Source organism: Paraburkholderia sp. RAU2J, from assembly GCF_003634845.1.
GTDB lineage: Bacteria > Pseudomonadota > Gammaproteobacteria > Burkholderiales > Burkholderiaceae > Paraburkholderia > Paraburkholderia fynbosensis.
The window spans coordinates 461,372-518,539 of sequence record NZ_RBXG01000003.1; the positions used below are offsets into that span (position 1 = coordinate 461,372).

Sequence of the window (57,168 nt, forward strand, 5' to 3'; positions counted from 1 at the left end):
GGGGTGGGAACTCGCGGAAAGCGACTTCCGACCGCCCGGCTCCCCGACGGTAAAACGGATGAATTGCACATCGCTTCTTGCGCCCGTGATTGCTTTGACGAAGAACCCCTTTTCAAGGTGCTGATTGCACCATGCACGACCGTGCCACCACGTCCGATTTTTCTGCCTAGCCATTATTAACCGCGAAACAGCAGTCACGGTTCTGCCGTCCGATGCCACGACTGCAGCGGAATCGATTGATGTGATCTTTGGCCTGAAGCAGGATCGATGCGCCCGCCGAGTCGCGTGTCAATCGAACTGAATATGAAACATCTGAATTCCGCCCGCCAAGGACTGACTGTCGACAACTCTCGAGCTCAGGTATCTCGACGAACCAGCGTGCTTCCTTCAGGATGAAATCAGGTTCGCCGTTGACCCCCACACTGCGATGTCGTTACACTCGACGTCTAGCCATCGCTCCCTCGCCTCCCGGCTCATGGATCTAAAGCAGATTCAGTATTTCATCGCGCTGTTCGAAGATGGCTCCGTGACGCGCGCCGCGAAGCGGCTCAATATCGTGCAGCCCGCGCTCAGCATGCAGATCTCGAAGCTCGAAACGGAACTGAACAGCCAGCTCTTTGAGCGCGGCCCGCATGGCATGACGCCCACCGACGCCGCACGGCAGATGTACCGCCTCTACCTGCCGATCATGCGCGACATCGACCACGCGCGCGAGCAGCTCAGCCGGCACGATGTGATCGTGACCGGGCGTATCTCGCTCGGGATGGTGGCGTCGGAAGCGCAAAGCGTCCTGCCGGAATCGCTCGCGCTATTCAACGCGCTCTATCCGCATGTCGAGGTGTCGGTGGCCGATGGTTTCAGCGCGCAACTGATCGACGCGGTGGAAGCGGGACGGCTCGACGCGGCGATCATCAACCGGCCTCGCGGGCGCCTGTCGCTCGATACGTCTCCATTGGTAGTGGAAGAGATGGTGCTCGTCACGAGCGCGGAACACGGCCCTGCGCTGCCCGACACCATGACGGCATCCGCGTTGACGGAACTCGAACTCGTGCTGCCGACGCGTCGCAACGGCCTGCGCGGCGTGCTCGACGCCGCGCTGCTGAATGCCGACATCGTGATCAAGCCGCAGTTCGAGATCGACCTGCTGACCACAATCGTGCAATTTGTCGAACAAAGCAGCATCGCGACGATCATGCCGCGCGTGGTCGTGCAGCGGAAGGTCGACGACGGCCTGCTGCGCGCGACACCGATCTCGGCGCCGCGCATCGTGCGTTACATCGTTTGCGTGAGCCACCCGAAGCGGCCGATCGGTCCTGCCGCGACCGAGCTCATCGACATCATCGCCGACCAGATCCGCCGCGTCACAACGGGGATCGAGATCGCGGACCCCGATCCGGCCAACGGCAACCAGGCGTGAGCCGCTTCGCTGGCGCGGCCTTGCGCCGGCTGGCGCACGTCGCTACGCGCGTCGCCGCGGGTCGCGAACGGCGCGACGCAAGCCGGCCTATCGCGCGCGGTCGCGCGATCAGTACGGATCCCGCACCGCTGTGTTGTCGAGCTTGCCGAGCGTCTCCGGCACGACGAACGCGCCGACGAGAAAGATCACGCTGATCGCGCCGACGAACACGGCAAGCGTCATCGGCAGATCGAGCGGCGTCTTCGCGACCAGCGAGACGAGCGTGGGCATCATCCCGCCGATCGCAAAGCCGATATTCCACGACAGACCCGTGCCGGTCGCGCGGATCGCGGTCGGAAACCGCTCGTTCAGGAAGATCAGAATCGGCGCATAACCGGCGCTGCCGAGCGCACTCAGGATGACCGCGTAGACACCGACCATCGTGATGGTCTGCGCCGTCGGCAGCAGCAGGAACAGCGCGGGCAATGCAAACAGACGGATTGCGCCGAGCAGGATGAACGTCCGCTTGCGGCCGATGAACGTGCTCAGATGACCGGCCGCGACCGACGCGATCACCACGGCCACGCTGCACACCATAAGGATCGCAGCAGCCGTCGCATTCGGTGCGTGGTTGACGACCTTGAGGAAGGTCGGCAGATAGCCCGACGTCAGGTAATAACCGCTGCCGCCGCCGATCGTCAGCAGCAGGTTGACGAGCAGGATGGAACGATAGTCGCGCGAGAACAGCGTGCGGATCGGCGAGCGAACCACCTCGACCGGCGCGTTGCGCGTCTTGTCGGCGGCGGCACGCGCGGCCTTTTCCGCGGCAAGCTTCTTCCAGAGCGGCGATTCTTCGAGGCTGTTGAAGACGAAGAGTCCGAGCACCGAGCTGATGATCCCGGTGAAGAACATGCAGCGCCAGCCCCACACGTCGAACAGGTCGCCGGGAAACAGCGACGACATCGCGAGATACGTCAGCGAAGCGAGCAGCGCGCCAAGGCCTGCCCCGCCGCCGCCGATCAGCCCCGACACCGCGCCGCGATACTTCAGCGCGACGGATTCCGTGCCGATCGTGTGCGTCGACGCCACCACGCCGCCGACGAATACGCCCTGCACGAGGCGCAGCAGCAGAAAGAGCACCGGCGCGATCACGCCCACCTGTGCAACGGTCGGCAGCAAACCGAACGCCGCCGTCGACAGACCGACGCCGACCACCGCGAGAATCATCGCGCCCTTGCGGCCGCGCCGGTCCGCATACGAACCGAACAACGCGGATCCGAGCGGCCGCATCAGCAGCGTGACGGCGAACGACGCATATACCGCGGCGAGCGACAGCATCGCGTGTTCGGAGGGGAAGAACAACCGGCCGACCACCGGTGCGACGAACAACAGGACGAACAGATCGAACAGATCGAGTGCCCATCCCAGACACGAGGCCACGACTGCGCCCATCACCTGCCGCCTGTTGATTGCGGGCATGGCGGCGCCACCACTTTGCGCTGCAACGGACATCATCCATCTCCTAGGGTTAATACCGGGCTGGCCCAGATGCGAACTCACCCGATGTGCGACGCGCTTCGGCCTTGTCAAAGGCACGGCGCGCTCTTGTTGCGTTGACGAAAGTCGTTATGACGTCGGGAGAGCCAAACCGCGCTGGTCTGGCGCCGCAAACCGCGCCTTGCCAAGCATCGCGTCGGCAATCTTCTCGGCGATCATGATGGTGGGAATGTTCGTGTTGGCCGACGGCAGACGCGGCATGAGCGACGCATCGACCACCCGCAGCCCATGGGCGCCATGTACGCGCCCTTCGGTATCTGTCACGGCGCTGCGCTCGCGCACGTCGCCCATCCGGCAAGTACCGCTCGCATGCCAGACGCCGAACACGTTCGCGCGAATAAAGTCGTTCAATGCGCTCTCGTTTGTGAGCACCGCCGACATCTGCACGCCGCGCGTGAAGAAGCGTTCGATCAACGCCCGACGCATCGGTGCGGGTGTATCGAGCAGCAGACCCAGCAGTGACGTGATCACGGCATTGGTTTTCGTCATGCGGCTCAACGCCTTCACGCGCGGCGAAAAAGCGGCGGGGAAAAAGTCGCGTTGATCCTCGCTCAGTCCCGAGGCCGCGACCACACGCGCCAGCATGCGCACGCCCGCGGCGAGCCGCGCGACATCGCGCTCGTCGTCGAGCAGATTGAGATCGACCTGTGGCGCGGCGAACGGATCGCTCGAGACGAGCTGCACGCGGCCACGGGAGAACGGACGGTTGCACCACAGGAAAAACAGGCCCAGCCGGTTACCGAGTTCATGCCATGCGGCGCGTGTCGCGCTCGACAGATACAGATCGGACACCTCGCAATCCGCGACGCCCGACGTGAATCGCGCGGCCGTCATGCTGGCGCGGCGCCGCGCGCGCGGCATGCGAAAGCGCGGCTTGAGAAAATGACAGAAAGTCAGCGACGGATGGTCCTGCAGATTCCGCCCGACGCCCGGCAGATCGAGCACACACTCAATGTCGAGTGCGTGCAGTTCGCTCGCGTCGCCCACGCCCGCGCGCATCAGCAGTGCCGGCGACTGCAACGCGCCGGCGCACACGATCGTTTCGCACGCCTCGAAGCGCAGTCGCTCGCCGTGCGGCGAAACGGCAACCACGCCGCGTGCGGCCACCCCTTCCATCACGATGCGCTCGACGCGCAGATTCGAAAAGATATGCAGGTTAGGCCGCTTGCGCGTTTCTGCATCGAGATAGGCGACCGCGGTCGATACGCGCCGGTCGTCGCGATTCGAAAACGCGCCGGGAAAATAGCCGTCGTTGAACTGCGCGTTCTGGTCCTCCAAGGCCGCGAAGCCGTTGCTGCGCAATCCGTGGGCGAACGCGTTGCAAAACGGCGGCCACTGCTCCGGCATGATGCGGCGGATGGGCACCGGCCCGTCCCCTCCGTGCAGCGGACCAAATGGAAAGTCGAGGTCGCTCTCGAGCTTGCGGAAATACGGCAGCACGTCCTCCCACGCCCAGCCCGTCGCACCGTTGGCGGCCCAGTCGTCGTAGTCGCGCGGCAGGCCGCGATTGGCCGACTGCACGTTGATGCTCGAACCGCCACCCATCACGCGGCCCTGCTCGTAAACTTTAGCCACCGACTTCGGCGTGGCCTTCACATTGAGCTCAGGCCAGATCCACGTCTCCCCGCAGAAAACAGGCATCGGATAGCTGTCGAGGATCGCCTCCGGCACCGCGCCCGGCGGCGTATCCGCGCCCGCCTCGATCAATGCGACGCTCATCGACGGCACGGCCGACAGCCGATGCGCGAGCACGCATCCTGCCGACCCGCCGCCGACGATCACATAATCGAAACGCCCGCTTACGCGCTCCATGCCTGTCTCCTGAATGGCTTGATCCATGCGCTGCTGTCAGCTACCGCGAAACACGGGCTTGCGTTTTCCATGAAACGCTTCGACGCCTTCACGGAAATCGTCCGAACTGCGCAGCCGGCTATAGCAATGTCCTTCCAGTTCGATCGCGATCGAAAGCGGCGCGTCTTCGGTGTCGTTGAGCAGCTTCTTCGCGGTGCGTTGCGCGAGCGGCGAGAAGGCACGCAACTCATCGACGAGTGCATCGGTCGCGGCTTCGAGCTCCGCATCGGCCACGCAGTCGACCACGACGCCCCAGTCGTACGCCTGCTTGCCCGGAATGCGGCGCGAGCGCATGACGATGTCCTTCGTGCGCCCGACGCCGACCATCTTCTGCAGACGCGCCGAGCCGCCCGAACCCGGAATCTGGCCGAGCTTCTGTTCCGGCAGTGCGTAGAAGCTGGTGTCGGTCGCGATACGAAAATCACAGGCGAGCGACAGTTCGAAACCGACGCCGAAGCAGAAGCCGCGATTGGCCGCGATCACCGGCTTCGAGCACCGTGCGGGCGCGGCGACATTCCACGCGAGCTTCGACACGTGTTCCGGCGACGCTTCGAGAAAGCCCTTGATGTCGCCGCCGCTCGAGAAGTGCTCGCCTTTCGCACGCAGCACGATCACGCGTACGCGGTCGTCCTCGTCGAGTACTTCGAATGCGGCGCGCAGCTGGTCGCGTGCATGCATCGAGATCACGTTGAACGGCGGGCGGTGCAGGATGATATCGGCGCGTTCACGCGCAGCGTCGATTTCGATCGAGAAGCCGTCGAGCTCTTGCAGCAGCGTCTGGCCGCGATGAGTCAGCTCAGTCATGTGTTACTCCTTTCGTGGTTCTCTCAGGTTGTATGGAGCCGTGCTCCGGTTCGTACTCGCCCGCGGAAAGCTTGCGGCGCAGGATCTTGCCGACCGGCGATTTCGGAATGTCGTCGACAAACACGTATTCGCGCGGGCGCTTGAAGTTGACGAGGTCGGAAGCCCGGCAAAAGTCATCGAGCGTCTGGGCTTCGACGTATTCGCTGCGCTTGATGAAGGCGACGACACGCTGCCCCCAGCGCTCGTCTTTCACGCCAGCGACGGCCACTTCGTCCACCGCCGGATGCAGCGACAACACCGATTCAATATCGACCGGCGAGATGTTCTCGCCGCCGCTGATGATCATGTCGTCGACGCGGCCCGACACGTAGAGATCGCCGTCGTTATCGAAGTAGCCGGTGTCGCCGGTGAAATACCAGCCGTCGCGCAACGACTTCGCGTTCGCGTCGGGCCGATTCCAGTAGCCTTCGAACGACTCGTCGCCGAGCAGGTCCGCGATGATCTGTCCTTCTTCGCCGGTTTGCGCGAGTTCGTCGGGCGACTTCGCGTCGAGCTTCACGACGCGCAGCCGCGTATTGATGCCGGCGCGGCCCGCGCTGCCCGGTTTCAGCGTCGCGTCCTGACCGATACTGAACGTGTACACCTCGGACGAGCCGTAGTGATTGACAAACAGTTCCGGATGGAAAGCAGCCGAAAGACGCTTCAGCAGACCGTCGTTCATCGGCGCGCCGGCAAAGCCGAGCTTCGTCACCGAGCTTGTGTCGGTGAGCGCGAACTCCGGCGCGGCGAGCAGATCGTGATAAAGCGTGGGCACCAGATACAGGCACGTCAGCTGGTACGTGCAGATCGAATCCAGCGCAAGGGTCGCGCTCCAACGGGGAACGCAGACGAACAGCCCGTCGACGAGCGCCATCGACAGCAGCGAGCGCACGCCCATCGTGTGATAGAGCGGCATCACGCCGAGCGTACGTTCGCCGTGGCGATAGAGGTTCTGTGCGACGTGCGCGAGCGCGGCGGCGCGCTCGTGGCGATGCCGGCGCGGCACGCCCTTCGCCTTGCCCGTGGTGCCGGACGTGTAGAGGATCAGCGAGTAGTCTTCCGCGGTGGCCTGCGTGGTGGCCGCAGCCGCGCCTTCGCGCCGACGCTCGACCAGCAGTGCATCGAACGAAATCGACGCGCCCGCCGCATCGTCCAGCGCAATGCGCGGAACGGTCTTCGCGGCGGCGCTGTCCGTGACGGCTTCGGCGGAAACCGGCTCGTACACGATAGCTTTGACGCCCGCATCGGCCACACAGTAATCGAGCTCGTCGGCTTTCGCACGCCAGTTCAGCGGCACGATCGCCACACCGGCGAACTGGCACGCCCAATGCAGCGTCGCCATTTCCCAGCGGTTTTGCAGCGCAACGAGCAGACGGTCGCCGCGTGCGAGACCGAGTTCGCGCAGACCGTCCGCAACGTTCAGGATGATCCGGTGCCACTGCGCGTACGTGAGCGTCAGTTCGCCATCGACGAGCGCCAGCGCGTTCGGGCTACGCTCCACGCTTTGCAGGAAGGTTCTACCAAGATCAAGCATCGCTCGTCTCCTTCTCTTGCTGCGCCTGGCGCCGGCGCGCCGCCACATCGAGCACGGCGGCGACGATCGGCGTATAGCCTGTACAGCGGCACAGATGGCCCGACAGCATGTCGCGCACCTGCGCCTCGTTCGGATCCGGCACGCGCTTCAGATAGTCGGCGCACGACATCAGAATGCCGGCGGTGCAAAAGCCGCACTGCAGCGCGTGATGACGCTGGAACGCCTGCTGAAGGTCGCCGAGCGTCTGATCCGGCGCGAGGCCTTCTACCGTCTCGATGCGGCGGCCGTCCGCCTGCACCGCGAGCATCAGGCACGAACGGGCCGCCACACCGTCGATGTGAATCGTGCAGGCGCCGCACACGCCGTGTTCGCATCCGACGTGCGTGCCGGTTGCGCCCAGTTCGTGCCGCAGAAAATCGGACATCAGGTCGCGCGGCTCGCAATAGCCGCTCCGTTCCCGGCCGTTGAGCGTCACGGTGATTCGCCGCCGTTCTCCGCGCGGTTGTATGCCCTGCGGCATGGTATTAACAGGGGCCTTCGGGGTCTTGCTCACTTTGCCTCCTCTATCACGCGCCATCCCAGTTGCCGGACCAGATGCCGGCGATACGTCGCACTGACATGCGCGTCGTCCTGCGCGCCCAGCTTCCAGCTCAAATCGTTCAATGCAGTGCGCAGGTCGTCGCCCTGCAGATGCGGCCAGCGCTCCACCACCGGCCGGTCGGCGACGCCGCCCACCGCCAGCCGGATCGTGTTATCCGTCACTACCGCCGCGCACGACACGAGGGCGAAATCGCCATGACGGGCGGAGAATTCCGCGAAGCCGTAACGCTCGCCCGGCTTTTGCAGCGGAAAACGCACGGCCTCGACGAGTTCGTCCGGCTCGCGCGCCGTCATCAACATCCCCTGAAAAAAGTCCTCGGCGGCGAGCACGCGCTTGCGCTTTGTCGAGCGCAGCAGCACATCGCCGCCGAGGGCTGCCAATGCGAGAGGCAACTCGGCGCTCGGATCCGCGTGAGCGATCGAGCCGCACACGGTGCCGCGATTGCGGATCTGAAAGTGGGAAATGTGCGGAAACGCGAGAGCGAGCAACGGCACTTCGTCGCGCAGCGACGGGCGCCACTCGACGCTGCCCTGCGTCGCCGCCGCACCGACAACGAGCTGCCCCGCCTCGTTGTCGAGACGCACCGTATTCAGCTCCTCGGTGCGGGAAATATCGACGAGCCAGCGCGGTTGCGCGAGGCGCATGTTCAGCACCGCCATCAGCGACTGGCCGCCGGCCAGCACGCGTGCGTCTTCGCCGCCATGCGCGAGCGCTTCGAGCGCATGTTGCGTACTCGTCGCGCGCAGATAATCGAACGGCGCCGGTTTCATGTTCTGCTCCTGAAGAATGCGAGGAAGCGCGAGAGCCACGAGCCTTGCGCACGGCCTTGATCGACGGGTTTGCCCGACGCCTGCCGGCCCAGCGATTCGAACAGTTGCCGCAGCACGACTTTCGCCGCGCCTTCGAGCATCCGTGCGCCGACTGCCGCAACCTTGCCCGACGCCTGCGCTTCATAGTCGTACGACAGCCGCGTGCCGTGCTCCGTGGGCGTCAGTTCGACGAGCCCTTCGCCACGCGCTGTGCCAAGCGGCGAATTGCCGGCGCCCGCCAGACGCAGACGATGCGGCGCATCGATATCCGACAACCCGATCCGCGCTTCGAAGCGCGCCTTGATCATGCCGACACCGACCGTCACATCCGCGCGATACTGGTTCGGTCCGGTCGCTTCGAGCGCGTGGCAGCCTGGCATGACCTTCGCGAGCGCCTGCGGGTCCATCAGCACCGCAAAGATCGCTTCGGGTGTGGCGTCGAGATCGACAGCGCCGCGCGCCATCAGCGCCTTGCCGCCTGCAAGCGCCTTGTTCGGCGCGGCGGCCGCTGCCGCTTCAAGTAACTCGGGACGCGAAGGCGGTGGATCGTCGATACCGATCAGGTGCATCACCTTCGCGGGCGTGAGCGGCAAGCGGATATCGTCCACGCCGAGTGCATCGGCCACTGCATTTGCGATGCACGGCGGTGTGCTCATGTTGTTGCCTTCGCCGAGCCCTTTCGCGCCGAGCGGCGTGAACGGCGACGGTGTTTCCAGATGCACGATCACCGGGTCAGGCGCTTCGCAGGTGGTCGGGATCAGGTAGTCGGCGAGCGTGCCCGACTGGAAACTGCCGTCTGCGCCGTAGCGGAACTCCTCCATCAGTGCCGCGCCCACGCCCTGCGCGAACGCGCCGCGAATCTGGCCGTCGGCGAGTGCCGGATTGAGCAGCGTGCCGGCGTCATGCGCGGTCACATAGCGGTCGATGCGCACGCGGCCGGTTGCGCGCTCCACTTCTACGCCGCACATGTCGAACGCAAAACCGTAGGCCGCCGATGTGTTGATGCGATCCTGCTCATCGGGCGCGTCCATGTGCGGCGGCGTCCAGAACACCGTCTCGCGCAGGCCCGGTTCTTCGCCTTCGGGCAACAGCGCGGGCGCCCAGTGCGGCGCATTGCTCGCGACGCGGCCAAACGGCATCGCGCGGTCTTCCTTGCCCTTCGCAAAGACGCGGCCATCTTCGAAACAGATGTCCTCGGGCGCACAAGCCGATTGCTTCGCGACGATGCGAGCCACCTTGTCGCGCACACGCATCGCTGCCAGATGCACCGTGCCGGCCACCACACCGGCAAACCGGCTCGAATAGTTACCGGCCGCAACCGACCACGCGTCCTTGTGCGTGTCGAACTCGACGTTGACGACAATGTCCTGCGGATTCAGACCAAGCACATCGGCTACGACCTGCGCGCAGACCGTCATATGTCCCTGCCCCGCCGGCGTCGATGCAACCGTCACGACCACGCCGCCGAGCAGATCGACGCTGACCGTCGCGCTCGCAATTGCGCCGCTCTTCGGGCCGGTTTTTTTGCGCGCCTCGGCGGGCATCACGGTCGTGATGTAGCCCATGTTCGACACGGAAGGCTCAACGATCGCCGCAAAGCCGATGCCGTACAGACGTCCTTCCCGGCGCGCAGCATCGCGACGCGCGACGAGTTCGTCGTAGCCGCCCTCAGCGAGCGAGCGGCGCAGCGCTTCCTGATAGTTGCCCGAATCGAGCAGCGCACCCGCTGCGGCGCGATACGGGAACGCATTGGCGGCGACAAAGTTGCGGCGATACACGTCGAGCACATCGAGCTTCAGTTCGATCGCGATGCGCTGTATCAGACGTTCAAGGGCGAAATACACCTGCGGCCCACCGAAACCGCGGACGAGGCCCGTCGGCGTTTTATTCGTGAGCGTCACGCGGTTGCGCACGACGAGATTCGGAACCGCGTACGCGCCCGTCAGGCAGCCGTGCATCCGGTAGAACGTTGCGGGCTCAGGCGCACGAAGATAGCCGCCGCAGTCCTCGATCTGATCGTATGAGAGCGCGGTAATGCGGCCGTCCCCTTCGACGGCGGCTTCGAGCGTCGTCAGGCGCGCGGTGGCCGACGTGGCCGCGCTCAGATGTTCGAGGCGATCCTCGACCCATTTCACCGGTGCACCGGCCTTGCGCGACGCAAGGCACATCAGCACCACATACGGAAACACCGCCTGTTTCACGCCGAAGCTGCCGCCCGAATCGCGCGGCGCCTTGTGCCGCAGACGATTTGCCGGCACGTTCAGCGCCATCGACATAACCGCATGCAGCGAGAACGGCCCCATGAAATTCGACGTGACGTCATAGCCTTCATCGCCGGACAGATACTCGGCGATCACCACGCCGCATTCGATCGGCGCACACGTGTTGCGCGGATAGTGCGCAGCAATCGTCACGCGATGCGGCGCGCGTTCGAAGGCCGCTTCGGGTTCGCCATAGCGATAGTGCCGATCGCTGATCACGTTCGTGCCCACCTTCGGATGCAGAACGGGCGCATCGTCGGCGATCGCGTTTTCGATCGACGTCACCGGCGGCAGCATCTGGTAATCGACCTTGATCAGATCGAGCGCGTCTTCAGCGAGCGCACGCGATTCGGCCAGCACCACGGCAACCGGTTCGCCGACATAGCGCACGCGATCCATCGCGAGCGCCCACTGCTCCATCGGCGACTTCACGCCGACCACGAACGGCCGCGACCAACCCGGCAGATCGTCACGCGTAAGCACGGCGCGCACGCCGGCCAGTTTCAGCGCAGCGTCCGTATCGATGCTGCGCAGTTCCGCATGGGCGTGCGGCGAGCGCAACACCGCGGCGTGCAGCGTGCCGGGTTTCACGCCGATATCGTCGCCGTAACGTCCGCGGCCGGTCAGGAGCGCGGGATCCTCGACGCGTTCCATCGAGCGACCCACATGGCGCTGGCGTTCAGTGGACGTTTCGGGTTCGCCAGCGGCGCGTGCTTGCGCTACCAGTTCGGCAACTGTATCCCGCTGATTCATTTCGTTCCTCCCTGCCCGCGCCTGGCGGTTGCATGGGCGTCGTCGCCATCGTCGCCATCGTCGTTCTCGCGTCGGATGAACTCGCTGGCAAGACCGCTCCAGCGGCGCGCAATCTCGCGATGCTCGATGCCGAACAGATCCATGATCCGGCCGACCGTGTGATCGACGACGTCGTCGACGGTTTGAGGGTGCGCATAGAACGCGGGCACCGGCGGCATCACGATCGCGCCCATTTCGGTGGCGAGCGTCATGTTGCGCAGGTGCGCGAGATTGAGCGGCGTTTCGCGCGCGACGAGCACGAGGCGACGGCGCTCCTTGAGCATCACGTCCGCGGCGCGCGTCAGCAGGTTATCGGCGAAGCCGTTGGCGACGCTGGCCAGCGTTTTCATCGAGCACGGCGCGATCACCATGCCCGCGGTGAGAAACGAACCGCTCGCCACCGTCGCGCCGATGTCGCGCACGTTGTGGACGACGTCGGCAAGGCCGTCGAGGTCCGTACGCGTAAGACCGAGCTCCTGCGCAGCGGTAATGGCGCCCGACGGCGACACGATCAGATGCGTCTCGACCGTGCCGAGCCGGCGCAAGGCCGCGAGCAGTCGCACGCCGATGACTGCCCCACTCGCCCCCGAGATGCCGACGACGATCCGTTCACGCGTTTGCGTTGACTGCATGGCCGTGCCTCGCTCAGACCGCGTCGCGCAGCTGGCCGCTGTGCAGGTAGGCATCGAACGCCGCGTTGCTCGTGGCGACGAGCCGGTCGAGATCCACGGTGTCCTGCCCTGGAATCCGCACGCGTGTGAATACATGTGCTGGATAGACGATCGGGCGCGTCGCGTCGAGACCCATCTTGGCGCTGACGCCTTGCATGTGCGGCGCCGCATCCTCGGGCTGGCCGACGGTCGTCGACGGATCGAGCGGCGAGCCCTGTGCGCCGGCCACTATCACGAGATCCCGATCCGCCTGGAAGCGTGTCGCGATCGCCCATTCGATTTCGGCGGGATCGTGCACGTCCACGTCGGTATCGACGACAATCACCTGCTTGATGTCGTAGTGCGCGCCGAACGCGCACAAAATCACGTTTTTCGCTTCGCCTTCGCGCTTCTTGTCGAACTGGACCCACAGGTGATACCGGCACACGCCACCCACCGACAACTCTACGTCCTTCACGCCCGGATGGCCGCGCTGCAGATGCGCCAGCAACGTCGCTTCGCGCGGAATGGCGCCGAGCAGCAGATGCTCCATTTCAGCCGGAACAATCGTGTGATAGATGGGCTGTTCGCGGTGTGTGACCGCCGTCACCTCGATCACCTCACGCGCTTCGCGCGCGCTGTAGTACTTCGGGAATTCGCCGAACGGACCTTCGGGCTCGCGTACCTTGGGCAGGATGCGGCCCTCGATCACGATTTCCGAAAATGCGGGTACACGCACGTCGTTCGTCACGCATTTCACGACGGGCAGCGGCGCGCCGTGCAAGGCACCGGCGATCTCCAGTTCGTCGTGGTCGATCGGGGTAATGGCCTGCGACGCCAGCATCGTCAACGGGTCGACGCCGATCGCGATCGCCACGTCGAGCGCCTCGCCCGCCGCTTCCGCGGCCTGATAGAACGCCAGCAGATGACGCGGCAGCATCAGGATCGCCATGCGGTCCGGGGCGTGCACCTGAATGCGGTTGATCGACACATTCTGGATGCCGGTCCGCGGATTACGCGCAATCACGAGTCCCGCCGTGATGTAGGGACCGTTGTCGTGCTCGCTGTGTGTCGGGATCGGCAGCAATGCGTGCAGATCGATGCCCTGCGTGCGGACGACCTGCTGGCACGCGGCCTCTTCGCGTGGCAGTTCGTGCCAGGCAACAGGATGCGCGGCCGCATCGCGAAAGCGTTCGAGCAGCGCGGCCTCGGGCACGCCCATCGCTTCGGCGATCCACGCGCGCTTCGACATGAAGCCGCTCACCACCGGAATGGCGTGGCCGCCGGGTTTGAGAAAGATGGCGGCCTGTTCGCCGTCGAGCCGTTTGGCGACTGCCGCGAGTTCGTGTTCGAGTGAAACCGGCTGATCGATCGTCGCGACGCGGCCCGTTGCCGACAGGCGTTCAAGCCAGTGGCGCAGCGTCGGCGCGGTGCTCTGCGGCGCCCATGAGGATTGAGGTGTGCCGCTGCCTGCGGCATCGCGTGAGTTCATTTCTGTCTCCATCGTGCTTGCTGCCGGGCGCCGGAACGAGACTGTCGGGTGGACATGCAGCAAGTTGGAATGAAGCGTAGCGAGAACGGGCTATAACTTCTAATATTGTTTTTTGATGTTTTTCATCATTAGTTTTGATATCAGTGTTAGCCCCGATGACGCCCTTCGTGCACTCGGCTATCAATAGGCAACGCGTTACGGCAATGATTTTTGTCAGCTAATCGGACAGTTACGCGGTGTGCCTTTTCTACCGGCTTTCGTGAGTCACCTGATGCACCGCGCAGCGGATATTAACTTTGCTGATGCAACCCGCGGCGCTCCTGCTGGACGTCAAATGGACCTCTCATGGACCTGAAGCAGATCCAGTATTTCATCGCACTGTTCGAGGACGGCTCCGTGACGCGCGCCGCCAAGCGCCTGAACATCGTGCAGCCGGCACTCAGCATGCAGATCGCGAAGCTCGAGGAAGAACTGCATCAGCAACTGTTCGACCGCGGCGCGCACGGCATGGCGCCCACCGCCGCCGGACGTCTGATGTACCGCCTCTTTTTGCCGATCGTCCGCGATCTCGCGCATGCGCGTCAGCAAATGGTTCAGCGCGACGAGATCGTGACGGGCCACGTATCGATCGGGCTGATCGCATCGGTGACGGAAAGCGTGCTGGCTGATTCGCTGTCGCGCTTTCACGCGCGCTATCCACATGTCGAAGTCACCATCGCCGACGGCTACACCGCGACCTTCATCGACTGGGTGTCGGGCGGCCAGCTCGACGCCGCGCTGATCAACAAGCCGCGCTCGCGCCTGTCGCTCGACTCGCAGCCGCTCCTCGATGAAGAGATGGTGCTCGTCACCAGCGCCGAACACGGCCTCGAACTGCCGCATGCGATCGAACTCGCTCAATTGCCCGAACTCGAACTCGTGCTGCCCACCAAGCGTCACGGCCTGCGCGGCGTGCTCGATACGGCCGCGCAGCATGAGGATGTGCTGCTTGCGCCGCGCTTCGAAATCGATGTGTTGAGTACGATCGTAAAGCTCGTCGAAAGCACCCACTTCGCGACGATCCTGCCGCGCATCGCGGTTGAACGCGCAGTGCGTCAAGGGGCGCTGCGCGCCTATCCGATTCTCGCGCCGCGCATCGTCCGCCATATCGTGCGCATCAGTCATCCGCGGCGGCCATTGAGCGCTGCTGCTGAAGCGCTGATCAACATCATCGCCCACGAATTACATGAAGTGTCGAGCGCATCGGCGCCCTGTGCCACGCATGATCAAGGGACGACCTCAAGAATTCATCCATGATCAATTTCCGTCCTGTAAGCAGGGCGTCAAGAGATGAGCGGATAAGTTAGACGAACCTTGTATTGCCAATCTGCGATCGCACCGGAAGCGCAATCGGGTCTCGCGTGGCCGTCGTCGACGTTCGTGGAAGCGGGGCCTTCACTGTCATCATGCGGCGGCCCCAGTCAATCGCCGCGCCGCGCGCCTTCGCCGGATCGTGTTTCCTGCCGCCGCTGCGCATACATGGGCGGGTCGAGTTCAACGTCCGCCGTCGCGCTCGCGTCGAGCGGTCGACTGCCTCGTCGCTAGCCCGTGGCCTCACCCGAACAGTGCTATTCCACGCGACGCCGCGTCGAAATCGCCGATGCGGTGGAAATGACCAGATCGGCGAAGCGCTGCTCGTCGCGGTCGGCGTGCCAGCGCGATCTCGCCACCGCAATGTTCACGGCGCCAACACCCCGCCCGTGCGCATTAGTGATAGCCGCCGCCGTCGAAATGTCGCTCACGAAATACTCGTCCTCGGTGTGGGCATACCCTTGCTTGCGAATCTGCGCGATGCGGTCCTTGATCTTGCGCGGCTGATAAACGGTCGACGATGTGTAAGGCACGAGATTCGTACGCGACAGAATATCGTCAATCTCTCCATCGGGAAGCGTCGCGAGTATCGCGAGTCCAGGCGCAGTGCAGTACGCGGGCAGGCGCGAGCCCGTAATCACATGGGCGTTGAACACATTGCGGCTGACGATCCGCAATACGAATACGATGTCCGTATTGTCCAGCACCGTGAGATTGGTGGCTTCCTCCGTCTCCGAGCCCAGTTGCTGAAGATACGGCGTCGCGCGGCTCACGAGTTCGTTGGATGTCAGGTAATGGTAAGTGAAGTCCAGCAGCCTCGGCGACAGTTCGTACTTGCGGCTGTCGGGATCCTTGAAAAGATAGCCCAGCGCGGCGAGCGTGAAGGTGAAGCGCTGCGTTGCGCTCATGTCGAAGCCGGTGAGCGACGATATCTCCGACAAGGACAGCTGACGCTTGCTGCCGTCGAAGGCGGTGAGCACTTTCATCGCCTTTTCGACGGACTGCACGTACAGCGACGAGGTACTCGGATCCGCCGCCTCGACTTGCGGCTTCGTTGCTACACTCTTGCGCGTACGCGGGACTTTGGGCGCTTCGATCATCACATGTTCATCTTTAGGATCATTGCTGAATTATCGCATAGCCCTAAAGTCTTATCGATATCCGATATCAAACCTGCGCCTTGACCATGCGATCCCACGCGTCGTCCACACTGCGCGGCAGCAGATGCTTCTTGATCCGCTCGCTGGCCGTCAGTTCGAAGCTCGCCACCGCACGGTAGTAACGCGGCAACTGGAAACTTGCGAGCCGCTCGCGCGCCCACGCATGCATGATCTCCCACTCCACCGGTTCCTCCTTGAACTGCACGTTAAGAAGGATGTCCTGCTCGCCGATCGGTGACGCCACGCCGATCGCAGCACTCGCGCGCACCGCCGGATGCTCCGCGAAAATCCGCTCGATCTCCCACGCCGACACATTCTCGCCGCGCACGCGCATGCTATCCGTCTGCCGGCCGATGAAGAAAAGGTCGCCGTCGGCATCGCGCCGCGCGCGATCGCCCGTGTGCAGTTTGCCGTTACGCAGCGCAGCCTGGGTCGCCTCGTCATTCTTGAGGTAGGTCGGCAGAAACGTGCCATTCACCTTGCTCGAGAGTACGATCTCGCCCGCCTCGCCCTCTTGCACGGGCTGGCCGTTTTCGTCGAGCAGTTCGACCTCGATCCACGGCAGCGCGCGACCGATCGACCCCGGCTTGCCCGTGGCATTCGCAGTCGCAAAGCTCGAGCATTCGGTCATGCCGTAGCACTCGCGCAAGCGCACCTTGAGGCGCTCCTGCACGGGCGCCCATGCGCAGGCGCTGACGCCCGCGCCCCACGCGACGCGCAGCGTGTGCGCCTCGGGTTGTGCATCCAACGGCAGTTGCATGAGGATATCGAGCACGCCGCCGAGATAGTGAAGTTGCGTGGCACCCGCGCGCTCGACCTGAGACCAGAACTGCGAGGCCGAAAAGCGCGGCACCGCGTGCAAGGTCACCGCCTCTAGGAACGGCAGCATCAGCATCTGCGCGCCGCCGATATGGCACAGCGGCTCCCACAGGAAGAGCCGGTCGCCTGCGCGCACATCGGCGACGCGCAGCGCGGCTTCGCTCGCGATGCGCATCATCCGGTGCGTGAAAACGACACCCTTCGGCGCGCCCGTCGTGCCGGACGTGTAGATGACGCACAGCGGATCGTGCACGCCGATCTCCGGGCTCGTGAATGCAGCAGCCGGTTCCTGTGCATCGAACGCGGGCAGATGCACGCGTCGAGTCTTCCCGCAATCGATCGCCGCAGTCAGGGCGTCGAATTCGTCCTCGATGACGAGCAGTTTCGGCTCGGCGTGCTGCAGCAGATATTCGAGGCCCGCCCCGCGCAGCTTCGTGTTCACCGGTACCCAGACCAGTCCGCTTAGCATGAGCGCATAGATCAGGTGAACGTGACCCGCGCCGTTGCCGAGCATGACGGCGACGCGGTCGCCCTGCACGAGTCCTTCGTCCGCGAACCAGCGCTGCAGCTGGGCGACATGCCGCGCAATGTCGTCGCAGGTGATCGCCTGATCGTCGAAGTGCGCGACGGTACGCGCCTGCTCGCGGCGCAATCCGGCAGCGAGCAGGGGCACGCAGTCGAGTTCGTCGTCTGGGTGGCGGTGAGCGAAATATTTCGAGTAGCGATGCATAGTGATATCGATTGAAAAGCGGAATTCAGCGCGCGCGGCGCTTGAGCCAGGATGAAACCGCCACGACCAGCGCGATCAGAATGACCAGCGTGGTCGACACGGCCGCGAGCGTCGGCGTGATCGCCAGCTGGATGTCGTCCCACATCTGCTTCGGCAGCGTCGAATTGATGCCACCGCTCACGAAGATCGCGATGGTGAGATCGTCGAAGGAAACGAGGAAGGCGAACAGAAATGCCGCGCTCACGCTCGCCATGAGCAGGGGCAGCACAATCGACGTGATGCGTCGCAACGGCGATGCCCCCATCACGCGGGCCGCATCGTCCAGCCGCCAGTCGAAGCGCTGGAACCCCGCCGCGAGCGTGACGACCACATAGGGGATCGCAAGCACTGTATGTCCGATCACGAGGCCGAGATTGGTACCCGTGAGTCCCAGTCGGCCGAACAGATACAGGAGGCCCACCGCGACCACGATGCGCGGCACGATCAGCGGCGCGACCAGCAGCGCGAACACGGGCTTGCTCGCGCGGCTCGGCATGCGCGTCATCGCGAGCGTCGCGCCGAAGCCGAGCAGCAGGGACAGCAGCGCAGTGCCCAGACCCACTTCGAACGACCGGATGATCGCGCTGCGCCATACGGGTGAATCCATGAAGGTGCCGAACCATCGCGTGCTGAAAAACTTCGGCGGAAACGCGATGTAGTCGCTCGTCGTGAACGCATAGGGAATCACCGAGAGCACCGGCGCCACGAGCACGATCATGATGATGCACGTGTAGAGTCCGAGTGGGCTCGCGGCGCGCGCGGTCGTGTCCGCGTGCGCTTTGCGGCGCATCACGAATGGCGCGAAAACCCGGCCCGCCGTTATCAGCAGCGCGAGCCTGACGCCCTGTGCGCGGGAGCCGCGCGAACGCTCCGTCACCTCGCCCGTCAACGATGTCAGCCCGACCATGCGGTCATAGACGAAAAAGATGACGACCGAGCAGATCAAAAGCACCGTCGAAAGCGCGCCGGCGAAACGCATGTCGAAGAGTTCGAGCACGGACGAGATCACGAGTTGCGCGATCATCGTTTCCTTCGGTGAGCCGAGCAGCGCCGGCACGATGAAGAAACCGAGGCTCGAGATGAACACGAGCAGCCCCGCCGCCGCCACGCCGGGCGACGAAAGCGGCAGGAACACCGTGAAGAAACTCATGCTGCGTTCCGCGCCGAGCGTTTCCGCCGCCTGCGCGAGGCGCTCGTCGATGCCGCGCATCACGGGAAGCATCGTCATGACCGCGAGCGGCAGCATCGAATGCACCATGCCGATGAGCACGCCCGTCAGCGACGGGATCGTGCCGCTCGTCTCACGCACGAGGCCGAGCGAGAGCGCGATGGTGGACAGCACGCCGGTTTTGGACAGCAGCAGCATCCACGCGTAAGTCTTGACGAGATAGCTGGTCCAGAAAGGCAGCATGACCCACAGCAGCCAGCGTTCGCGCACGCGCTCCGGGAGCCGGCTCAGCATGTATGCGACCGGATAGCCGAGCACAATGGACAGCGCCGCCGTCAGGAACGAGATGGCGAAGGTGATCCACAGCACCTTCGCGTAGACGGGCGTGCGCGCAATGCGCTCGAACTGCGCAAAGCCGATCTGGCCGTCGGCGCCGACGAGACCGCCTTGCAGGATTTCTCCGACCGGCACGATGAAAAACACCAGCAGGAACAGCAGCGTGGGCACGATCGGCAAAAAGCGCAGGCAGCGCGCGAGCACGATGGACCGGCCGCGCCGCGCAGTTGCGTTCTCGCGCTGCGCATGTAGAGCGATGGTCATGACGATTCCTCAGGCATGTAACAGCGTCGTGCGGTGCGGGTCCCACGTCAGGCCGACCCGGTCGCCGACGCGCGGCGTCACGCTGCGCTCGCAGCGCACGGTCAGCTCCGTGCCGTCGCTCATGGCGAGCTGTACGCGCGTGTCGCTGCCGAAGAACACGACATCCGAGATCGTGCCGGCGACAAAGCCGCTACGCGGTTCGACGAGGCGCGGCGCTTCGGGGCGCAGGAGCAAGGTGTGACGCGCAGCGGGCGCACCCGCTGCGCTCATCGGCAATGGAATGCGGCCGCCCGCCGCGAGCAGGATCGGCTCGCCGCCCGCGCCGCGCGCCGCGTCGAGTTCGCCTTCGAGCAGGTTCGAGTGCCCGATGAAAGCCGCGGCGAAACGTGTGGCCGGACGATCATAGAGATCGGACGGCGTGCCCACCTGCTCGATGCGCGCCTGGTTCATCAGGCAGATGCGGTCGGACAGCGTGAGTGCTTCGTCCTGATCGTGCGTCACGTAGACGAAGGTCGCGCCGAGTTCCTTGTGCAGGCGTCGAATCTCGGCCTGCATGTGTTCGCGCAGTTTCTTGTCGAGCGCGCCGAGCGGCTCGTCGAGCAGAATCACCGAAGGCCGGTAGGCAAAGCAGCGCGCAAGCGCGATGCGCTGCTGCTGCCCGCCGGACAATTCCTTCGGATAGCGCTTTGCGTATTCGCTCATGCGCACCATAGCGAGCGCGTCGTCCACCGCGGCGCGCACGTCTTCGCGCGACCTGCGTCGCATGCGCAAACCGTATGCGACGTTGTCCCACACGCTCATGTGCGGGAACAGCGCATAACTTTGAAACACCATGCCGATGCCGCGCTTGCCCGGTTCGACGTGCGTGACGTCGTGTCCGTCGATCTCGATGCGCCCCGCGCTCGGCGCGACGAGCCCGGAGATCATTTGCAACAAGGTTGTTTTGCCGGAACCCGAGGGACCGAGCAGCGTCAGGAATTCGCCCGCCTGCACGGCGAGATCCGTCGGTTCCAGCGCGAGCGCATCGCCATAGCGCTTGGCAATGCCGATCGCTTCGAGTTTCGAGCTCATCGTGGCGTCCTCAGGAAATGATCCAGGAATTGAACCGCTCGGTGACCTTCTGGCGGTTGGCCTCCCACCATTGCGGGCTGGGCAGCCTCATGTCCTCGATGTTCTCCGGCGCGGTCGGCAGCAGCGCCGCACGTTCCTTGCTGATGGTCTCGAAGGACTTCCTGTTGGTCGGGCCGTAGGCCAGCGTGCGCGTGAGCGCGGCCTGACGCTTCGCGTCGGCGCAGAAACGTACGAACTGCCTCGCGGCATCGGCGCGGGGCGTGCCCTTCGGGATGGCCCAGCCCTCGATCGAATAAAGGCCCTGCTTCCAGACGATCGTCACCGGCGCACCGTTGTCTTTCGCGGCTTGCGCGCGGCCGTTCCACGTCGAGATCATGTCGACGTCGCCGCTCTGGATCGCCTGCATCGCCTGCGCGCCAGACGTCCACCAGATATTGATGTGCGGCTTGATCTTGTCCAGACTCTTGAACGCGCGGTCCACGTCGAGCGGATAGAGCTTGTCGAGCGGCACGCCGTCCGCGAGCAACGCCTGTTCGAGCGTGTCGAGCGGACTGCGGCGCAGGCAGCGGCGGCCGGGAAATTTCTTCACGTCCCAGAAGTCCGCCCACGACTTCGGGCCGTTGTCCTTGAACTTGTCCGCGCGATACGCCAGCACAGTCGAATACACGTCGACGCCGAGCCAGTTCGGTGTGATCGCCTCGGGCATGATGTCCGGGAAGTCGCTCGTCTTCAGGCCGATCGGCTCCAGCAGACCTGTTGCTTCGAGGTACGGAATGTCCGCCGACAGCGTCAGCGTGGTGACGTCCCACACGTAGTTCTTCGTTTGCACCATCGCCGCGAATTGCGCGACCGGCTGCGATTCGCGCGCGACGCTGACGACCTTGATGCCCGTCGTTTTCTCGAACGGATCGTAAAACGCTTCGCGATACGCAGTCGTGTACGGGCCGCCCGGGTCCGATACGACGATCTGCCTGGACTGAGCGCGCACGGCAAGCGGCATCGAGCCGGCCACTGCGAGCGCGCCCGCGCCTTGCAGAATGCGCCGGCGCGTCGGGTTGAAGTCTTGCGTCATGATTCAGGTCTCCCGCACTGGGGTTGAGAAGAAGCGGCCCGACTTCAGCCCGCTTTATTTCGCGCGCTTTTCGAAGAACTCTTCCATCATGCGAGCGGGCTCGCCGGAGTCGTACGCCTCGCGCTGGATTCGCTCACCCGCCTCGATACAGTCCGCGAACCCCGGCTCGGTCATCTCGCGGAAACGCTGCTTGTCCAGTCGCATGGCGACGGGCGGCTTGGCGGCGAGTTCGGTGGCGATTTCCAGCGCTTTCTCGAAGACCTTGTCCTGCTCGACGATGTGATGAATCAATCCGATGCGATAACACTCGTCGGCATCCATCAGACGGCCGGTGAGCGTGAGCTCGATGGTGCGCGACATGCCGAGCATCGAATTCATGATCCATGGGCCGGTCGTGCTGGCGATGCCCGCATTGATTTCCGGCTGACCCATGCGCACGCCCGGGTGACCCACGCGGATGTCGCCCAGCAAGGCGACCTGGAACGCCGAACCCGCGGCCGTGCCGTTGAGCGCCATCACGAGCGGCTTGCTCAGGCCGCGCAGCGTTGCGTAGTAGCGCTGCCACTCCTTGACCCACGCCACCGCGCGCGCGCCGTCGAAGTCGTGCGCCTCCGCCAGATCCTGCCCCGCCGAGAATGCGCGATCGCCCGCGCCCGTCATGATGATCGCAGCGACAGCGTCGTCGGCATTGAAGCGTTCGAGCGCCGCGATGATCGCTTCGCGCATTGGCGTGGTCCACGCGTTCAGGCGCTCGGGGCGATTCAGCGTGATTACCGCAACGCTGCCGTGATTCGAAAACAGAACGTCGTCACTCATAATTTATCGCATCGTAATAGTTAATGGTGAAATGCAATATAGATCCATCAAAAATAAGGTGCAAGCGGGTTTACGCGGAAAAGTGCAACTCAGTGAAGAAAGACGCACGCGAGCGAAGCGAACGCGTCGTGGGTCAAGGTAAAGATCGTGGGGAAGCGAGCGTGCGAACGCATCGGGCCGGGAGTGTCCCGATGCATTCGCTACGAGGTCAGAATCGGGAACGGCGTCGGGCGTGCCGGCTTAGGGGAATGGCGGTTCCTGACCGTACAGAGCCACACGCTGACCGACTCGGGACAACCCACATGGGACAGCCGAATCAGCCGATAGCGGACGCTCAATCGGGTGGTCATTCACTACCTCATGAGGCTTCCTGCACGGTGTCAGGAAGCCTGCCTCAGATCTCAAATAGCCAACTTTGGGGTGCCTGCGCGTACCCTGCAGAGTGATGCAGTGAAAACTTTCAGCGCGCCTGCCCGTCGATCTGCTGCCGCAGACGCTTTTCTTGCTCTTGAAGCTCGGGTGTAAAGGCCTCGCCAAAGTCCGCAGGCTCAAAAAAAGGCCGAATCTCGATCTCTGAATCACTTACCATCGGATTCGGACAGCGCTTTGCCCATTCAATCGCTTCGTCCATCGATTGAACTTGCCAGAGCCAGTACCCGGCGATCAATTCCTTGACTTCTGCAAATGGGCCGTCAACGACGGTTCGGTCCTTTCCTGAAAACCTCACGCGCGCGCCTGCCGAACTGGGCTTCAGCCCGTCGCCGCCTTGCATGATCCCAGCCTTCACCAGTTCCTCGTTATATTTGCCCATCGCCGCGATGAGTTCCATGCTTGGCATTTGCCCAGCTTCGGATTCGGGAGTTGCCTTGATGATGACCATTACACGCATTTGTGTTTCTCCTTTGAAGACAGTGCTGTTCGAAGGCAAAGGCGCCTCCTGTGTCTACGACGAATGATCGTGGGAGAAATCGACACGCGCAAGACACGACTTCGCACTTTTCAGAATGCTGCGAATGTAGTCATGCACTGCCCGCCACCAAATGGCCCCACGCGACGATACACTTCTCTTCGAGTTAAAAGGCGTCCACCTATCGCAAGGACTAACGGAATTTCCTCGGTCAACGATCCAGGGGTAGATGCCGAATGACCGTTCGTGGCTGCGGATTCAACCGGTCGATGTTTAACGGAGAAATTAACGCCGGCTCGATTTTCTGGAAATGAATGCGCACGCATCTTGCGTCCACGGCCGCTCAGACCCGGGCGAGCACTCGTGGTATCTCGTCTACCAGCGCGTCGACTGCAACGCGTACCTTCGAGGGCAGATGTCGGGATTGCGGGCGCACGAGGTGAACCTCGGCGCCCTGCACACTGTTGCTATCCATCACGAGCGATAGCCGGCCGTCGCGCAGATAGGGCGCCATGAGCCAGCATGGTAACCAGGCAAGGCCTGCACCCGCAGCCGCTGCGTCGGCGATGGCCTGGAGATCGTCATAACGCAGGCGCGCGGACAGTCGGCACTCCTGCACCTCGCCGTCTGCGCCGAGCACGCGCCATGGTGTGCTCTGTCCACCGCGCCCGTAAGCGATGCCGACGTGCGAGCCGAGTTCGGCGAGGCCCGACGGCCGCCCGTGTCGATCGAGCCAGGCCGGAGACGCGCAAATGCCCATCCGCTGCACGCCGAGCCGGCGCCCGACAAGCGTTGCATGGTCCGGCAGCGCTCCAATGCGCACCGCGATATCGAAGCCGTCCTCGACCAGATCCGAAACGCGATCGCTGAACGACATCTCGACGTCAAGCAACGGATGGCGCTCGACCAGCTTCAGCATCACGGGTGCGACGCACTGCCTGCCGAACAGCACCGGCGCGGTGATGCGTAGCCGCCCGGACGGATCGCGGCGGCCCGCCTCCAGCGCCGCCTCGGCCGCGACGAGTTCGGCCATCACGCGGCGGCACTGCTCATAGTACGCATGTCCTTCGTCGGTCAGGCTCAGATGGCGGCTGGTGCGCTGCAGCAGTCTCACCCCGAGACGCTGCTCGAGCCTCGCGACAATCTTCGCGATCGCCGAGCGCGTGACACCAAGGCGTTCGCCCGCTGCGGCGAAGCTGCCGGCATCCACCACATCCACAAATTCCGCAATGCCTCTTAGCCGATCGTCCATCGTGCGAGCTCCGAATACCCCGTCTTCTGTTTCCTCTCAGGCGACGATAAGTCGTCGAAATCTCGTCAATGCGACCTTTCCGGCAACACTAACATAGGTGCTTCTACCCGATGAGGAGTTGCTATGAAAGCATGGAAACTGAAACCCGGTGCCGGAATCTCCGGCCTGAAGCGCAGCGACGCCACCATCCGATCGCCGGGGCCGACCGAGGTCGTTGTCAGGGTTCACGCGGCGTCGCTGAACTATCGGGACCTGATGTACGCCCGCGGAGACTATCTCGGCATCGGCGATGCGCCGCTGGTCCCGCTGTGCGATGGGGCGGGCGAAGTCGTCGAGACCGGCCGCGACGTGAGCCGCTTCAAACCGGGCGATCGCGTGGTCAACACATATTTCCCGCGTTGGATCGACGGCGCTCCGGCGCCGTGGAAAGTCGACGGTTCGCCAGGCGCCACAGTCGACGGCGTGCTGGCCGAGCGGTTCCTGGTCGACGAAACGGCTCTTGCGATGATCCCGGCACACCTGGGTTATGAAGAAGCCTCCACGTTGTCGTGCGTCGGCGTCACCGCATGGAACGCGCTATTCGCGGACGGCGGCACGAAACCCGGTTCCACGGTGGTGCTGCTCGGCACAGGCGGCGTGTCGATCTTCGCGCTGCAGCTGGCGCGGGCGGCGGGTCTGCGCACGATCATCACGTCATCGAGCGATGAGAAACTGGAACGTGCGCAGAAACTCGGCGCCGATGAGACGATCAACTACCGCGCCACGCCGGAATGGCAGAACGAGGTTCTCCGGCTGACCGATGGGGTAGGCGCGGATATTGTGCTGGAGGTCGGTGAGCGGGACACACTGCCACGCTCGGTGGCCGCGACGAAAATGGGCGGCCTCGTGTCGATCATCGGTGGTGTGAGCAGCTTTAGCGCGCCGGAGCTTGGACTCCTTCCGGTGATCGGCGGCATCAAGCGACTGCATGGAATCATGGTGGGCAGCCGCTCGATGCTCGACGAGGTTGTCAGGCTCGTCTCCACGCATCAAATCCGGCCGGTGGTCGATCACGTCTTTGGCTTTGACGACGCGCCCGCCGCGTACAAGTATCTTGAGTCGGGTCAGCACTTCGGTAAGGTAGTGGTCCGGATCGACGCATGAAACCTGTGCGGGTGAGGGTTCGACGATGTCTGGATACGCGGGCGTGAGGCCTGGGGATATCGTCGAACCGCGCGTACGGCAGTGATCGACCCGTTTCGGCTATTGGAGGTTGCAGCAGTCGAATGTCCGGCCGTTGAAGCGATTCGGATTTCTGGATCCTCACGGTCGCAAAAAGACATTGACGGGTGACACAGCCAGCGAGGGCCCTTCTGGGCTCCAGCAATCACACGCTTTGCGCATGGCCCGCAAAACTGCTCCGCCGATGGGGCGCGTCCGGAATCCCTCGCTGGTAATGTGGCCGCTGCCGCAGTGCGGGCAAGTGATCATCTGCAAAAAACCACCGCGAGTCTTGTGAACACGTGGTGGATTTCTGACAATCGTCAGTGCAATCTATACGACGACGATACTTCATAGCCGATCATCAATCAGTAGTCCCACGTAACCGGCACGAAACGAAAGCCTTCACCGTTCTTTGCAATGTGGCCTACAGACGGGAATGCGACATGCGCCGCAGCCAGCAGAGCGCCAGTTTCAGCGGCTTCGTTGAGCAGCGCGATACGCACGTTCGCAGCGACTTCGGGGTCGTGCTCGAAGCCATTTTGCCATTCGGGATTGTCGAAGTTGACTTCGAAAATCGCGTCGCCCACGAACGTCAGCTTCTCGCCGTTTGATGCGACGTCCACGACGCAGTGCCCCGGCGTGTGCCCACCCGTCACGCGCGCAGACACGCCCGCTGCAACTTCCACGGTCTGATCGAACTGCACGATGTTTTCGCTGTAGAGTTTTACGAACTTTGCAGCAGCCTGGCGGAGCGCGGGAGGAACCGTTTCCGGCATCACCGTCCTGCTGAAGTCCGGATTCTTCCAGAACTCCACCTCCGCGGCCGCTACGTGAATGCGCACGTCCGGGCGCAGCTTGCCCTTGACGCCATCAACGTTCAGCCCCCCGACGTGATCCATGTGCATATGCGTAACCACGATATCGGTGATCGCAGCCAGGTCGATGCCAGCCGCTTCCAGGCGCATCACCGACCGACCGGCGCGCGTGAAGTATTCAAATCCATCGCCCACGCCCGAGTCGATGAGGATCAGGCGTTCGCCGCTGCGCACGAGCGCGATATTCAGCGCCCAGTCGAACACGTCTCGTTGCAGGAAACGACCATCGAACCATTCGTTGCGGTCCGCTTCGCTCACGTTAGTGGACATGGTAGAGGTCGGCAGCGGCAGAACGCCATCGCTGATCACCACGACGTCGACGTCACCCACGCGCACGGCGTAGCGGGAAGGCACGAGTTCGCCTGAACCTTCTTTGCCAAGGGTGGCGGTGACCGGCTGCACATTGCGGGTTGTTTCACTCATGATCAATAGTCCTGTGAATTAAGTGGGTAAGCCGCCCTGGCGGCGCGGATCTCGAGCACGACCGTGAATTTCGCGCGCTTTCTTTTTGCTCGCGTTTCGACCGACCGTGTGGCTGATTCTAGTCAGCGGGGGCGAACGCCAGTAGCGTTTCGAATGTGTCCAGCATGTTGTCCGAACGGCAACAATCGTCGACGGACGGGCAATGAGAGGCAACGCGAAGGCTCCGTGAATGCCGGCACGGCGCTCGAAACGAATACGAAGGCGCCGGAAGTGATGCAGCGACGCATGCCTGCGTTCCACGCACGAACCGACACACCAGATGACGATTTCTAGACCACTCGCAAATCCCACAAGACATCGAGCACGTGTTGCGTAGAACTCTCGATGCGCCCCGCTCGATGCGCGATGCCGAGCCGACGCCACAGCGCCGGTCGAAGCGGGCGCATGACAATGCGCGGATCGTGCGATGGAGTTGTTGCCTCATGAGGCAACAACGCTGCGCCGTAGCCCGCCGCGACCAGACTTCTAATGGCGTCGTTGTAGTTGAGCTGAATGCGCGGCACAGGATGATGCCCCCCTGCTACGAACCATTCGGTGCTCAGGTGCGAAAGCCGTGTAGTCGAGTCATTGAGAACGAGAGGCTTACTGGCCAGCCACCTGGGAGTGACGCGGGCCGGGCATTTCCACTGGGCAGGCATGAAGGCCATGACCGGATCCCGGCGCCAGGGCTTGATGACAAGGCCCGCCATCGTGGGTTGAGGCAACGCTACCAGTCCAATATCCAATGCCCCTTCCGCGAGGCGGCCAAGCGTGTCCTGCGACGTCAGCACCGAAATCTGGACATCGATCGCGGGATGCTGCCGCCCCAATGCTTCGAGAGCCCGCGGCAGGAGGTTGGCTATTGCGCCCGTCGACGCGCCAAGCCGTACGCGGCCCTCAAGCCCCTGTACTTGCCGTCGAACATCGTCCAGCGCGCGCCCCGCGTCGGCGAGGAGGTGCCGCGCCTTTGTCAGAAGGGTCTCCCCGATCGCTGTGGGGTGAACGTGTCCGCGCTTGCGTGACAGCAGAGGCGCACCAATGCGCTCCTCCAGTTCCTGAATGTGAAGGCTGACAGTTGGCGCTGCCAGGTGCAGGACACGTGCGGCCTCCGCAAAGGAACGATGGTCTGCGATCGTCACCAACGTGCGCAGGCGGTCCAGACTAATCTCTCGCATGGCAGTACCAGATTAGGAATAACTGAACGTAAGTTTCAGGAAATTCAACTTTTCATATTTTATCCCTCGAACCAAGATTGGCGTTATCCGTTCAGGAGGATAGAAATGACTGGTATCAAGGAGAGCAGGAAGGGTGATGAAGGTGGGCACCTATCGGCTTGCGATGTGGAGACGCAACAATGGGTAGCTGCGCTGACGCTCACCGGTTTATTGATGACCATTCTGGTCCTCGCCGGCCTGTCTGTCGTGACGGCTTCCCGTCACGTTAATCAGGTGTGTTTCCAGACGAAAATGAACGACGGGCACACCCTCCTGGAAGCCTCGTTCCAGACGCCACCGGAGCAGGACGCAATCGTGGAGGCGATGCGCGCCTGTTCACTTTGACGTAGCTGACTATTTATCGGGGCCGGCTTACCCGTCAGACCACCCCGCCATAGGCCTCCCCCCCCATTCCATAGTTACGGTTGGTCACATCCGGATTCCGGTTCACCAATGGCCTCGCGTACAGCGGATGACGCAAGCTCCGCACTTCGTGTTCAAGCGTGAAGCACGGCGTACCTCTCACAGGATCGACAAGCTCGGCGAAGCGATATTGGTGAGCCTCCTCGCCATAACTCAACCCGCGCGCGGCGAGCCGCTCGTAAGGTCCGGAAAAATTGGCCACATAGATCTGGATGTGATGTCCATCGTATTCCTCGCTTGCCGATGGCGTTTCCGCATAGACGAGTTGTTGATGCCTGCCGACCGCGACCGCCGCTTGCAGCGAACCGTTACGCTCGCGTACCTCGGCAGACGCATCGAATATCTCGTGATAGAACGCAGCGATCGACGCCGCGCCACCGACGGGCACGTCGAGTTGTACATACGCGATGCCAAGCTCGATGCCCGCCCACGGGTCGCTCGCCGCGCACGCATCGGAATCGAGGCAGTCGTAACGATTCCCCCACGGACAGATCACTTCCACGCGATCGTCCCGCTCGGTCCATCCGAATCGGGTCTGCGCGAGGAGAGGCCGAACGGCGCGCAGCCGCTCGATGAGCGCCGCGCGCCTGCCCACGATCAGCCCGACATGCCCGCGAAGGCGCTGCGCGTCGCCGTGCGGCAGGTGAATCTGCGAACGGCCGACGTTGATCCACATGTTGGTCACGCCCGTCATCAGAAACGGGTCGCGCGTCAGACCGAGTGCACTGACATAGAACGCGGTCGCGAGACGCTGGTCCGGGATCGTGAGGTTGACGTGTTCCAGCAGCACAAGATTGCCGATGTCTTCACGTGCGTAGTTCGAACGCTCCATCTGTTTGCCCTCGAAGGATTGACGCGGTAGATCAAACATACACCACTCGGGCGGCGTTCATGACATCCTTCCCACGACGCGCCCCTCGGGCAACTCGATGCGTTTGATATCGCAGAGAATGAAGATGTATGAGGCCGCGCCCAGTATGGCCACCGCACCGATGAACATGAGTCAGCCGTCGTTGATGGAGACACGAACGTCAGGAATTCGCGACCAGTGAAGTATGCCCCGTTACCCGCCACGTTCGACAAAGCGCAACCGCTCGCGCAGGTACTCAACAAACGCGTGAACCTTCGGCGAAGGAACCCGCTCACGCGGGAAAAGCGCCGACGGCACGGTTGAAGGCGATGTCCCCGCGGGCGTCACTTTGATGATTGCGGCGCCCTGTGCGGACGGAATCGTCGCGAGCACGCCGATCGACGTGACCACGGCTGCGAGATGCTTCAGGACACTCTCCTCGGTGACGGTCGGCTGGATGCTGCGCTAGGGTTGCAGCGAGCCACCATCGCAGTCATGTCCGGGGCTTCCGACTGGAAGCTGAATCCAAGCCTTCGGCGAGACTACTGTGCGAGCGACGGCGTGACTAGGTGCCGGAATCTGGATACGCTTATGAAGCGGATTCACGAAGGCCGCAGTACCGGCTGCGGCAGATCGACGAACGTTCGATCGGGTGCCTCGTCGCGACTGCTGAAGCGCAGTCCCGGAGCGCCGATGCTGAGATCGAGTCAGAATATCAGGGGACCGCCAGCTAACCGGGGACCAGATCTTGCTGGCGATATCCATGTCCCGGCTCATGAAAGGGAGAGCGTCATGATCAGGCTACTCAGCATCCTGGCTTTCGCGTTCGGTGTTGCGGGCTGCGTCGCTGCGCAGCCGCCCTATTACGGATACGGCGACCCGCCGGGATACTATGCGCCCCGGCCCAGTGTCGGCGTCGGGATCGGTGTGGGCAGCTTCGGCGGCTCCGGTTTCGGAGGCGTCGGAGTCGGGCTCGGTTTCTAGAGCGCGGTGACACGCATGGGGCGCGCGGTGGCGACTTCCATGCGAGCGCTCATAGCATTCAACCCGCCCTACCTCAAGTAACAGCCCGATATGTACGGTCTGCCAACCAGCTCGTGCAAACACATCTACAGAAAGCCCTCAGAGAAAACCCGCACCATCTTGTTGCGTTTTCAGCACCTTCCCGGGGCGTTTTAAGCGAAAGCTAAAGAACTTCTCAAACTGGTCGATAGCATGATCAGGGGCTTCTCCCCCGACGGACCTGACCGAGGTCCGACGTTCCCAGCACGGAGAAACGCAGTGAAACGTCTGGCTTATCGCCTCCGGGACGCAAGGTCCGCGATCACGCGATCACACCCATGAAACGCAACCTGTTCTTCCGGTTTCTCGGACGCCTTCGCGTCGGCCGCAAATTGCTGCTGATCTATCTGCTCGACCTGAGCGCAGTGCTGTACATCAGCGGCATCCTGATCCACGAGAAGTACATCGCGATCGACTTCTCTGACAAGGAGTTGATCGGCAATGCCTACGTCGCGGCCGTGCACGACGCGTTTATCGACTTCGCACTCGCGGGGGCCGGGCAACCGCAGACTGCGGCTCAATTACAGCGCACTGCCAGCAAACTCGCGGATGCCGAGCGCCGCTTCGGCGCGAATATGCAGAGCGCCGCGCTCAATGAACGGGTGCTCGAAGCACTCGTAGCCAGCTCGGCACCCCGTGCGAGTGCAGCGACGGTGGACAGCGGCCTGGAGGCGACGCGTGCACTGGTGACGCGCGTCGGGAACCAGTCGAATCTGATTCTGGATCCGGACCTCGACAGCTACTACTCCATGTCGCTGTCGATTCTGCGTTATCCGGAGCTGCTCGCCGACGTCAACCGGATTGGCCGCCACCTGCACGATGCCGACGCGAGTCGTCGCGCCGCACCGATGAGCCGCGACGAGATGCGGACCCGCTACCTCGTGCTGGAGGGACAACTCGACGCGGTATTGCAGGGGCTGCGCTCGGACTATTCGGAAGCCGCGGCCGCGAACGGCGCACTGAGCGGGACGATCGGACCGCCGATCGCACGCATGCTCGCGGCGGTCGACGCTTATCGCAGTGTGGCTGGCGCCGCTGTCGACGCCGGCCCCGATGCGGCCAGGCTCGCCGCGCTCGATGCCGCCCAGCAGCGCGTGGTGACGAGCATCAGCGACGCGTGGAGCGTGACCGGCAATCAGCTCGAAATACTTTTGCATGAGCGCGTGCGCGGCCTCTTCGAGCGGATGTGGCTGCACCTTGGAACCGCCCTCTTCCTGCTGTGCGCGATCCTGAGCATGGTGTACTTCGTCGCGCAGCAGATCTCGCGGCCCCTGCGCCAGCTCGCGCGTGTGATGGACACCGTGCGCCGCACCGGCGACCACTCTCTGCGCGCCAACTGGCATAGCCAGGACGAGATCGGCCAGCTCGTGCAGGGCTTTAACGACATGCTCGCGCAACTCGACCGCGAGCGTGACGCGCAGAAGGAGCTCGCGGCGACAGCCCGCGCGTCGGCCGCGCAGTATGCGCTCGTCGAGGCGACCCCCGTGCCGATGGTCGTCACGGCAATCCCGGGACATGAGGTACTGCACGCGAACAGACCGGCGCTTGCCTGGCTCAATGGCTGCACGGTAGACCCATGGGGATTCGGGCTCGACTCGGAAGTGCGCGCACGCTTCTTCCAGCAACTCTCCGACCGCGAGGCCGTGGACGAATTCGAGGTGCGCTGGAAGGCCGGCAGCGAACCGACCTGGGCGATGCTGTCGGCGCGGCGCCTCGACTTCCAGGGGCGCGACGCCGTGTTGACCGCGTTCACCCCGATCAACCAGATCAAGCTGATGGAGCAGCGCCTCGAGTTGTGGGGCAAGGTGTTCGAGGCATCATCCGAGGCGATTCTGATTCTGGATGCGCAGCGGCGGCTCGTGACCGCCAACGCATCGTTCTATCGTGCGACCGGATATCGCGCCGACGACGTGGCGGGCAAGGAGCCCGCTTTCCTTTTCGGCGCGCAGGAGCAAGGCGACATCTTTCCGGCCATCGTCGATTCCGTCGATCGACTCAGCGCATGGCATGGCGAAGCGCATGTGCGGCGCCGTGCAGGCAGCGATTATCCGGCATGGCTCATGGTGAGCGCGGTGCGCGACCGGCGCGCGAACCTCTCCCACTATATCTGCACGTTGATCGATATCACGGACCGCAAGAAGAGCGAGGCCCGCATCCAGTTCCTCGCCGAACACGACGTGCTGACCGAACTGCCGAACCGCGAGCTCTTCGTGCGGCGCCTCGGCGTGGTGCTCGATAGCGCGCGCCGCACGGGGCAGCGTGTCGCGGTACTGTTCATCGATCTCGACCGCTTCAAGAACATCAACGATTCGCTGGGCCATCACATCGGCGACAACCTCCTGCGCTCGGTCTCACGACGCCTCTTGCAAGCCGTGCGCAGCAACGACACGGTGAGCCGTCTCGGCGGAGACGAGTTCACGGTGATCCTGAATGGCGTGAGCAATGCGGCGGACGCCAGCCGAACGATCGAGGACCGCCTGCTGCCGCTCGTGCGTCAGCCGCACGAACTAGGCGGCGTCGCGTTGCCGGTGTCGTGCAGTGTCGGCGTGGCGCTGTTCCCCGACGATGGCGAGGATATCGAAACGCTGATGCAGAACGCCGACGCGGCGATGTATCAAGCGAAGGGCGCGGGACGCAACCTCGTCAAGTTCTTTGCGCCCGAGATGGCCGAACGCGCGCGCCACCGCCTGAGGCTCGAAGCGTGCCTGCGCACCGCGATCGCAACGCACGAGTTCAGGCTCGAATACCAGCCTTGCGTTGATGCGCTCACGGGCGAACTGGTCACGGTAGAAGGATTACTGCGGTGGAACAGCCCGCAGATCGGCACGGTGTCGCCCGCGCAGTTCATTCCGATTGCCGAAGACACACGGCTCATCATTCCACTCGGCGCCTGGGTCATCGACGAAGCATGCCGGCAGATCGCGGCATGGGACATGGAAGGGGCGATGCGCTTGCGCGTGTCGATCAATCTGTCGGCCGTCCAGCTGCGCGACCCGGACCTGCTCGAAACACTCGCACATAGTCTCGCATCGCATCGCGTCGCCCCCGAGCGGCTCGAACTGGAGATCACCGAGACAGTGCTCATGGATAGTGCGGAAGACTATCTCACGACCATCAACGCGATTCGCAAGCTCGGCGTGAAACTGTCCCTCGATGACTTCGGCATCGGTTACTCCAGCCTCAGCTATCTGAACCGCTTTCCGCTCGATCGGCTCAAGATCGATCGTGCGTTCGTACAGGACATGCTGGAGGCGCCGGCCGATCTCGCCATCATCCGGGCGATCATCGATCTGGGCCATGAGCTGGGTCTGCGGGTGGTCGCCGAAGGTGTCGAGAGCGAGCATCAGGCTCGCATCCTGCGGGACATCGGGTGCGATGAACTGCAGGGGTTTCTATTCTCGAAGGCGCTGTCGCCTGCTGATTTGTGGTCGTGGAGCAGCGCGAGGTTGGCGGCGTGAGCGTGCAACTTCAGACTCAAGTAGCGCGTAATACAACGTACATCACGCCGGGTCATAGCGGCATTCAAATCCAAGACGGCGATCAGCAGATGCTCATCTGGGGAGACGTTATTCATTCCACTCTGCTGCAACTGCGCTATCCGCACTGGAGTATCGGCTTTGACGTCAACCCGGCTCAAGCCGTCCAAACCCGTGAAGAGTGGCTGGCTCGACTCGCTACCGAGAACACGCTCGTAGCCGGCCCACATGTACCGGGGATAGGGAAAATTCGCAACTGCTGTCATGGCGGTTACAAACTGGATCTGACCAGGTATCTCTAGCCATTCCGATGTCCGCGCATCGAGCTGCTGCATGTGGACTTCCTGTTGCGCGATGCTGGAGGGCGCGCCGGGCGATAGGAAGGCAGCGCGCTTCGGCCGCCGCCGTTTCCCATGTGGCCTATTCGTCCTGAACCCATCGCGAGTGGCGTGTCAGTGTTCGCGATGCAGCGTCTGAGGCTAATTTCAAACTGAACGTCTGTATAATTGCGTCCTCATGTAGGCCCAGTCTCGCGGTCCATGCTGCCGTCTTTTTCTTGCACGGCAGTTCGTCACGTGCTCGACCAAGCCTCGCCGGCGAACTCGGTGCCGCAAATCGCTGCTTCCGTAGTCTCGCGATGCTTCCTCCGCCGGCCCGGCGCCAACCCGCTATGGGAGCGGCATGGAAAGACCATTGATCATCATCGCGGGTGCGGGGCCTTGCGGCATCGGCGCTGCCCTGACCCTCCGCCAGGAGTATCCGGCGACGCCCTTCATCCTCATCGACGAGCGCAACCAACCCGGCGGCAATGCCGCCTCGGCGATCACGCCGGAGGGCTTCCTGTTCGACTATGGTGGGCATGTCCTCTTCGTCCACGAGAAATGCGCGGCCTTCAGCGACACGCTTCGCTCCCTGGACATAGCGTGGCACGAGTCCATGCCGGTTCGCGGTGTCCACATGTTCGGGAAGCTCATCCCCACGCCCATCCAGCGCCACGTCCACCGCTTTCCCGCTGCCCATGCGCTGCCGATCTTCTCCGATCTGTTCCTGCATCGCCTCGGCAGCCGGATGGGCATGGTCCCACGTCCCGTCGCGGACGCTAGCGACAATTTCCAGAATCATCTTCACCGTTCCTTCGGCCGCGAGCTGACGCGCCGCATCATGGAGCCGCTCAACCGCAAAATGTGGACGCTCGAGCCCAGCGAGATGAGCAGCGAGTGGGTCCGTCAGCGCAGCGGATCGGCCTTGCATAATGTTCCGCAGGTGGGCTTTCGCCGCATGCTCAAGCATGCCATCCTCCGCACGGATGACCCGAGCTGGACCCAGAGCGATCGCGTGCCCTACCCCCGCGAGGGTGGCATGGGCACGATCTGGCAACGGGCGGTCGATAGGATCGGCGCGCAGCATGTCCTGCTCGGCCGCAGCATCGCGGCGATCGAGACGGGCAAGCGTCAGCTCCACCTCGTGGACGGCACGCAGTTCACATACACCGCCCTCGTCTCATCCATCCCGCTCGACACATTAGTCGAGCTTTGCGTCGATCGACCGGACGTCCAGCGCCTGGCAAAGCGCCTGCGCCGATCCTCCGCGATATTGCTCGGCTTCGGCATGCGTGGGGTGATTCCGGCCCGCTATCGCGGCGTCCATAGTTTTCAGTGTCCCGATGCCGCACTTCCTTTCTGGCGCGTGACCATCCCCTCGAATTTCTCGCCCGGTAACGTGCCGTCTGACGGCCCGCATTATTCGATTCTTTGCGAGACCAGCCGCGCGCCCGGCCTGGCAGCGGACATAGACGACAGGTTGCGCCATGATGTTCTGCAGGGGCTGCGCTCCATCGGCCTGATCGAGGACCAGCCCGTCATATCCACCTTCGAGAAGACGCTGGCCCACGGTTACCCGTTGCCCTTCCATGGCCGCGACGCGGCGCTGGCGGACATTCATGCGCACCTGGAACCGCTCGGCATTTTCAGCCGGGGGCGTTTCGGCGGCTGGCGGTATGAGGTGTCGAACATGGACCACGCCTATCTGCAGGGACTGGAAGTTGTCCGCCGCATCATGGCCGGTGTGCCCGAGACAACCTATTTCTCGCCGGAGCAGATCAATTAGGCCGCCCTGTCCCGAACGCCGCTGGTCATGGCGCGTCAAGCGCTGGCTCGACATTGCGGGCGCGGCGCTGCTTCTCGTGTGCCTCAGTCCCATCATCGTGCTCGCCATGAGCGCAATCCTGGTCAGCTCCGGCCGCCCAGTCCTGCATCTCGCCAAGCGCTGGGGAAGAAACGATCGGCAGTTCATCTGCTACAAGCTGCGGACCATGCGCCGGGACGGCGACGCGGTCCTGAAGGCGCACGGGCTGGCGACGCGCGGCGCGAACGGTGAGACCCTCACTTATGATCGCGATCCCCGCATTGGCCCCCTTGGCAGGCTGCTACGCCGGCTGAGCATTGACGAACTCCCTCAGCTCATCAACGTGCTGCGCGGCGACATGAGCCTGATCGGCCCGCGCGCGCTGGTGATTTCCATGTTGGCCGATCTGCCCGACATCCGGCATGCCCGCTCGGTCGTCCGCCCCGGTCTGACCGGCCTTTGGCAAGTGCGCGCGCGGCGCAAGAATGTCAGTGTGTTCGACATGATCGACGACGATCTGGAATATATCCGGACGTTCAGCCTGTGGCTGGACCTCCGGATCGCGTTGCTGACGATCAGCCGTATCGTCGGCCCCTGACGGGATCAAAGGAAAAAGCGTGCGATGTGAAATGCTTCCGCGGCATGGGCGCCGATATCGTCACCCCGCGCCTGCATACGGCGCGCGAGCGCCTCGGGCGTTCGTCCGCCCGCAAGCTCCGTCGAATAGAAGCCCATGGCTTCGCGCTTTCGGCTAACGTGCCGTTCCTCCAGGACCGACCACATGTTCGGCGCGAAGCTGGGGAAGAAGCCCTGCTCCGTCGAAGTCGAAACCTCGAACAGATAGACATTCTTGCGGCGGCGAAATGGCCGTGTTGCGATTTCCACAGCACGGCCCACACTGCCGTGGGCCTGGTTGCAGTCACCTGGCCAATGCGTAAAGATGGTATCCGCCCATTCGACCTCGGGCATGATCAGATCGTGCAGATGATGGACGCCCGCCTCCAGCGATCTTTCGTCCACAAGCTCGTCGGCAATCAAAGCGTGCACCCCCAAGTGGGTGCAGCTGCTCCTGAAGGCGTCCTCCAGTTCCACCCAATGCGCAACGCCACGCGGATCGTTGCGCCTGATGGGTAGCAGCACCCGCACCTCGTGCCCGTCCTCGGAGAGCTTCGAAAGCGTTCCGCCGCAGCCGATCACCTCGTCGTCGGGATGGGCAACCACGGCCAATATTTTCATCAGGCCGCCTGGAGTTGTGCAAACGCTCTGCTATACCATCCCAACGTGTCGTGAAGCGACACCGTCCAATCCAGGAACCGCAAATCGCCCAGCAACGCCTTCAGCGGCTGCATGTCGGCGATCAACCTGGTCTCCGGTGTCTCGCCACGCCGCATGGGCAGGTGAATGACGCCTGCACCATTGCTGAAATAGGCGTTCACCGCCGCGGCAATCTCGTTGACGCTCAGACCGATGCCCCGTCCCAGGTCCATCGGCTCCAGACTGCCGCCCGCCTCGACGAAATCCACGGTCAGACGGCCGATATCGTCCGAATGGATCATGTCGACGATCTGCTCCCCGCTGCCGAAAATCTCGATGGGCATTCCCTTGCTTGCACGTTCCGCAAACGATGGAATGATCTTGCGAACCGGGCCTGTGGCCTGACCAGGGCCATAGGCATTGAAGTAGCGCAAGCTCGAAATGTTGGACCCACCCTTGGACGCGTACAGCTTCGCGAACTGCTCCGATGCAAATTTGGTGATCGTGTAGGTGTTGAGCCAGACATTCGGCTTGGACGGATAGAAGAGATTGGGAACACAATTCTGCACGCAGGCGGCGAACACATTGACCGCGCCGATGACATTGATCTGGATTCCGGCCATGACATCGTCGTCCAGTTCCGTCGTCCCCAGCTTGCCCGCAATGTGGTAGACGGAGTCGTAGCCCTCCGTCAGGTCTAGCATGGCTTGCGCGTCCATGATGTCGGCCTGCACGACCGTCACCGCGCCATCGCCAAACAGGGCGTGGCATTTCGCACTATCTGCATACTTGTCGGCGATCGTCACGGGTTTTCCCTTGGCGATCAGATGGCGTACGATCGCGGCGCCCAAGAAGCCCTGACCACCAATGACAAGCGATTGTTTGGCATGGCCCAATTGCAGTCCCCTCGTTGCGGTAGTGTCGGAAACCACCTTACATTATCGTAGGTTGGTGGCGCACTTCCGTGCGTTCGTGCACAGTCGCGCGAGCCAGATTCTGGGTGCGAGACGCGGCGTCAAGGGATTCCTGGACATTCGACATCACCGGTAGATGGACACACGCTCAACTGCTTCGACAATGTTATCAACCTAACAGACCAAACTGATCTCTATTAGGCCAATACGGGAACATACGGCTCCAGGCGGGATTCCACCGACGCTGCCCGAGGCAACGGTTCGACGGCCTGAAAAATGCGCGTCTTTTACCGGGCCACAGAACGCCCTTCTCTCACGACGGCGAACAAACATCGCAATAGCCGCGATTGCTGGGCAGACCAGCAGCATGTCCTCGCAAGTAACGTCGGGCGCGACGCACTCGTGATATTTTTCCCGCAACCCGAGTGAGCCAGAAGAAGTTCAATGGCAGCCTCTCGGTGGCGGATTCGACCGGCCGATGCAATAGTTTGCTAGACAAACGAAGAAGCGCACGGCCGCCAATAGCGTTTGCGGCGAGACTTCGCTTGCTCAGCGCGAACAAACGGTGATGGCTTGTACAAAGGCGTCTTGTTCAGCGGAATTCTGAAAAAAGCTTCAAGACTCGTGTGCTCATCGCTCGCGATCTGCTGAAGACAAAGGTGGTTATTTGCGCGAGTGCTTACTGGCGCGTAGGCGACAGCCACGAGCAACGACGCGATCGCCACTAGCGCGACGGCGATGCCTACGGTCCATCGCACTGCATCCCCGAGCTCCACGATCGTCGCTGCAAACCTTGAAAAGAAATCGTACTTTGTGTCGATACGTTTCTCATTGGTCTTTCCATATAGTTAGCAAGACAATTATCTGAGTTAGTAACTCAGGCATCAAGAAAGTGCCCTCCTGACACCGCGCATGCTGGAGACCGCTGATTCGAACAGTCCAGGCCCAACTTTCGCACGCAGTGCTCTCGCAATTTCCGCGCTAACGTCGTTGATCGGCCGGTCGAGCGCCTTTCCTGCTCGGGTCGGGTAGACGCACCATTCCCTGCCATCCGATTCGGCCTGACGACGTTCGACCAAACGCTCATCAGAGAGGTTGTCGATAAGTCGGGTAGCGGTGGGACGTGCAATGCCTAATGTGTCCGCAACCTGACTACTCAGGCATCCGGGCGATGCAAGCACAACGCGCAGTACAAAGCCCTGCGCCGGTGTCAGCCCGAACGGCGCGTACACATGGCCCATTCGCGCTCAACGAGGCGCGCGAGTGCCGACGAATTGAAGTAGAGGCAATGATCAAACATGGAATCATTAAATCCCAATAGGGTTAGCAGGCAACTAAAATTTAACGTCCTTTCGCAAAGAGTATGGCGTGGGATCTGCCAGAAGCCAAACGACCGCTTTGCGCTAAGGCGAACCAGAAAGAGGCTCGCCCGGCGACGCGAACGGATACACGACGCCGTAGCCGACCACTGAACCCGAATGCCAATGCAATTCACCGGAGGGTGGTGCGCCGAGCGGCGCGCGCCGCTCATCCTGACCGCTGCAACATGGGCAGCAAATCCTGGCCACGGCACATCACGAGATGTTCGTCCAGGAATCGGAACGACTCGGCCACAGCATAGATTTGGTGACCGGCATAGAAAACTGTCCGCGAGTTGATGCCGGCGACCGAAGCGGCCGGAAGCGCGAGCGTTCCCACGCGGCCATCGAATCGCCCGCGCATGACCAGGTCCTTCGTAAGCGGAAAAAACACCGATGTCCCTTGAAGTCCGAAACCGGGTACATAAAAGCCGGTCTCCATCTCCATGTCGTCCCAGGTCAGCGTGACGGGACGATCGGATGTGATGAACCCGCCCGAGCCACGCGCGGCTCTTGCCACCATCCAGCTACGTCGATGCAGCAGGTTGTACAGGGTGGTCACTGACTGTAAATCCCGCGCGAGGTGCTCGGTGGTGTGCGCGGCGATGGTCTCGTCGTCTTGCTCGACGAAGTTCATGAGTTCCTCGTAAGTGAAAGCCGCCGCGCCTTCGATGCCGGCCGCGGCGGCTTTCTCCTTCTGTGATTCCCAGCCCTGCCGATTCGCAATTGCCAACTCCCTCAGCCTGCGAGCGCTCTCTTGCTTGTACTGGCGCATAATTTCCGTGCGGTCCGGGTTAAGCACCGCCAACTCCGCGATCAGTCTGAGAACAAGCGCGCGGTCGGCGTCGTCCGAAAAGTCGCCCTTCCTGTTGATGCGGGCCAGCGCTGAAGCCAGTTCCGATTCGAACTGCGCGTAGCCCAGGTCCGCGGAACAGGGATCCTCTCCGTCGAGTTCGATCTGATTGAATTCGCGTTCTGCGACAACGCTTTGCGGAGTCACGACGAAGGCACGTTCGCGCGCAGAGTCGACGACATACAAGCGCGAGTTTTTATCGTGGTTGCGAGTAAACCCGCTGAGATAATACTGGAGAACGCAATCATGCTTGCGGGCTCCTTCACCTTCGTCGTGTTCCGAGGTACAGCCTGATTTGGCCTTGGACACCGAGCCTCCAGCGTGAGGAATGGTGATCAGATCGCGTAGGCGAGTTTGTCGCCTGATATTCAGGAGGCCGATTTGGGGCTGAGCGAAGTATTTTTCTGCGCCGACTGCGCGCTACGGAGGGAGCGAACTTTGGGCATGGAACCAATTACGAGCGACTGCCACATGTTTCGAGAACAAACCCTGTGAGGGTCACTAAACCAAACAGCGAAGGACGATCACTTCCTTCAGATGAAAAAGATCCCCGTCGCTCCTCAAATTGCGGAGCGGATGTCAGTGAGACCGGGAGTAACGCAGATCTGCGTTGTTTGCAGGCAAGCTTGCATCGGAGAGGCCGCTTGAGAACTCATCGCCAACCTCATCGCATAGCGCACGACGAGTCTTTCCGAAACACTATACCGCTTCGTGACTGGCATTCAAGAGGCGCTGCACCGAAGCTCGAAGCGTCTCAATAGATACGGGCTTGAGCCAGACCTCGTCCCAAATCTCTAGTTCGCGCGGCTCGATGGGTTCGGCGCTGGCAAGAATGAGCGGAATTCGCGCGAGCGCACGCTTCGACTTGAGGTGTCGGCGAAATTCAACTCCGTCCATCAAGGGCATTGACCGGTCGGTGATGATAAGCGCGGGCTTCTCTTTTCTCGCTACGACGAGCCCTTCAAGTCCATTGCGAGCACTGACGACTCGATAGCCGTCCTGGCGAAGGACGCCATTCCATACCGCCACCGAGTCCGCTTCGCCGGTTACAATCAGAATGGTTATCATTGTCGTTCCATCGTCGCCCGTGAGAGCATCGCGGAGATGCGAAGATCAGAATAACAATTCGCTGGCTAACGTTGTGTACGGTGACGCACTAGCGCAAGTGCGCAGCCCGGAAAATTCTCGCAGCGGACATTGCGGCCCCAGAGGCGCCGCGAAAAGAGCGCCTTCTCCCGACGATTCGACGGGGTACATTGGAGACTTTTGGATGCAGCAGGGGCCGAATTCGTCGAGATCCTAGCCGGGGAATGGGGGTGGTTTGGCGTTGGCACGAAAACGCGTCCGTACGAGTATTAGCCTGAGCAATCGTCCATGCGCCGAACAGGTGTCCGACTTGCTGCCGATGGAAACATAGGGTCCCGATGTGTGATGATGTGAAAGCGAATATTCCCCGCAGCGTGGTTGGGTTTCTGTCCTCGCGCGAACTCGTGGTCGCCACGGCGGGGTCCTGCATGGCCGGCATGATTGCCTCGCTTGTCGCCCGGGTGCCCGGCAGCGGCGCGTGTCTGGACGTCGGGATCGTGACCTGCGCCCGGCAGGGCGTGAGGCTACGCTCTATGCGCTGTCGCGCGTAGAGCATCATTTCGATCAGTTGCCCGACGCAGCGCATAGCCGGTCGATATCAAGGGCCTGATATTGACTGTCGCCACGACAAGCGTGCACCACGATGCGCTCCGCACCAAGAGGGTTCCTTGCCGTAGCCCGGCCCTGTACTGGCCTCGCCCGGCAATTTCCAGCGGCAAGGCGGTCACCAGGACGCAAACGGCAATGGCGGACATGTTTCTTGCTGCTCAGCCGTGGAGGGCCGAAGCGCCCTACTTTCGACGAAGCCCGGAGCGCATATGTCTTACCAATCCTCTACCCCGTACCGTGGGTACAGCATCGATGTTCACATCGTCTCGGCCAGGACCGTGTCGTTCCACGGCGTTGGGCGTCGCTACAAAGTCTCCTGGACAATCAGTTCATCCGGGACCTCCGCGCAAGTGACCGCCGGCTTTCCGGAGCGGCTGGAATTCATGTCCGAGCGGGAAGCGTTCGCGTATGCGAACAATCGAGCACACACGTTCATCGACTGCATGCTTTCTCAAGCACCCGGCATGCTCTCACCCGCTGAATCCGTGCGTGCACCTGCGCCCAACTGATGTCCACGCGAGCCGGGCATCGACGCTATGGCTAGCTGCCCGCCATCGTCACTCGCCAGACCACGTTACCGACGTCGCCGGCAATGACGACGCCGCCGTCACGGTCCTGGGCGAGACCCACCGGCGCGCCATGCAGTTCCGTTTCGTCATCCGTGAGTTCGATTCCACGCGCCGATATGCTCGTCTCGCCAGATTGGTACGGATACTTCAGGATCGCATCGGTGTCGGCAACATAGAGGGAGTCGCCAATGAGTTGCATGCCGAACGGCGAATGGAGGTGTTCGATGAATACGTGTTTGTCCCATTCGCCGCTACCGCCAGCGCGCTTGCGCAGCAGGGCAATCTGATTCACGCCCTTTGCTTTTTTTCCGGAACGGCTTTCGGTCAATCCCGCGATCAACTGCTTCGGTGTGGTCACGGCTTCTTCATTCGGACTGTTCGATTCCGCAACCAGAATGTCGCCGTAGGGCAGAACATAGACCTGGCGCGGATGATGAAGGCCTGATGCGATCCTCTCGATCTTCAGGCCATCCGCCACCTTTGGCGCGTCGCCGTCTCGCCATCTGACGTACCTCGGTACTTGCATCGGCGGTGTGAGAAAACTGCGCGCGGCTGGCATCGGCGGATTCGATCCGGCCTGGTGCTCTGCGTCATATCGGGCTCGCTCGTTGCATCCACCGGCAAACACCGCGAAGGTGACAAGGAAGATGCCGCTCTGGATGGATCTATTCACGAACGGCCTCCCTGAATCCCGACTTGCCCAATGCAAGCACGATCTGTCCAATGCTTAGCGACGCCACGGTGATCACCGAGAGAATTACGTTCAGCGGAACCATCGCGTAAGCATCGCGGCTGTGAACGAAGGCGTTGAAGATCGCCGCGATGATGCCCAGCAGGTTCAGCCAGAAATCGAGCTTTTCAAGCCGCGCTACCGGATAGCCCGACGGCAGCCAGACATGGCAGAGATTGATCAGGCGCGGCAGGATGGCGAAAAGCAGGCCGGTAGTGACAAGCCATGCAGCGCACTTACCCCAGAAAACATTCCTGGTCACCGCATAGCTAATGTCGAAAATCAACGTGCCGACGAAGAGCCCATACGGGATCGGATTGAACAGATCGAAGATCGCTGTGAAGAATCTCGATCGGTAGGTCGGAATGGCTGGAGTCATAGATAAATCCTGACTGACGGTGAAGATGCAATAAGCGACGCGCCTATAGGAGCCGGTCGCAGCAGAGATGGAAATGCCACCGCTCTCCCTTCCCAATGCATGGCGCACACGCAGGTATGACGCGTCCTGCGTTGAGCACGTCACATGCCTGAGGAATACGAGAAGCTGAGAAGCTGAGAAGCTGACACGCTCGCGCGGAGCGCTGCCAGATTTCACAACGAAGATCGATCCGGCGCTTCACACCGCGAATTGGAGTTGCCCGTTGGCAGCGGTCCAAAGGCGGCGATATGATGAGACGTCGTCGGCAATACTTCCGGCGATGACAGGCGAACAGTGAGTACATGACCCGGCATCCCGATGCTTCGATGCCGCCGATCATCTTCCGTCGTAGTGAACTGACACGTTCGCGGCTCCCCTCGCACTGAGAGAAAAGGATTGCACCATGGCCGACGGTATCGCAGAACTTTTCCGGCGTTTGACGGCTGGCGTCTATGTAGTCGGCGTGGCTGACGATGGTCGTCTCGATGCGTTTACGGCCAGTTCGATCATGCAGGTTTCGTTTTCTCCGTTGCTTCTGGCGATCAGCATCAACCCGGAACACGAGTCCTACAGGCTTCTTACTGGAGGTCGGGTATTCGCCGTAAGTGTACTGCGTGCGCAACAACAGGCGCTTGCTGAGCACTTCGGCACGCAGTCGGGCCGCACTTTCGACAAGCTCGCGTCGATATCCTGGCGGCCCGGCAAGACCGGCGCGCCGCTGCTGGTCGATGCACTGGCTCACTTCGAGTGTCAGGTGGTTAGTGACATCGAGGCGGGGGACCATCGGCTAGTGATGGGCCGCGTGATCGACGGAGCGCTAGTCAGTCCGGACGGTGAACCGCTGATATACGCTAAGACCGGCAACCTGGACATGAGCGCGGGTCTCTATCCGCAGGAGTTTTGATAGTAAGTTGTGTTTATCCTTCTCTCTTGCAGCGTCCTTGCCCTCTCACACACTCAGGCACAAGGCCCGCTGCCCCCTACGCAATGCGGACACCGTGAGCCGGTGCCACGTCGATGATTAGCCTCATCCACATCCTGCGTCGCTCGACGGTGTCCGGCACGCCGCCGGCACGCATGAGTAAGCATCTCGAACTTCTGCGAGGCGACCGCGGGCGCGATGCTTGGCGCAGGCCTCTGCGCGTGGCTATTCGGTGCACCCGGCTCCTTACACATCGGCGCGAGCGGGGTGGTATTCGGCTATGCCGGCTACCTGGTTGCGCGAGGTTACTACACCCGCAACATCGGTTCGATACTTGTGGCATTGCTCGTGATAAGCAGCTTCGCTTTCAGCATGCTGTTCGGCGTTTTGCCGCTCTATCCCGGCCTGTCGTGGCAGACTCATCTCGGCGGCCTGCTGGGCGGCGTTCTTGCAGCGCGCCTTGGCTCGTCCCGCCAATCACGTGCGTGACGACGCGGCCACCACGAGATGGTCCATCATCGCCCGGGAGGCTCCGCACTCGGATCAGGAGGCATCGTGAAAATACTTTGCGGGTCGGCTGGCTGGACGGATAAAACGCTCGTCGCGTGCAAGCGCTTCTATCCGCCCGACTGTAGAAGCGCCGAGGCACGGCTGCGGTTCTATGCGTCGCAGTTCCCGCTGGTGGAAGTTGATTCCAGCTACTACGGGATGCCCTCTGCGTCGAATGCAGCGCTGTGGGCGGAGCGCACGCCCGACGATTTCACTTTCGATATCAAGGCATTTCGGCTGCTGACCGGACATCAGACCGTCCGCGCGTCTCTGACAAAGGACATCGCGACGGCGATCCCGGAGACGGGCAAAAAGAACCTCTACTACCGGGATATTCCGGGCGAGGTACTTGATGAACTCTGGCGGCGTTATCGCGACGCGCTCGAACCACTGCGCCGCGCTGGCAAACTTGGTGCTGTTCTTTTTCAGTTTGCTCCATGGCTGAGCTGCGGCCCTGAAGGAAACGCCCACGTCGAAGAGTGTGCGGACCGAATGCAGGGATATACGGTCGCGGTAGAGTTTCGCAACAATTCCTGGCTGGACGACAAACACGCATCCAGCACATTGGACCTGCTGAGGCGATACAAGCTCGTACACGTGATCATGGATGCGCCTGCAGAGGTCACGAACCGCGCGCATACCGTGTGGGAAGTGACCAATCCTGATCTTGCGTTCGTGCGCCTGCATGGCCGCAACGCGGATACGTGGAACCCGACCGGTGCTTCCACTGCCTCGACACGCTTCGACTACGACTACAGCGACGGTGAACTGACGCAGTTATCTGGACCCATCCGCGATATCGCCAGCCAGGTGGCAACGACGCACGTGATTTTTAATAACTGCCGCGAAGACCAGGGGCAGCGAAACGCGCGCACCCTGATGGCGATACTTGGTCAACGAGTATGAACGGCATGGTGAAGCTCGGAGAAATCTTCAGGCTGCATCTTTGGACGCGTGCGGACACACGCGACAACCGGTTCCTGAAGCGTTCGCTGAAGCAAGCCGCCGAATTCCCGTTGCCGCCGGACATACTCACGACTCATCGCATTTGCGCCCTAGGCATGCCCGTTGCGCCGTGGTGATACCGCCCCGAGTGGACGGTCACGGACCAAGGAGCGACAAATGAGTATATTTTCCACCATCCTGAACAAGATTTTCCCGCACGACCATCCAGCCAACACGACCTCTGCCTCGACGACTGCCCCGGCCGCAACTGCGGCATCAGCACCCGGCAGCACTACGGTACCGGCAGGAACCCCGTCGACGCCACCAACTGTTTCGGCGCAGACGTCACAACCCTCGGTTGCGCCAATGCCGGCGGTCGACGTCGAGGCCGTGCTTACCAAGCTGCAGGAAGGAAGCGGCCAACAGCTGAACTGGCGAACGTCAATCGTAGACCTGCTCAAACTTCTCGGATTGGACAGTAGTCTCGATGCGCGCAAGCAACTCGCCGCCGAACTTCATTACTCTGGCAGCACCGAAGATTCCGCCGCTATGAACGTTTGGCTGCATCGGGAAGTCATGCAGAAGCTCGCAGCGAATGGCGGCAAGGTGCCCGACGAGTTGAAATAACGAACGTGTCTTGAAGAGCGTCCCGATCGACGGGACACTGGCCGCAGCATGGTCTGCGGCATTTTCATGCCCGCGGGGTCTTCATGCGGTGTCTCAAACGGCTTGCCGACCTAAACGAGGGTGACATTACGTTACTCACGCGCTCAGCCGAGATGACGACCGTCTCGACAAATTTTCACGCGTCCAGTTCGTGGAATACGCCTTGCTGCTGTCAAATCATTCCATCGAATCGGAGACCCAAATGGCCACCACCCCAAAGCAGGAAAACTCTGCAAGCGACAAGCCAGAAGACGATGTCGACCGGGCCGTTGAAGACACCTTTCCCGCCAGCGACCCACCAGCGACCGGAGGCACACCCCGGCTTGAGTCAGAGGACGGCGAGGAAGTCGACGAGGACCAGTCTGATCCGACGTAACCGGATACAAGACGCGAACACCGTAGACGCGCAGGATGCCGCCGAGGCGTCAGCGGGAAAAACAGGTTGCGAGTGCTTACCGCAGCAAGGCCGCACGGCCTGAAGCGTGAGGTTGCGCATGTCGAGTCAAGTGAACAGTCGAGCCGTTGCGCTCAAGCCATCATTGATGTCCATAGGGCGGGCTGCGCTGAGCAAATTTTCGGAAGACCGCTGCTCGATGATGGGGGCTAGCATCGGCTTCTTTTCCGCATTTTCTCTCGCGCCGACGCTACTCATCGTTCTTGCTGTCGCCGGATGGTTTTTTGGTCCGGACACGGCCAAGGGACGGCTCTTTGACCAAATCAAGGGCGTTCTTGGCAACGACGCAGCAAGCGCGATGCAATCTCTCGTCGAACATGCACACAGGTCAAGCGGAAGCGGCGTTGCCGCTGCGCTTTCCATTGCCCTTTTAGCCATCGGTGCATCAGCCACGTTTTCGTCGCTCAACACCGCCCTGGACGTCGTGTTCCACGCAGAGTCCGCTAAAGGCCTCGCCGGACTTGCGCTACTGCTGCGTGCGCGTCTGGTTTCCTTCGGCATGGCCATGGGGCTCGGCTTCCTGCTGGTCGTCTCGCTGGTTCTTGATGCGGTCATACAGTTCGCCGGTCACGCGATTTTTGGGGATTCAGGATTGGTTGTTGTTGCATTGGTGGGCGAATCTCTCCTCGGACTGGTTGTGCTTGCGATTGGATTTGCCGCCCTGATCAAATGGCTGCCGGACGTCAACGTGCAGTCTCGTCACGCGCTTGTGGGCGGCGTAACTGCCTCAGCACTCTTCACCGCTGAGAGGCATCTCTTTGGGTTCTATCTTGCCCATGCCGGTACGGCAAGCTCATTCGGCGCTGCAGGGTCGCTGGCAGTGCTGATGATGTGGCTATTTTTTGCGGCAGTCGTTTTCTTATTTGGCTCGGAAGTTACCGCCGCTCTCAGGGAGGCGTCGAAGGCAACGAGCAACAAGCCTAGCGAGAAACCGAAATGTGCGGACGGGACCACCTGACGGCTCTTGAATTTTTACCAACGCGAGCGTAAATCTTTTTACGTCAGTGGGGCCGTACGGGGCCGGCAGACTCGCGGTCGGTTTCTACATGCAAACATGCCTCGGGTTCAGACAAAGCGTGCTAGCGATGTGGCGCTCCTGCGGCGAGCGCCACCCGATATGCGGGCTCAATATGGGCCGTGTCCCTGCGTTCGCGCTTCTCCGTATTGTTCATGTTCTTTTCACGAACGACATGAACGGCGAATTGTCACGCTTTCTCCCCTTGCATCCTTCAACTTCCGCCCGAAGCTGGATTGGTTGCAGATGCCGGCGTCGCGGCGCTTGGCTTCTTGTGCATTTTCTTATGCGACGAGGCCGTACCGGCTGGCGCCATGGTGTTCGAGCCCGATGCACCCGAGACGGTATCGGTCGAACCAGCCGCATTCGGTTTGCTCATTCCCGTGCCACCTTGCCCGCCGGCCGCCCCGCCGCCGGCACCTTGCGCATAGACGCCTCCTGATATACCGATAAACAATGCCGAAAACAAAAGTCCCTTCGTCGCAACTCGCATGGCAGTCTCCTCAAGGCTTGGGCGGTCGTTAGCACCGGAAGGTGTGAACCCGCTTTACATTCAGCGCAATTCCCATGCCGTAGATCGGGCAAGTAGGAGCCGGAGTTCGCGATCACGTTGATCCACGGCGCCGGCGTCGTCGCCTGCGCTGCCCGTCGCGAAAGCGACAGCCATGTCGCTCAGTGTGAGCCACGATGCTTTTACGAACAAAACGCATGTGGCAGGTGCACCATCTGCTCCCCGCATACCGTCAGCCGAAATGATCTAGGCTGTCTCCAACGCATACCGACGACAGTGTTCCAGATAAGCCACCTCGTGGCTGCCGAGAAGTTCGACAACGCCATTCCAGAGCCAGGACGGCGTATCAATGGTTTTCGAGCGACCCCGCCGCGCTTCCCTGAGCCATGCGGCCCGAGTGGCGTGATTCATCTGCCGTCCATGCGCTTTGCCGACGACCTGCGCCAGACAGCGCGCGACGTCCATCGCTTCCGCCTGGCTCAGTTGATCGATCTCGAGTTTGATGTCCTGTGGGAGCAATTCCCGAATCACCACTGAACGATCCTGCACTCGGTCCGCGCGCATCCTCTCACCGAGAAATGGCGATAAATGCCGCGCTCCCTCGACGACACGCTCGGCATCGTCTTTCGGCATGCCAGTGCCCGCATATCTCGGTGCTGCGGCCTTCACCCCTTCCTTTACCTTCCGCAAGCCGTAAGCACCACTGTCTTCAGCTCAGTCGCCGCCAATCGGCGACTCACCTGACGCAATGCATCGCCGAATCCACCCGGGGCCCGCGAATCCAGTCGGGCGCTGGTAGTCACACGGGGAGCGGCGCTCCATGCAACCGTCACCCCGGCGGCAATCAACGCCTCCACCAAAGCAACGTCCTCGTTCGTTGCAAGGGGCTGAAAGCCCTTTACCAGCGAATAGGCGCTTGCGGACACGCCCAAATTTGCACCGTGGATATGGCGATGACCGTCGGCATCGCGATACGTCGTCACGAAGTTTTCGCGCACGGCGTCACTATGGCCGCGCCAGTCGGTCACACTGATCACGCCACAGACGGCGTCTGCGCGGCAGAGTAACTGCTGGACCAGCCAGTCCGGCGCGACGGTAGTGTCAGCATCCGTAAACGCGAGCCACCGTGCGCGCTCGGCCAACGCGGCAGCGGCCCCCGTCGCGCGTGCGACACCGACGTTGCGGGTCTCGACAAGTAGGACATGTGCGTCGAGTGCGTGGGCAACGTCACCGGTTGCATCAGTACAGCTATCGAGGACCACAAAGATTCTGACCTGTTCGCCAGCGAGCGCAGGATGCCGTGCGGCCTCGATGACCGAGCGCACGCACGCGCCAATATAGTCGGCTTCGTTATGAGCTGGAATGACGACACCGAGCATGGTCTTCTCCTGTTCCTCTCGGTCCGACCGCTCAGTTCCTGGCGACCGGCCTCTATTTCCCAACTACGCCGACCGGTATGAAACGCGTTCGGCCCCGTCGTCGTCGGACCGGACGACTTATGCATGGGAATGTCTTGTCGCATCGACAGGCATTGCCGCCCCGACGTTTCGCAGAACTTGTGCCAGCTCCTTGCAGCGGCCTGCGCGGGGATTGCATATGGGCAAGGGATCAAGGGATGGCTGAGTGGCCCGATTCATGCGGCATGTGAGGTGATTAGAGGAGGCCAACATGAAAACCCGGATCTTCACCTACGTCGAATGCTCATGCGGACATCGGGGAGCCCTCATCGAAACGATTGAAACGGGCGCTTTTCGAGCCAGTGGGCATCAGGCGCGGCTGCGCAAGTTGACCCACGCCGGTACATACGAGGGAGAGAACGTTCTCTTTGCCGCAATGAAGCCAGGCTGTCCGGCGTGTTGCCGGAGTCTAAGTCCGGACGACGTGGTCGGACGCAGTCAGTTGCAAGGGACGGGCGAAGTGCTGCGACTAGCTCGCGAATCAGAATCGTCGGACGTTACGATCGGTGCCGGGGGTTGACACCGAGCGACGGACCGTCAAGGCGGGTCCGACTTTTGCGCATCACCTGGCACGGCGTACCGCCCATCGAGTGAACGCTGTGCGAATAGCGAAGGCTCGACTATGCAAGTAGACGCATTTCCCTGTGCGGCCCGATCGCACCCACTTAAGGAGTAGGCAATGGAAACGACGAAAGGAGAAGGAGCGCTACGGGAGGCTGTCGGCGACGTGCAGCAAGCCGTCGGCGAGTTGCTGAGCGATGCTGGCGCGCAAGTCAGCGGCAAAGCCAAGGAGTTGAGCGGAAAGGCACAGCAACTCTATGCCGACATCGCGGATGTCGTTCGCGAAACCACGGTGGAGCGGCCATTCGCTGCGCTGGCGATTGCTGCCGGCATCGGCTTTGTACTCGGCGCGCTACGTTCGGCGAACCGTGGGCGGTCCAATAATTCAAGGGACGACTGGAGAGACCGGGAGTAGGACGATGGCGTCCACCCTTCGGCGCGAATGCCGGGGTAGAGACGACAGAGGTTGACTGGCCACTGCCGCGTTTGCGAAACAAACTATGTCGAGGAGTCCCGGAATGTCCATGCGTTCGAAAGTCACACAGTGGCGGAACGTCGGCAGATTCTGTGTCGAACGGGCCACCGATTATGGCGAACTCCTCGGTGTCGAACTGGAGGAGACCCGCAAGCGCCTTGTCCGCGAGTTAAGCGCGCTTGTCGCCCTCGCGGTCGCCGGCCTTTTTACCCTTTCGTTTGTGTGCATCGCGGTCATCGCGACGGCGTGGGGAACGCCCTATTTTCTTCAGGTGGTATGGGGCGTTGCAGCGATGTGGCTGGCAATCTCTATCGTCTCCCTCGTTGTCGTCCGCTCGCAGAAACCTGGACGATCGCTTCATGTTTTGCAGAGGGAAATCCGCGACGATCTCGACACACTGAAGGAGGCGTTGAGTTGAACCGCGAACATACCTCCAGGGAGGCCCAGGCCGCCATCCTGCTGCGCATGGCGGCGTCGCGCAAGGCGTTGCTTGCAGCGAACCGTGCTCCACCAGCGGTTCCGGCTGTTCGCGGGCAGACGCGCTCGACTGTGACCGGCGTCGTGACTTCGTTGGCAGAGGCACCGCGCGTGACGCTTCTCCTTGCGTTATGTGTTGGCGCAATCGTCCTCGGACCGAGGCGGACCGTGAGCATTGCGGGCCGCTCGGGAATCACCGCATGGCTAGGCCTTGCCGCGCGGAAAGCGATCACCAGGGACGTTTAAGTCGCCGCGTGCAAAAGATGGCGCGGCCACGTCCATGCGGAAAGTCACGCCGTGCGTCTGCATAGTGAAGTCCGCGTAGTTGTTCATCGCGACGGCTCAGTTAGGGCGGCGCTTGCACCGACCGCCCTTCGACGGCCTACCCCGCCGTCGGGATTAAAGCTGAACCCGCTGCAGAGAAGCTAAACCGGCCGCCGTGCCGCCCTCACATAGCTCGCCATGAACGTCCGGGTCCTGCCATCCGGAAACACGATCGCGACCTGCTCGCCGCTCACCAGCGCCACCTCGCCCGAGCCAAACCTCGGCACGCGCACAGCGTCGCCGGGTGACCAGGGCTGCGGCTTCGATGCCCCATTGGCTACTTCCGCGTCGACCAATGCGTCGCCCACAGTGATCGACCGCTCCACCGGCGCGATTTGCGGCGGGCTCAGGCAGTTGTCGCACACGCCGCAGCGCCGCATCGAAGGTGTGTCGCCGTAGTACGCCAGTATCACGCGCCAACGGCATTGACCGCTCTGCGCGTAATCGATCATCTGTTGCAGCGTTTCCTTGTCGCGAACGCTCCTTGCTTCGAATTGCCCGGCGGCTTTCGCCACCGCTTCATGCGCGCTATCTCGCGCACCGTCACGTGCTCGCAGGCGATAGCGCCGCTGCCGGTCGCGCGCCACAATCCGCGCATCGACCAGCATGTTTAGCGCAACCTCCAGTTTGCCGCGGCCCACGTCGGGCAGCGCGTCCTTCAGTTCGACGAACGTGGCGCCTTCGCCCGCCTCTTTGCAGCGGCCCGCGAGCGTGTCGTACAGGCGCTGCGCGAGTTCGACGCTTGGATACCTGCCAGCGAGAAAGAACTGGTGGATGCGCCGGTCGTTCAGATCGAACAGCAGCACGCAGTCGGCGGGTTCGCCATCGCGACCGGCGCGGCCGGTTTCCTGGTAGTAGGCATCAAGGCTGCCCGGCATCTGATAATGGATCACAAACCGGATATCGGCTTTGTCGATGCCCATGCCGAACGCGTTGGTGGCGACCATGAGCCGCGCCGAGCCTGACATGAACGCGTCCTGCGCAGCGTCCCGCGCGCTCGGAGTCAGCTTGCCGTGGTAGAGCGCCACTGACTCCCCCGCATCCGCGAGCCACGCGTAAATGCCCTCGGCATCGCGTACCGTCGCCGTGTAGATAATGCCGCTCCCCGCGTTCGACGCGATCACCTCCCGCAACTGTTCGCGCTTGGCCTGCGCGGCCCGCTCGGCACCATCTTTACCGCCGCCCACGCTGACCTGCACGACGCGATAACGCAGGTTCTCTCGCAACGTGCCCGTGCGGACGATGCGTGGGTCGCGCAACCCCAACGAACGTGTGACATCGTCGAGCACAGGCTGGGTTGCAGTCGCGGTCAAAGCGAGTACCGGTGGCTGGCCGAGCGCCTTGACGGCGCCGGCAATGCCGAGAAACGCTGGCCGAAAGTCGTGGCCCCATTGCGAGACGCAATGCGCTTCGTCGACTACAACCAGCCCTACGCTTTGCGTTCCGCCCGCCCGCAATACCTTCATGAATGCGGGCTGCGCGAGCCGTTCCGGCGTGACGAACACGATGCCGCTCCTGCCATCCAGAATGCGTTGCAACGCCGCCCGTTCTTCGCGCTCGCGCAATGTGCTGTTGACCAACGTACACTCGATGCCCGCAGCCAGCAGTTTGTCCGCCTGATCTTTCATCAGGGCGATGAGTGGCGACACGACCAGCGTCGTGCCGTCGAGATGCAATGCCGGCAACTGGTAACAGAGGGATTTGCCGGCGCCTGTTGGCATCGTCGCCAGCGTATCGCGCCGTTCCAGCACGCTGCGAATGATGTCTTCCTGACCGGCGCGTAGTCGGGCAATGCCGAACATGTCACGCATCGTCTTGCGCATGCTGCGAAGCCGCTGCTCTAGCGTCATGGATGTTTTCTATTTCCCGTTTGCGTGCGCGACAGGCTGTTGCGCTGTAAAACTCAGAGCGTCGCGGTCTTGTCGCCCACCGCCTTGCTGCCCGCCCTATCGAGCTTGCTTTGCAACTCGGCCTTGCGTTTCGCCATCCTGTCGCCAAGCGCGCGCAGATTGCATTTCGACTTGCGCAGTTCCGGGAAGAGTTCTTCCTCTTCTTCCTCGACGTGATGGCCCACCATTTCGCTCATCACCTTGAAGGTCGCGTCGAAGCCCTTGTCGCCCGCCTTCATGGTCTCGAACTTCGCGATCAGGGTCTTGACCAGAAAGTGCTCGATATACGCTTCTTCGACGTCGATTTTGTCGCTGTCCGGCAACGTCTCCTGAGCGGCCGGATAAAGCAGTTCCTCTTCGAGCATCGCGTGAATCGACAGCTCTTCGCACGCGCGTTGAGCGAGTGCGGCCTTCGCTTCAACGTCGTCGTCAGCGGCTTTCTCGAACGCCTTGAAAAGTTTTTCGACCGCGCGATGGTCTGCCTCGAGCATGGCCAGCGCGTCCGGCGAACCGGATCCTGTCTCTACATTGTCCTGTTTTGTCGCTTCCATACTTGTCTCCTGGGTGATGCCGTTTGGCTCCCGGCCGGAATGTCGCAGCCGACTCGATGTCGAGCAAGCCATATGCCCGGTGGCGGACGAACCAGCAATGCGCAAAGTCGCAATTGACGCTTCGTCGTGAAGACGCGTTCGCCTACCAGCCAAGCGCAACGATCGTTCCCATGCCTGCGCCGGCCCGCGTCGTCGCGGGCGCGTAGCGAGGGCCGGGTAAAGGCCCGCCTGTTGGCGGGCGCCGATCCGATGCTAGTGCAGGTCGCTGCGCACCTCCGCCGAAGAAACGACCTTGCCCGAACTATCTACGATGACCCCCGGCTGCGCGGCGTCGACCGCCGGTTGCCCCATCATGAACAGGCTCCACTTGCCGAGCCCCTCCTGAGTGGCCACCGTGCCGGGCGCAACGTCGGCCATTTCGGCGAACGTCCTGAGCGCGCTGCCAAAGTGTGTCTGCATCGCAGTGAATAGCCCGATTCCGGTCTGTGCAGCGATATCTTCCACGTGCCGCCAATAAGCAAACGTCTTTTTAACGGCAGCCGGGAATTGCCGGGACTGGAGATCGACCACTTCACTGAGCGATTGTGCAGAAAGTGCGGCGTCGGCCATCGCTTGCTGCTCGGATAATGATGTTTTTACTGTCTGTATGTTGAGCTCAACAACTTTGGTGAGCCCGTCGAAAACTTCGTTGTTGCAATCGAAGGCCGCTTTGACGGCAGCATCACGTCGACGCGAGGAAAGCTGATCGGCAGTATCAAGGTGCATAGAGGCTCCGCTATAATTGGGCGTGCACAGCGCCGTAATACGGCATCGTCCGGGCGACCCCGTCGCGCCATTCGTGCTGTGCGGGTGAATTCGAAATCATGCACCGTCGCCGGAATTGCTCTTCTGGCGACGGTGACTACTCTCTCAGTGCTTTTATTTCGCTACTGCTGCATCCTGTCCAGCGCCCAGGTCTGCGCCGGTGACGGGGTCGGTTTCGGTCGCCGAAGCCGTGCGCGCCGCCATCGCGGCCAACACCTCGAGTTCTTTTTCCGAAACCTGAACGCTCGCGAGGCCGTCGCCGCCGTCGACTGCCGGTTGCGGCGTGTCGACGAACTCCCATCCCGGTCCGTCATTCCACGGACCACGCGGGGCGTCCTCGCCATCGGACATGTTGTAGTAGACGTTGGTAAATTCGGGAACGCCCGGCAACTTGCCTTGCGGGAAATTTGGCTGGATCGAATGCAACGCTTTTTCAAATGATTTCTGATGGGCAATCTCGCGGGTCATCAGAAAACCAAGGGCCTCCTTGATGCCGGGGTCATCGGTCACATTGAGCAGACGCTCGTAGACGATTTTCGCGCGCGCTTCCGCGGCGATGTTCGATCGCAAGTCCGCGGTCGGCTCGCCGATCGTGTCGATGTAAGCGGCGGTCCACGGCACACCCGCGGAGTTGGTCAACGCCGGGCCACCGCCGTACAGGAGCGCCGTGGTGTGCGAGTCGTTGCCGCCGCCGGTGAGCGAACGGTAAAGCGCGGCTTCCTCTTCGACGCCTTCTGCAAGCTGACCTTTCGCGCCCTTGTTGAGCATCGCGACGATCGACCCGATGATTTCCAGGTGACTGAGTTCTTCGGTCGCGATGTCGAATAACATGTCGCGCCGGCCGGGGTCGTCTTCGCTTACCGCCTGTGTGAAATACCTACACGCTGCAGCCAGTTCTCCCTGCGGGCCACCGAACTGTTCAAGCAGCAGATTGGCAAGACCGGGATTGGGCGCCGCTACGCGCACCGTGTACTGAAGCCGTTTATTGTGCACAAACATCGCATTTCTCCAGAAAACGATTGTGGGTTCCACCACCGCAGTTCTTGCCGCCGGGAGCGGCAGAAGACACTCCGGAAGAGGACGCCTTGGATGGAAATCGAATGTATGGGCGATGACGAACGCGTGTGCGGAATGCCGCCGACCCTGATCTCAGAGCAACTGCTCTGGCGTGATGTGCGCGCAGGAACGCAACGGGAAACACCTGCGCCTGGGACTGCGCATGCGTCATGCCCGGGACGTCAGTCGGATCGGCGTGGCGCAAGGGCGGCCCGAATTTGGCCCTGACGCACGATGAGCCGGGCTGTCTTGCGGGTCAACG

General features: G+C 62.2%; 53 protein-coding genes and 3 pseudogenes. 19 read left to right on the forward strand and 37 right to left on the reverse strand.

The window, feature by feature from the left end; all coding sequences use genetic code 11:
- Positions 1-475 precede the first annotated feature (475 nt).
- Positions 476-1,417 (forward strand): LysR family transcriptional regulator, encoded by a 942-nt coding sequence (locus B0G69_RS33545; protein WP_121324438.1) that lies wholly within the window; start codon positions 476-478, stop codon positions 1,415-1,417.
- Between the two features lie 108 nt (positions 1,418-1,525).
- Here the strand turns inward: B0G69_RS33545 and B0G69_RS33550 are convergent, their stop codons facing one another.
- The 9 genes from B0G69_RS33550 to B0G69_RS33590 all read right to left on the reverse strand — a co-directional run bounded on the left by B0G69_RS33550 (position 1,526) and on the right by B0G69_RS33590 (position 13,786).
- Positions 1,526-2,908 carry an MFS transporter gene (locus B0G69_RS33550; protein ID WP_121324439.1) on the reverse strand — a complete coding sequence of 461 codons (1,383 nt, stop codon included), beginning with the start codon at positions 2,906-2,908 and terminating at the stop codon, positions 1,526-1,528.
- 114 nt (positions 2,909-3,022) lie between these two features.
- Complete coding sequence (locus tag B0G69_RS33555) at positions 3,023-4,792, reverse strand: GMC family oxidoreductase N-terminal domain-containing protein (protein ID WP_241991603.1); 1,770 nt, start codon at positions 4,790-4,792, stop codon at positions 3,023-3,025.
- Between the two features lie 9 nt (positions 4,793-4,801).
- Complete coding sequence (locus B0G69_RS33560; RefSeq protein WP_121324441.1) at positions 4,802-5,608, reverse strand: enoyl-CoA hydratase-related protein; 807 nt, start codon at positions 5,606-5,608, stop codon at positions 4,802-4,804.
- Complete coding sequence (locus B0G69_RS33565) at positions 5,601-7,181, reverse strand: AMP-binding protein (RefSeq protein ID WP_121324442.1); 1,581 nt, start codon at positions 7,179-7,181, stop codon at positions 5,601-5,603. Before B0G69_RS33565 ends, B0G69_RS33560 begins: the two co-directional genes overlap by 8 nt.
- Positions 7,174-7,701, reverse strand: a complete 528-nt coding sequence (locus B0G69_RS33570; RefSeq protein WP_121324443.1) for a (2Fe-2S)-binding protein — start codon at positions 7,699-7,701, stop codon at positions 7,174-7,176. The genes B0G69_RS33565 and B0G69_RS33570 overlap by 8 nt, the downstream gene beginning before the upstream one ends.
- Before the next feature lie 29 nt (positions 7,702-7,730).
- Positions 7,731-8,552 (reverse strand): FAD binding domain-containing protein, encoded by an 822-nt coding sequence (locus B0G69_RS33575; protein WP_121324444.1) that lies wholly within the window; start codon positions 8,550-8,552, stop codon positions 7,731-7,733.
- Entirely contained in the window at positions 8,549-11,605 is a 3,057-nt protein-coding gene (locus B0G69_RS33580; RefSeq protein ID WP_121324445.1) for a molybdopterin cofactor-binding domain-containing protein, read from the reverse strand. The genes B0G69_RS33575 and B0G69_RS33580 overlap by 4 nt, the downstream gene beginning before the upstream one ends.
- Positions 11,602-12,276: a UbiX family flavin prenyltransferase gene (locus B0G69_RS33585; RefSeq protein WP_121324446.1), complete on the reverse strand. Its 675-nt coding sequence runs from the start codon at positions 12,274-12,276 to the stop codon at positions 11,602-11,604. Before B0G69_RS33585 ends, B0G69_RS33580 begins: the two co-directional genes overlap by 4 nt.
- A gap of 13 nt (positions 12,277-12,289) precedes the next feature.
- Positions 12,290-13,786 carry a UbiD family decarboxylase gene (locus B0G69_RS33590; protein WP_121324447.1) on the reverse strand — a complete coding sequence of 499 codons (1,497 nt, stop codon included), beginning with the start codon at positions 13,784-13,786 and terminating at the stop codon, positions 12,290-12,292.
- A gap of 345 nt (positions 13,787-14,131) precedes the next feature.
- Between B0G69_RS33590 and B0G69_RS33595 the strand changes: the two genes are divergently transcribed.
- Positions 14,132-15,082: a LysR family transcriptional regulator gene (locus B0G69_RS33595; protein WP_121324448.1), complete on the forward strand. Its 951-nt coding sequence runs from the start codon at positions 14,132-14,134 to the stop codon at positions 15,080-15,082.
- Positions 15,083-15,393: 311 nt separating this feature from the next.
- On the opposite strand, the gene B0G69_RS33600 is transcribed toward B0G69_RS33595, so the two are convergent.
- The 8 genes from B0G69_RS33600 to B0G69_RS33635 all read right to left on the reverse strand — a co-directional run bounded on the left by B0G69_RS33600 (position 15,394) and on the right by B0G69_RS33635 (position 24,770).
- The gene (locus B0G69_RS33600) at positions 15,394-16,236 is read right to left on the reverse strand and encodes an IclR family transcriptional regulator (protein ID WP_121324449.1); all 843 of its coding nucleotides are present in this window, start codon (positions 16,234-16,236) and stop codon (positions 15,394-15,396) included.
- A 67-nt stretch (positions 16,237-16,303) separates the two neighbouring features.
- Positions 16,304-17,845, reverse strand: coding sequence for an AMP-binding protein (locus B0G69_RS33605; RefSeq protein ID WP_121324450.1), 1,542 nt, complete (start codon positions 17,843-17,845; stop codon positions 16,304-16,306).
- Between the two features lie 25 nt (positions 17,846-17,870).
- Entirely contained in the window at positions 17,871-19,652 is a 1,782-nt protein-coding gene (locus B0G69_RS33610) for an ABC transporter permease subunit (RefSeq protein WP_121324451.1), read from the reverse strand.
- Positions 19,653-19,661: 9 nt separating this feature from the next.
- Positions 19,662-20,723, reverse strand: a complete 1,062-nt coding sequence (locus B0G69_RS33615; protein WP_121324452.1) for an ABC transporter ATP-binding protein — start codon at positions 20,721-20,723, stop codon at positions 19,662-19,664.
- 10 nt (positions 20,724-20,733) lie between these two features.
- Positions 20,734-21,795, reverse strand: a complete 1,062-nt coding sequence (locus B0G69_RS33620) for an ABC transporter substrate-binding protein (RefSeq protein WP_121324453.1) — start codon at positions 21,793-21,795, stop codon at positions 20,734-20,736.
- 54 nt (positions 21,796-21,849) lie between these two features.
- Complete coding sequence (locus B0G69_RS33625) at positions 21,850-22,611, reverse strand: enoyl-CoA hydratase/isomerase family protein (RefSeq protein WP_121324454.1); 762 nt, start codon at positions 22,609-22,611, stop codon at positions 21,850-21,852.
- Positions 22,612-23,071: 460 nt separating this feature from the next.
- Positions 23,072-23,500, reverse strand: a complete 429-nt coding sequence (locus B0G69_RS33630) for a YciI family protein (RefSeq protein WP_121324455.1) — start codon at positions 23,498-23,500, stop codon at positions 23,072-23,074.
- Positions 23,501-23,861: 361 nt separating this feature from the next.
- On the reverse strand, positions 23,862-24,770 hold the full coding sequence (locus B0G69_RS33635; protein WP_121324456.1) for a LysR substrate-binding domain-containing protein: 909 nt from the start codon (positions 24,768-24,770) through the stop codon (positions 23,862-23,864).
- 123 nt (positions 24,771-24,893) lie between these two features.
- Between B0G69_RS33635 and B0G69_RS33640 the strand changes: the two genes are divergently transcribed.
- The gene (locus B0G69_RS33640) at positions 24,894-25,913 is read left to right on the forward strand and encodes an NAD(P)-dependent alcohol dehydrogenase (RefSeq protein WP_121324457.1); all 1,020 of its coding nucleotides are present in this window, start codon (positions 24,894-24,896) and stop codon (positions 25,911-25,913) included.
- A 425-nt stretch (positions 25,914-26,338) separates the two neighbouring features.
- On the opposite strand, the gene B0G69_RS33645 is transcribed toward B0G69_RS33640, so the two are convergent.
- The 3 genes and pseudogenes from B0G69_RS33645 to B0G69_RS33655 all read right to left on the reverse strand — a co-directional run bounded on the left by B0G69_RS33645 (position 26,339) and on the right by B0G69_RS33655 (position 28,485).
- Positions 26,339-27,271, reverse strand: coding sequence for an MBL fold metallo-hydrolase (locus B0G69_RS33645; protein WP_121324458.1), 933 nt, complete (start codon positions 27,269-27,271; stop codon positions 26,339-26,341).
- A gap of 216 nt (positions 27,272-27,487) precedes the next feature.
- Positions 27,488-27,571 (reverse strand): annotated as a pseudogene (locus tag B0G69_RS33650) (IS5/IS1182 family transposase); the annotation flags it as partial.
- Positions 27,572-27,600: 29 nt separating this feature from the next.
- Positions 27,601-28,485, reverse strand: a complete 885-nt coding sequence (locus B0G69_RS33655) for a LysR family transcriptional regulator (protein ID WP_121324459.1) — start codon at positions 28,483-28,485, stop codon at positions 27,601-27,603.
- A 105-nt stretch (positions 28,486-28,590) separates the two neighbouring features.
- On the opposite strand from B0G69_RS33655, the gene B0G69_RS33660 reads away from it, so the two are divergent.
- Complete coding sequence (locus tag B0G69_RS33660; protein ID WP_121324460.1) at positions 28,591-28,869, forward strand: hypothetical protein; 279 nt, start codon at positions 28,591-28,593, stop codon at positions 28,867-28,869.
- A gap of 34 nt (positions 28,870-28,903) precedes the next feature.
- On the opposite strand, the gene B0G69_RS33665 is transcribed toward B0G69_RS33660, so the two are convergent.
- Positions 28,904-29,818 carry a glyoxalase/bleomycin resistance/dioxygenase family protein gene (locus B0G69_RS33665; RefSeq protein ID WP_241991604.1) on the reverse strand — a complete coding sequence of 305 codons (915 nt, stop codon included), beginning with the start codon at positions 29,816-29,818 and terminating at the stop codon, positions 28,904-28,906.
- 192 nt (positions 29,819-30,010) lie between these two features.
- On the reverse strand, positions 30,011-30,208 hold the full coding sequence (locus B0G69_RS33670) for a hypothetical protein (RefSeq protein ID WP_121324461.1): 198 nt from the start codon (positions 30,206-30,208) through the stop codon (positions 30,011-30,013).
- Positions 30,209-30,589: 381 nt separating this feature from the next.
- Between B0G69_RS33670 and B0G69_RS33675 the strand changes: the two genes are divergently transcribed.
- The 5 genes from B0G69_RS33675 (at position 30,590) to B0G69_RS33695 (ending at position 37,057) form a co-directional block, all read left to right on the forward strand.
- Complete coding sequence (locus B0G69_RS33675) at positions 30,590-30,781, forward strand: hypothetical protein (protein ID WP_121324462.1); 192 nt, start codon at positions 30,590-30,592, stop codon at positions 30,779-30,781.
- A 356-nt stretch (positions 30,782-31,137) separates the two neighbouring features.
- Complete coding sequence (locus tag B0G69_RS33680) at positions 31,138-34,317, forward strand: EAL domain-containing protein (RefSeq protein WP_121324463.1); 3,180 nt, start codon at positions 31,138-31,140, stop codon at positions 34,315-34,317.
- Positions 34,314-34,637, forward strand: coding sequence for a hypothetical protein (locus B0G69_RS33685; RefSeq protein ID WP_199731453.1), 324 nt, complete (start codon positions 34,314-34,316; stop codon positions 34,635-34,637). Before B0G69_RS33680 ends, B0G69_RS33685 begins: the two co-directional genes overlap by 4 nt.
- Positions 34,638-35,028: 391 nt before the next feature.
- Positions 35,029-36,441: an FAD-dependent oxidoreductase gene (locus B0G69_RS33690; RefSeq protein WP_158609025.1), complete on the forward strand. Its 1,413-nt coding sequence runs from the start codon at positions 35,029-35,031 to the stop codon at positions 36,439-36,441.
- Positions 36,332-37,057: a sugar transferase gene (locus B0G69_RS33695; protein ID WP_241991605.1), complete on the forward strand. Its 726-nt coding sequence runs from the start codon at positions 36,332-36,334 to the stop codon at positions 37,055-37,057. Before B0G69_RS33690 ends, B0G69_RS33695 begins: the two co-directional genes overlap by 110 nt.
- 5 nt (positions 37,058-37,062) lie before the next feature.
- Here B0G69_RS33695 and B0G69_RS33700 read toward each other — a convergent pair whose 3' ends face one another.
- The 5 genes from B0G69_RS33700 to B0G69_RS33720 all read right to left on the reverse strand — a co-directional run bounded on the left by B0G69_RS33700 (position 37,063) and on the right by B0G69_RS33720 (position 41,906).
- Positions 37,063-37,695: a PIG-L family deacetylase gene (locus B0G69_RS33700; RefSeq protein ID WP_121324466.1), complete on the reverse strand. Its 633-nt coding sequence runs from the start codon at positions 37,693-37,695 to the stop codon at positions 37,063-37,065.
- Positions 37,695-38,609, reverse strand: a complete 915-nt coding sequence (locus B0G69_RS33705) for an NAD(P)-dependent oxidoreductase (protein WP_158609027.1) — start codon at positions 38,607-38,609, stop codon at positions 37,695-37,697. The genes B0G69_RS33700 and B0G69_RS33705 overlap by 1 nt, the downstream gene beginning before the upstream one ends.
- 902 nt (positions 38,610-39,511) lie before the next feature.
- Positions 39,512-39,868, reverse strand: a complete 357-nt coding sequence (locus tag B0G69_RS33710; RefSeq protein ID WP_347232534.1) for a MarR family winged helix-turn-helix transcriptional regulator — start codon at positions 39,866-39,868, stop codon at positions 39,512-39,514.
- A gap of 286 nt (positions 39,869-40,154) precedes the next feature.
- On the reverse strand, positions 40,155-41,147 hold the full coding sequence (locus tag B0G69_RS33715) for a DUF4238 domain-containing protein (RefSeq protein ID WP_158609028.1): 993 nt from the start codon (positions 41,145-41,147) through the stop codon (positions 40,155-40,157).
- Positions 41,148-41,537: 390 nt separating this feature from the next.
- A complete protein-coding gene (locus tag B0G69_RS33720) occupies positions 41,538-41,906 on the reverse strand; it encodes a response regulator (protein ID WP_121324469.1) in 369 nt (122 codons plus the stop codon).
- A gap of 356 nt (positions 41,907-42,262) precedes the next feature.
- On the opposite strand from B0G69_RS33720, the pseudogene B0G69_RS33725 reads away from it, so the two are divergent.
- Positions 42,263-42,427 (forward strand): annotated as a pseudogene (locus tag B0G69_RS33725) (CinA family protein); the annotation flags it as partial.
- A gap of 315 nt (positions 42,428-42,742) precedes the next feature.
- Complete coding sequence (locus B0G69_RS33730) at positions 42,743-43,042, forward strand: hypothetical protein (protein WP_199731454.1); 300 nt, start codon at positions 42,743-42,745, stop codon at positions 43,040-43,042.
- Positions 43,043-43,073: 31 nt separating this feature from the next.
- Here the strand turns inward: B0G69_RS33730 and B0G69_RS33735 are convergent, their stop codons facing one another.
- Both B0G69_RS33735 and B0G69_RS33740 read right to left on the reverse strand, forming a co-directional pair.
- The gene (locus B0G69_RS33735) at positions 43,074-43,775 is read right to left on the reverse strand and encodes a hypothetical protein (protein WP_241991606.1); all 702 of its coding nucleotides are present in this window, start codon (positions 43,773-43,775) and stop codon (positions 43,074-43,076) included.
- Positions 43,768-44,211, reverse strand: a complete 444-nt coding sequence (locus B0G69_RS33740; RefSeq protein ID WP_121324470.1) for a DUF2231 domain-containing protein — start codon at positions 44,209-44,211, stop codon at positions 43,768-43,770. The genes B0G69_RS33735 and B0G69_RS33740 overlap by 8 nt, the downstream gene beginning before the upstream one ends.
- A 442-nt stretch (positions 44,212-44,653) precedes the next feature.
- Here B0G69_RS33740 and B0G69_RS33745 point away from each other — a divergent pair, with 442 nt between their 5' ends.
- From B0G69_RS33745 to B0G69_RS33770, 6 genes are all read left to right on the forward strand, one after another.
- Entirely contained in the window at positions 44,654-45,154 is a 501-nt protein-coding gene (locus tag B0G69_RS33745; RefSeq protein ID WP_121324471.1) for a flavin reductase family protein, read from the forward strand.
- 183 nt (positions 45,155-45,337) lie between these two features.
- The gene (locus B0G69_RS33750; protein ID WP_277873616.1) at positions 45,338-45,661 is read left to right on the forward strand and encodes a rhomboid family intramembrane serine protease; all 324 of its coding nucleotides are present in this window, start codon (positions 45,338-45,340) and stop codon (positions 45,659-45,661) included.
- Positions 45,662-45,727: 66 nt separating this feature from the next.
- Positions 45,728-46,627, forward strand: a complete 900-nt coding sequence (locus B0G69_RS33755) for a DUF72 domain-containing protein (RefSeq protein ID WP_121324472.1) — start codon at positions 45,728-45,730, stop codon at positions 46,625-46,627.
- Between the two features lie 216 nt (positions 46,628-46,843).
- The gene (locus B0G69_RS33765; RefSeq protein WP_121324474.1) at positions 46,844-47,293 is read left to right on the forward strand and encodes a DUF3597 domain-containing protein; all 450 of its coding nucleotides are present in this window, start codon (positions 46,844-46,846) and stop codon (positions 47,291-47,293) included.
- Between the two features lie 190 nt (positions 47,294-47,483).
- Positions 47,484-47,708, forward strand: coding sequence for a hypothetical protein (locus tag B0G69_RS40835; protein WP_147440812.1), 225 nt, complete (start codon positions 47,484-47,486; stop codon positions 47,706-47,708).
- 166 nt (positions 47,709-47,874) lie between these two features.
- A complete protein-coding gene (locus tag B0G69_RS33770) occupies positions 47,875-48,744 on the forward strand; it encodes a YihY/virulence factor BrkB family protein (protein ID WP_241991687.1) in 870 nt (289 codons plus the stop codon).
- A 271-nt stretch (positions 48,745-49,015) separates the two neighbouring features.
- Here B0G69_RS33770 and B0G69_RS33775 read toward each other — a convergent pair whose 3' ends face one another.
- From B0G69_RS33775 to B0G69_RS33785, 3 genes and pseudogenes are all read right to left on the reverse strand, one after another.
- Complete coding sequence (locus B0G69_RS33775) at positions 49,016-49,294, reverse strand: hypothetical protein (RefSeq protein WP_121324476.1); 279 nt, start codon at positions 49,292-49,294, stop codon at positions 49,016-49,018.
- Positions 49,295-49,558: 264 nt separating this feature from the next.
- Positions 49,559-49,993: pseudogene (locus B0G69_RS33780) on the reverse strand (DUF2252 family protein); the annotation flags it as partial.
- Positions 49,990-50,691 (reverse strand): glycosyltransferase family 2 protein, encoded by a 702-nt coding sequence (locus B0G69_RS33785; RefSeq protein ID WP_121324478.1) that lies wholly within the window; start codon positions 50,689-50,691, stop codon positions 49,990-49,992. The pseudogene B0G69_RS33780 and the gene B0G69_RS33785, both read right to left, overlap by 4 nt.
- 757 nt (positions 50,692-51,448) lie before the next feature.
- Between B0G69_RS33785 and B0G69_RS33790 the strand changes: the two genes are divergently transcribed.
- Positions 51,449-51,745: a CsbD family protein gene (locus B0G69_RS33790; protein WP_121324479.1), complete on the forward strand. Its 297-nt coding sequence runs from the start codon at positions 51,449-51,451 to the stop codon at positions 51,743-51,745.
- Between the two features lie 103 nt (positions 51,746-51,848).
- Entirely contained in the window at positions 51,849-52,223 is a 375-nt protein-coding gene (locus B0G69_RS33795) for a phage holin family protein (RefSeq protein WP_121324480.1), read from the forward strand.
- Between the two features lie 263 nt (positions 52,224-52,486).
- On the opposite strand, the gene B0G69_RS42855 is transcribed toward B0G69_RS33795, so the two are convergent.
- The 5 genes from B0G69_RS42855 to B0G69_RS33820 form a co-directional block, all read right to left on the reverse strand.
- A complete protein-coding gene (locus B0G69_RS42855) occupies positions 52,487-52,615 on the reverse strand; it encodes a hypothetical protein (RefSeq protein ID WP_277873600.1) in 129 nt (42 codons plus the stop codon).
- A 92-nt stretch (positions 52,616-52,707) separates the two neighbouring features.
- On the reverse strand, positions 52,708-54,456 hold the full coding sequence (locus tag B0G69_RS33805) for an ATP-dependent DNA helicase RecQ (protein ID WP_121324481.1): 1,749 nt from the start codon (positions 54,454-54,456) through the stop codon (positions 52,708-52,710).
- 53 nt (positions 54,457-54,509) lie between these two features.
- Entirely contained in the window at positions 54,510-55,046 is a 537-nt protein-coding gene (locus B0G69_RS33810; RefSeq protein ID WP_121324482.1) for a hemerythrin domain-containing protein, read from the reverse strand.
- A 252-nt stretch (positions 55,047-55,298) separates the two neighbouring features.
- Positions 55,299-55,811 carry a phasin family protein gene (locus B0G69_RS33815; RefSeq protein WP_121324483.1) on the reverse strand — a complete coding sequence of 171 codons (513 nt, stop codon included), beginning with the start codon at positions 55,809-55,811 and terminating at the stop codon, positions 55,299-55,301.
- Between the two features lie 153 nt (positions 55,812-55,964).
- Positions 55,965-56,849 (reverse strand): manganese catalase family protein, encoded by an 885-nt coding sequence (locus B0G69_RS33820; RefSeq protein WP_121324484.1) that lies wholly within the window; start codon positions 56,847-56,849, stop codon positions 55,965-55,967.
- Positions 56,850-57,168: the final 319 nt, after the last annotated feature.

Coding starts and splice junctions, on each gene's coding strand:
- B0G69_RS33710 (WP_347232534.1), bottom strand. CDS start 39,868: ATGGGCCATGTGTACGCGCCGTTCGGGCTGACACCGGCGCAGGGCTTT.
- B0G69_RS33810 (WP_121324482.1), bottom strand. CDS start 55,046: ATGGAAGCGACAAAACAGGACAATGTAGAGACAGGATCCGGTTCGCCG.
- B0G69_RS42855 (WP_277873600.1), bottom strand. CDS start 52,615: ATGAACAACTACGCGGACTTCACTATGCAGACGCACGGCGTGACTTTC.
- B0G69_RS33730 (WP_199731454.1), top strand. CDS start 42,743: ATGTCTTACCAATCCTCTACCCCGTACCGTGGGTACAGCATCGATGTT.
- B0G69_RS33640 (WP_121324457.1), top strand. CDS start 24,894: ATGAAAGCATGGAAACTGAAACCCGGTGCCGGAATCTCCGGCCTGAAG.
- B0G69_RS33615 (WP_121324452.1), bottom strand. CDS start 20,723: ATGAGCTCGAAACTCGAAGCGATCGGCATTGCCAAGCGCTATGGCGAT.
- B0G69_RS33550 (WP_121324439.1), bottom strand. CDS start 2,908: ATGTCCGTTGCAGCGCAAAGTGGTGGCGCCGCCATGCCCGCAATCAAC.
- B0G69_RS33775 (WP_121324476.1), bottom strand. CDS start 49,294: ATGCGAGTTGCGACGAAGGGACTTTTGTTTTCGGCATTGTTTATCGGT.
- B0G69_RS33675 (WP_121324462.1), top strand. CDS start 30,590: ATGATCAGGCTACTCAGCATCCTGGCTTTCGCGTTCGGTGTTGCGGGC.
- B0G69_RS33595 (WP_121324448.1), top strand. CDS start 14,132: ATGGACCTGAAGCAGATCCAGTATTTCATCGCACTGTTCGAGGACGGC.
- B0G69_RS33645 (WP_121324458.1), bottom strand. CDS start 27,271: ATGAGTGAAACAACCCGCAATGTGCAGCCGGTCACCGCCACCCTTGGC.
- B0G69_RS33620 (WP_121324453.1), bottom strand. CDS start 21,795: ATGACGCAAGACTTCAACCCGACGCGCCGGCGCATTCTGCAAGGCGCG.
- B0G69_RS33560 (WP_121324441.1), bottom strand. CDS start 5,608: ATGACTGAGCTGACTCATCGCGGCCAGACGCTGCTGCAAGAGCTCGAC.
- B0G69_RS33790 (WP_121324479.1), top strand. CDS start 51,449: ATGGAAACGACGAAAGGAGAAGGAGCGCTACGGGAGGCTGTCGGCGAC.
- B0G69_RS33575 (WP_121324444.1), bottom strand. CDS start 8,552: ATGAAACCGGCGCCGTTCGATTATCTGCGCGCGACGAGTACGCAACAT.
- B0G69_RS33795 (WP_121324480.1), top strand. CDS start 51,849: ATGTCCATGCGTTCGAAAGTCACACAGTGGCGGAACGTCGGCAGATTC.
- B0G69_RS33805 (WP_121324481.1), bottom strand. CDS start 54,456: ATGACGCTAGAGCAGCGGCTTCGCAGCATGCGCAAGACGATGCGTGAC.
- B0G69_RS33815 (WP_121324483.1), bottom strand. CDS start 55,811: ATGCACCTTGATACTGCCGATCAGCTTTCCTCGCGTCGACGTGATGCT.
- B0G69_RS33720 (WP_121324469.1), bottom strand. CDS start 41,906: ATGATAACCATTCTGATTGTAACCGGCGAAGCGGACTCGGTGGCGGTA.
- B0G69_RS33555 (WP_241991603.1), bottom strand. CDS start 4,792: ATGGATCAAGCCATTCAGGAGACAGGCATGGAGCGCGTAAGCGGGCGT.
- B0G69_RS33745 (WP_121324471.1), top strand. CDS start 44,654: ATGGCCGACGGTATCGCAGAACTTTTCCGGCGTTTGACGGCTGGCGTC.
- B0G69_RS33625 (WP_121324454.1), bottom strand. CDS start 22,611: ATGAGTGACGACGTTCTGTTTTCGAATCACGGCAGCGTTGCGGTAATC.
- B0G69_RS33820 (WP_121324484.1), bottom strand. CDS start 56,849: ATGTTTGTGCACAATAAACGGCTTCAGTACACGGTGCGCGTAGCGGCG.
- B0G69_RS33600 (WP_121324449.1), bottom strand. CDS start 16,236: ATGATCGAAGCGCCCAAAGTCCCGCGTACGCGCAAGAGTGTAGCAACG.
- B0G69_RS33770 (WP_241991687.1), top strand. CDS start 47,875: ATGTCCATAGGGCGGGCTGCGCTGAGCAAATTTTCGGAAGACCGCTGC.
- B0G69_RS33565 (WP_121324442.1), bottom strand. CDS start 7,181: ATGCTTGATCTTGGTAGAACCTTCCTGCAAAGCGTGGAGCGTAGCCCG.
- B0G69_RS33580 (WP_121324445.1), bottom strand. CDS start 11,605: ATGAATCAGCGGGATACAGTTGCCGAACTGGTAGCGCAAGCACGCGCC.
- B0G69_RS33665 (WP_241991604.1), bottom strand. CDS start 29,818: ATGTTTGATCTACCGCGTCAATCCTTCGAGGGCAAACAGATGGAGCGT.
- B0G69_RS33635 (WP_121324456.1), bottom strand. CDS start 24,770: ATGGACGATCGGCTAAGAGGCATTGCGGAATTTGTGGATGTGGTGGAT.
- B0G69_RS33695 (WP_241991605.1), top strand. CDS start 36,332: ATGAGGTGTCGAACATGGACCACGCCTATCTGCAGGGACTGGAAGTTG.
- B0G69_RS33570 (WP_121324443.1), bottom strand. CDS start 7,701: ATGCCGCAGGGCATACAACCGCGCGGAGAACGGCGGCGAATCACCGTG.
- B0G69_RS33545 (WP_121324438.1), top strand. CDS start 476: ATGGATCTAAAGCAGATTCAGTATTTCATCGCGCTGTTCGAAGATGGC.
- B0G69_RS33660 (WP_121324460.1), top strand. CDS start 28,591: ATGACTGGTATCAAGGAGAGCAGGAAGGGTGATGAAGGTGGGCACCTA.
- B0G69_RS33765 (WP_121324474.1), top strand. CDS start 46,844: ATGAGTATATTTTCCACCATCCTGAACAAGATTTTCCCGCACGACCAT.
- B0G69_RS33680 (WP_121324463.1), top strand. CDS start 31,138: ATGAAACGCAACCTGTTCTTCCGGTTTCTCGGACGCCTTCGCGTCGGC.
- B0G69_RS33630 (WP_121324455.1), bottom strand. CDS start 23,500: ATGCGTGTAATGGTCATCATCAAGGCAACTCCCGAATCCGAAGCTGGG.
- B0G69_RS33785 (WP_121324478.1), bottom strand. CDS start 50,691: ATGCTCGGTGTCGTCATTCCAGCTCATAACGAAGCCGACTATATTGGC.
- B0G69_RS33605 (WP_121324450.1), bottom strand. CDS start 17,845: ATGCATCGCTACTCGAAATATTTCGCTCACCGCCACCCAGACGACGAA.
- B0G69_RS33700 (WP_121324466.1), bottom strand. CDS start 37,695: ATGAAAATATTGGCCGTGGTTGCCCATCCCGACGACGAGGTGATCGGC.
- B0G69_RS33655 (WP_121324459.1), bottom strand. CDS start 28,485: ATGCGAGAGATTAGTCTGGACCGCCTGCGCACGTTGGTGACGATCGCA.
- B0G69_RS33590 (WP_121324447.1), bottom strand. CDS start 13,786: ATGAACTCACGCGATGCCGCAGGCAGCGGCACACCTCAATCCTCATGG.
- B0G69_RS33585 (WP_121324446.1), bottom strand. CDS start 12,276: ATGCAGTCAACGCAAACGCGTGAACGGATCGTCGTCGGCATCTCGGGG.
- B0G69_RS33610 (WP_121324451.1), bottom strand. CDS start 19,652: ATGACCATCGCTCTACATGCGCAGCGCGAGAACGCAACTGCGCGGCGC.
- B0G69_RS33740 (WP_121324470.1), bottom strand. CDS start 44,211: ATGACTCCAGCCATTCCGACCTACCGATCGAGATTCTTCACAGCGATC.